This window comes from Acidocella sp. KAb 2-4, assembly GCF_020567705.1.
Classification (GTDB): Bacteria; Pseudomonadota; Alphaproteobacteria; order Acetobacterales; family Acetobacteraceae; genus Acidocella.
The window spans coordinates 56,407-112,511 of the sequence record NZ_JAJDJU010000009.1; the positions used below are offsets into that span (position 1 = coordinate 56,407).

The following is a 56,105-nucleotide window of genomic DNA, read 5'->3' on the forward strand; positions in this document are numbered from 1 at the left end:
CTTGATAAAGATCGCGCCATTGGGCCAGCGTGACGGCGCCGGGGGTAAAAATCATGACACACTCCAGATTCGTTGATAAAGCGGATTAAAACCCATGCGGTACACCAGCTCCGCCGGATGCTCGATGTCCCAGATCGCGAGATGGCATTTCGCCCCCTGGCGCAGCACGCCCACATCGGCCCGGCCCAAAGCGGCGGCGGCGTGGCGGGTGACGCCGAGCAGGCATTCGGTGATGGTGAGGCGGAATTGCGTGGCGGCCATGTTCATCGCCAGCAGCAGCGAGAAGAGCGGCGAGGTGCCGGGGTTGAGGTCGGTGGACACCGCCATGCGCACGCCATGGCGGCGCAGCGCCTCGATCGGCGGCAGGCGTGTCTCGCGCAGGGTAAAGAAGGCGCCCGGCAGCAGCACCGCCACGGTGCCCGATTGCGCCATCGCCCGCACGCCGTCTTCGTCGGTGTATTCCAGATGGTCCGCCGAGAGCGCGTTGAAGCGCCCGGCCAGGGCGGCGCCGTGCAAATTGGAGAGCTGGTCGGCATGCAGCTTCACCCGCAGCCCGTGCGCGGCGGCGGCAGCGAATACCTGCGCGATTTCCTCAGGCGAGAAGGCGATGGTCTCGCAGAACGCATCCACCGCGTCAGCCAGCCCGTGGCGCGCGACATGCGGGATCATTTCCTCGCAAACCAGGCGGAGATAATCCGCGCGCGGCATGTCCGGCGGCACTGAATGCGCGCCAAGGAAGGTGGGGGAGATATCCGCCACGTCGCCCAGCGCGCGGGCAACCGTGAGGCATTTATACTCCGCCTCGGGGGCGAGCCCGTAGCCCGATTTCACCTCCACCGTGGTCACGCCCTCGGCCAGCAACGGGGCCAAGCGATGGCGCGCGGCGGCCTCCAGCGCGGCGGGGCTGGCCGCGCGGGTGGCGCTCATGGTGCCAAGAATGCCGCCGCCCTGGCGGGCGATCTCCTCGTAGCTGGCGCCGTCCAGCCGCGCCTCGAACTCCGCCGCGCGGTTGCCGGCATAGATCAGATGCGTGTGGCAATCGATCAGCCCGGGCGTGATCCAGCGCCCGGCGCAATCCACCACCTCATCGGCCGGCAGCGCGCGCACCGGCCCGGCATAGACGATCCGCCCCGCCTGCTCGGCCACCATGCCATGCTCCACCACGCCCAGCCCGGGCAGGGCGGGGTCCATGGTGGCGAGACGGGCATTGGTGAAAACGCGCATCGTGAATCGGCCTTGGCGGGGGTGGAAAAGTTGTATATACAATATCTGCGTCTGAAGGAGCTTGTCCAGTGCCAAATTTCATCTTCCGTCACGCTTTGTTGCCCGATGGCTGGCATGAGAATGTGCGCCTGAGTGTCGAGGGCGGGGTGATTGCCCGCATCGAGGCCGGTGTGCCGGGCGGTGCCGGCATCGCATTGCCGGGGATGCCCAATCTGCACAGCCATGCCTTCCAGCGCGCCATGGCGGGGCATGCCGAGCGGCGCGGTCCCTCAGGGCGGGATAGTTTCTGGACGTGGCGGGAACTGATGTACCGGCTGGCGCTGAATCTTTCGCCCGAGGATATGGAGATCGCCGCGACCCAGGCCTTCATCGAGATGCTGGAAGGCGGATTCACCGCCGTGGCGGAGTTCCATTATCTGCACCACGCGCCCGATGGCGCGCCCTATGCCGATATCGGCGAGATGGCGGCGCGGCTGGCGGCGGCGGCAGCAGCGGCGGGGATCGAGTTGCTGCTGCTGCCGGTGTTCTATGCCCATGCCGGGTTTGGCGGCGCCGCGCCCTTGCCCGAGCAGCGGCGCTTCATCAACACGCTGGAGAGCTATGCCCGGCTGCACGAGCGCTGTGCCGCGCAGGCCCCCACCGGAGTCGCCCCGCATTCGCTGCGCGCCGCCACGCCGCCCGAACTGGAGGCGCTGACGGCGCTGGCGGGCGCGCGGCCGTTGCATATTCATATCGCCGAGCAGACCGCCGAGGTGGAAGCCTGCCTGGCCTGGACCGGCCAGCGCCCGGTGGCGTGGCTGCTCGACCACGCGCCGGTGGGGCGGAATTGGTGCCTCGTGCACGCCACCCATGTTACGCCCGAGGAGGCCGCCGGCATGGCCGCCAGCGGCGCGGTGGCCGGGCTGTGCCCGATCACCGAGGCGAATCTGGGCGACGGTATCTTCCCCGCCGCGCAATTTTCCGGCGCCTGGGGCATTGGCTCCGATTCCAATGTGCTGATCGATGCCGGGCGGGAGTTGCAGATGCTCGAATATTCCCAGCGTTTGGCCCGGCGCGGGCGCAACATGATGGCCGCCACCGCGGCGGGCCTTTACAACGCCGCCGCCGCGGGCGGGGCGCAGGCGCTGGGGCTGGCGGGCGGGCTGGCGGTTGGCGCCTCGGCCAGCTTCGTCACCCTGGCCGGCGATGACCCGGAGACGGCGCTGGCCCAGGCGGTGTTCTGCGCCCGCGCCCCGGCGGTGCGTGATGTTTGGGTACGTGGGCGCCAAGTGGTGGCGGATGGCTGGCACCCCCTTGCATCCGCCGCCCGCGCGCGGTTTGACGACATGGTGAACAGACTGGTCTGAAATGAACGCCAAGCCCCCGAAACTCTACGAGCAGGTGAAGCAATATCTGCTGGACGGCATCGCCGCCGGCCGCTGGCCGGAGGGCGGGCGCATCCCGTCGGAATTCGAACTGATGGAGACGCTCGGCGCCTCGCGCATGACCGTGCACCGCGCCCTGCGCGAGATGTCGGCTGACGGGATTTTGCTGCGCGTGCAGGGAGCGGGCACTTATGTGCAGCCCCGCGCCCCGCGCTCCACGCTGCTGGAGGTGTATGATATCGCCGAGGACATCGCCGCGCGCGGCCATGCCCACAGGGCCGAGGTGCTACGGCTGGAGGCGATCGCCGCCGATGCCGCCCTCGCCGCCGAATTCGGGCTGAAACCGCGAGCCCGGCTGTTCCACTCCGAGATCGTGCATTACGAGGATGGCGCTGCGGTACAGTTGGAGGAGAGGATCATCTCCCCGGCCTTCGCGCCCGATTATCTGGCGCAGGATTTCACACTGGTCACGCCCAACCGCTATCTGCAATCCATCGCCCCGCCTGACGAGGTGGAGCACATCATCCACGCGGTAACGCCGGATGCGCGGGTGCAGGAACTGCTCGGCATTGGCCCGCACGAACCCTGCCTGCGCCTGCAACGCCGCACCTGGGCCAAGACCAGCCCGGCCACCAGCTCGGTGCTCACGCATCCGGGCAGCCGCTACAGCCTGGGCAGCCGCTACCGCCTGGGCGAATGGACGCCCCGGCCCGGATAGGCGCTTTCTGCTTAATCCGGCCCCGTAAGCGGCCTGAATGCCCGCTTGGTCGAGCGCGGCGTGCTCAGCAGCAGATTGGTCTCGCTGTTGGTGACGCCGCGGATCAGGCGGATGCGCCGCAGCACCACGTCAAACTCCGCCAATGTGGCGGCGCCGAGTTCCACCACCAGGTCCCAGCGCCCGTTGGTGGTGTGCACGGCGATGATCTCGGGCAGGCCGAGCATTTGGCGGATGACCTTGTCGGTCTCATGCCCCTCGATCTCCACCAGCATGACGCCGCGCACCGGCAGTTCCACGAGGTCGGATTTCAACACCGCCGTGTAGCCCAGGATGGTGCCGTTCTGCTCCAGCCGCTCCATGCGCGCCTTCACCGTAGCGCGGGAGACGCCGAGATCCGCCGCCAGGGTGGTCAGGCTCTCGCGCCCATTATGGCGGAGTTTTGTCAGTAATTGCTGGTCAAGCTCGTCCATGATCTTCCAATATGCGAAATTATCTTGCACAAAATGCTAACGCAATCCTACAAAACTGACAATAATCCCCGTTTATTCTGGCGGATTGGCGCGGTACTCTGCTTTTCAACTGGCAATCATCGCCGGAATGGGGAACGTATGAACACGCGACATTGCAAATTGATCGGTGTGCCGGTGCAGGATGGCGCCGGAAGGCTGGGCTGTGAGATGGGCCCCAGCGCTTTGCGTACCGCCGGGCTGGCCCAGGCGCTCACCGGGCTTGGCCACCGTGTCACCGATCTTGGCACGCTGGCGCCGCCACCGCCGCTGGCCGTCTCTCATGCCAACGCGGCGATCAAGAATCTGGCCCAGGTGGCCGCCTGGGTGCAGGCGGCGGCGGAGATCGCCTACACCGCCAGCGAGGATGGCATGTGCATCTTCATGGGCGGCGACCATAGCATGAGCGCGGGCACGGTGGCGGGGCTTGCCCGCCGCGCCGCCGCGCAGGGACGCCCGCTCTTCGTGCTGTGGCTGGACGCGCACACCGATTTCCACAGCCTGCAGACCACGGCCAGCGGCAATCTGCATGGCGTGCCGGTGGCTTACCTCACCGGCCAGCCCGGCTTCGCCCCTGGTTTCCCCATCCCCCACGCGCCCGTGCCGCTGGAGCAGGTGGCGATGCTCGGCGTGCGCAGCGTGGATGAGGCGGAGCGGCGGATGATCGCCGGTACCGGGCTGACGGTGTTCGACATGCGCGCCATCGACGAGCATGGCGTGAAGGCGCTGCTCTCCAGCTTCCTCAACCGCGTGAGCGCGGCCAATGGCTTGTTGCATGTCAGCCTTGATGTCGATTTCCTCGACCCCGCCATCGCCCCCGCCGTGGGCACCACGGTGCCCGGCGGCGCCACCTTCCGCGAGGCGCATCTGGTGATGGAGATGCTGCATGATAGCGGCCTGGTGAGCAGCCTCGACCTCGCCGAACTCAACCCGTTTCTCGATGAGCGCGGCCGCACCGCGACGCTGCTCGTCGATCTGGTGGCCAGCCTGATGGGCCGCCGCGTCATGGACCGTCCAACCTGGAGCTTCCAATGAAACCGCCCGCCGATCTGAACATCGTCCCCTTCGTCAGCGTCGACAACATGATGAAGCTGATCCTGCATATCGGCATCGAGACCTTCCTGGTCGAGCTCGCCGGATATGTGGAGGAGGATTTCCGCCGCTGGGAGCATTTCGACAAGACCGCCCGCGTCGCCGCGCATTCCACCGAGGGCGTGATCGAGCTGATGCCCGCCAGCGATGAGACGCTATATGCCTTCAAATACGTCAACGGCCACCCGAAGAACACGCGCGAGGGCCGGCAGACGGTGACCGCGATGGGGCTGCTCGCCGATGTCGGCACCGGCTATCCCACGCTGCTCTCGGAGATGACGCTGCTCACCGCGCTGCGCACCGCCGCGACCTCGGCGATGGCGGCGAAATATTTGGCGCCGCAGGATGCGCAGACCATGGCGATCATCGGCAATGGCGCGCAGTCGGAGTTCCAGGCCATGGCGTTCCGCGCGCTGCTCGGCGTGAACAAGCTGCGGCTCTACGATATCGACCCCGCAGCGACGCGCAAATGCATGGGCAATTTGGCGAAATTCGGCTTCGAGATGGTCGCCTGCGGGTCCTCGGCCGAGGCCGTGCAAGGGGTGCAGATCATCACCACCTGCACCGCCGACAAGCAATACGCCACTATTCTCAACGACAACATGGTGGGCGCGGGCCAGCACCTCAACGCCATTGGCGGCGACTGCCCCGGCAAGACCGAACTGCACCGCGACATTCTGCTGCGCTCTGACATCTTCGTGGAATATACGCCGCAGACGCGCATCGAGGGCGAGATCCAGCAACTCGCCGGGGATCATCCGGTGCAGGAGCTGTGGCAGGTGATCAACGGCACCGCGCCGGGCCGCCGCTCGGCCTCGCAGATCACGCTGTTCGACTCCGTCGGTTTCGCCATCGAGGATTTCTCCGCCCTGCGCTATGTTCGCGACAAGGTGCGCGATACGCCGTATTTCGAGAAGCTCGACATGCTGGCCGATCCGGACGACCCGCGCGACCTGTTCGGCATGATTCTGCGCGCCGCCTGAGCGCGGCGCGATACTTCAGCAGCGAGGCGCCATGACGGAACTGACAGATTATCCCATCGCCGTTGTCGATGACGCGCTGGCCGCCGGCGCGCTGTCGTCGCGCGCCATCGCCACGCTGATCGCGGCGTTCGAGGAACGTAACCACGCCGTGCTCACCGGCATCACCCTGGCCGATGCCCAGGCCGGGCGGGTACTCTACACGGGGCTCTCGGCGGTGCTGATCGGCATTGACGGCTTCGCCAGCCGCGAGGCGCTGATCGGCACGCTTAGCGCGCTGCTCGCCCAGGCGCTGGCGCGCGCGCCGGATCTGCCGGTGTTCCTCTATGGCGAGCGGCGGATTCAGGAAAACCTGCCCACCGGGCTGATGCGCCAGATCGACGGCTATCTCTATCTGCATGAGGACACGCCGGGCTTCATCGCGGGTTATGTCTCCAGCACCATCCACCGGTATCTGGAGGCGATGCTGCCGCCCTTCTTCAAGGCGTTGAAGCGGTACACTTCGGGCGGCAAATATTCCTGGCACACGCCCGGCCATGGCGGCGGTGTGGCGTTCATGCGCTCGCCGGTCGGGCAGGCGTTCCATCGCTTTTTCGGCGAGACCACGCTGCGCGCCGATCTCTCCGTTTCGGTGCCCGATCTCGGCTCGCTGCTCGACCATACCGGCCCGGTGCGCGAGGCCGAGCGTGAGGCGGCGCAGAGCTTCGGCTCCGATGCGACATTCTTCGTCACCAACGGCACTTCCAGCGCCAACAAGATCGTCTGGTCCGGGCTGGTCGCCCCCGGCGATTATGTGCTGGTGGACCGCAACTGCCATAAATCGCTGGTGCATGCGCTCATCATGACCGGGGCGCGGCCAGTGTATCTGCGCCCCAGCCGCAACGCCTATGGCATTATTGGGCCGATCCCGCGTTCGGCGTTCTCGGTCGAGGCGCTGGCGGAACAATTGCCGCCGGGCGCGCGGCTGCGCATCGCCACCATCACCAACTCCACCTATGACGGGCTGTGCGTGAACACCGCCGAGGTGGCGCGCGCCCTGGCGCCGGTGACGGATGCCCTGCATTTTGACGAGGCCTGGCTGGCGCAGGCGCGGTTCCATGAGTTCTATCATCGCTTCTACGCGATGAGCGTGCCAGTGGAGGAGGGCACGCCGCTGATCTTCTCCACCCAATCGACGCATAAGGTGCTGGCCGCGTTCTCGCAGGCCTCGATGATCCACATCAAGGAAAATCCGGCCGCGCCGCTCGACCGCGACAATTTCAACGAAGCCTACATGATGCATTCCTCCACCTCGCCCTGGTACGGCATCGTCGCCGCCTGCGACGTGGCGGCGCGCATGATGCGTGGCACCGCCGGGCGCACGCTGGTGGATGAGACGCTGCAGGAGGCCTCGGAATTCCGCGCCAGCATCGCCGCCATTGGCGAGGAGGCGCGCGGCACAGGCGAGTGGTGGTTCCGGCTCTGGCAGCCGGAGGAGACCGCGCTCTCGCAGCCGGGCTGGACACTCAAGCCCGGCGAGGCGTGGCACGGCTTTGACGATGTGAGCGAGGATTTCACTCTGCTCGACCCGGTGAAGGTCACGATCCTCTGTCCTGGCCTGGCGCCGGACGCGCCGGGCATCCCGGCGCCGATCGTGGCGAAATTCCTGTGGTCGCGCGGGATCGTCGTGGAGAAGGTGGGGCTGTACCATTTCCTCATCCTGTTCACGCTCGGCGTTTCGCGCGGCAAATGGAGCAATCTGATCACCGAGCTGCTGGCCTTCCGCGCGCATTACCAGGCCAATACACGCCTGGCCGATGTGCTGCCCGAGCTGGTGCAGGCCCACCCGCACACCTATGAGCGGCTGGGGCTTGCGGATTTATGCGCGATGCAGCACGCGGCTTATCGGGAAAATGATGTGCTGGCCTTGCAGAACGAGATGTTCGCGGAATTGCCGCAGCCCGCGATGACGCCGCAGATGGCGCATGCCGCGCTGGTCGGCGGGCGGGTGGAGCAGGTGGGGCTGGACGATCTGCATGGCCGCGTGCTGGCGCGCATGGTGGTGCCGTATCCGCCGGGCATTCCGCTCATCTTCCCGGGCGAGCGGGTGAGCCTGCCTTCCATCACGCGCTATCTGCGCTTCGCCGAGGCGTGGGGGCGGCGGTTTCCGGGGTTCGAGATCGATATTCACGGCGTGCGGCAAGGGGCGGACGGGCGCTTCCTGCTGGATTGCGTGGCGGAACCATAAAACGCGGCAAAGACGCGGCGGGAGAGAACCAGATGAGTACGGACCAGATCACACCGTTTCACGATCTCGCGCGGGAGGTGCAGCCGCAAAGCGCGCTGCGCGCCGCCATCACCGCCGCCTGCCGCCGCCCGGAGCCGGATTGCGTGGCGCCGCTCATCGCCCAGGCCGAACTGCCCCCCGCCCAGGCGGCCGCGGTGCAGGAGACGGCGCGCCACCTCGCCACAAGGCTGCGCGCCAAGCAGGCGCGGGGCATGGTGGAGACGCTGCTGCAGGAATACGCGCTCTCCAGCCATGAGGGCGTGGCCCTGATGTGTCTGGCCGAGGCGCTGCTGCGCATCCCCGATACCGCGACGCGCGACGCGCTCATCCGCGACAAGATCGGTGCCGGCGATTGGCAGAGCCATCTCGGCGGCGGGCGCTCGCTCTTCGTCAACGCCGCCACCTGGGGGCTGCTGCTCACCGGCAAACTCACCGCCACCAGCAGCGAGGCGAGCCTGGCCTCGGTGCTCACCCGCCTGCTGGCGCGCGGCGGCGAGCCGGTGGTGCGCGCGGCGGTGAACACGGCCATGCGCCTGATGGGCGAGCAATTCGTACTGGGCCAGAGCATTGGCGAGGCGCTGGCCAATGCCCGCAAGACCGAGGCGAGAGGCTTCCGCCATTCCTACGACATGCTGGGCGAGGCGGCGCTGACGGCGGAGGACGCCGCGCACTACCTGCATGCTTATGAACAGGCGATCCACGCCATCGGCAAAGCCGCCAAGGGCCGGGGCATTTACGAAGGCCCTGGTATCTCCATCAAGCTTTCCGCCCTGCATCCGCGCTATGCGCGCGCCCAGCGCCCGCGTGTGATGGCCGAGCTGCTGCCGCGCCTGCTGGGGCTGACGAAGCTTGCGCGTGGCTATGATATTGGCATCAATATCGATGCCGAGGAGGCCGACCGGCTGGAGCTTTCGCTCGACCTGCTCGAACAGCTCTGCCTTGACCCGGATCTCGCGGGCTGGAACGGCATCGGCTTTGTCGTGCAGGCCTATCAGAAGCGCGCGCCCTTCGTGCTCGATTACCTCATCGACCTCGCGCGCCGCACGCGCCGCCGGTTGATGTTGCGGCTGGTGAAGGGCGCTTATTGGGATTCCGAAATCAAACGCGCCCAGCTCGATGGGTTGGAGGATTTCCCGGTCTTCACCCGCAAGGTGCATACCGATGTCTCCTACCTCGCCTGCGCGCGCAAGCTGCTGGCGGTGCCGGAGGCGATCTTTCCGCAATTTGCCACGCATAACGCGCACACCGTGGCGGCGATCCACGCCATGGCGGGCGGTAATTTCTATGCCGGGCAATATGAGTTCCAATGCCTGCACGGCATGGGCGAGCCGCTTTATGAGGAAGTGGTGGGGCAGGGCGGCCTTAACCGCCCGTGCCGCATCTATGCGCCGGTCGGCACGCATGAGACGTTGCTCGCCTATCTCGTGCGGCGGCTGCTGGAAAACGGCGCGAACACCTCGTTCGTCAACCGGATCAACGATCCGAAGCTGAAGCTCGACGACATTATCGCCGATCCGGTGGCGGTGGCGCGGCGGATTGCACCGCCCGGCGTACCGCATGAAAAGATCGTGCGCCCGCCTGCGCTGTTTGGCGCCGCGCGCGCGAATTCGGCGGGGCTCGATCTGGCCAGCGAGCCATGCCTTGCGACGCTGGCGGAGGCCGGGCGGGCGGGACTGAAGACGAGCTGGCGGGCCACGCCGCTGCTGGGCGACGGCGAGGCGCGCGGGAGCCTCCGCGCGCTGCGCAACCCGGCTGACCAGCGCGACATGGTGGGCGAGGTGGCCGATGCCGCGCCGGCACATGTTGATGCGGCCTTCACCTTGGCCGAGCAGGCCGCCCCGGGTTGGCAGGCGCTGCCCGCCTCCGGTCGCGCGGCCATCCTACGCCGCGCCGCCGAGGCGCTGGAGGCGCGGATGCCTGAGTTGATCGGGCTGATCGTGCGCGAGGCGGGCAAGACCCTGGCGGCGGCAATCGGCGAGGTGCGCGAGGCGGTGGATTTCCTGCGCTATTACGCCGTGCAGGCCGAGGCGCTGAACCCGCCGCGCGCGCTGGGCCCGGTGGTCGCGATCAGCCCGTGGAACTTTCCACTTGCGATTTTCACCGGCCAGGCGGCGGCGGCGCTGGCGGCGGGCAATGTCGTGCTGGCCAAGCCGGCCGAGGAAACGCCGCTGATCGCGGCCGAGGCGGTGCGGATGCTGCGCGCGGCGGGCGTGCCCCCGGGCGCGTTGCAGATGCTGCCCGGCGGCGGCGAGGTTGGCGCCGCATTGGTGGCCGATGCGCGTGTGCGCGGGGTGATGTTCACCGGCTCCACCGAGGTCGCGCGGCTGTTGCAGGCGCAGCTCGCCGGGCGGGTGGACGCGCACGGAATGCCGATCCCGCTCATCGCGGAGACGGGCGGGCAGAACGCGATGGTGGTGGATTCCTCGGCCCTGCCCGAGCAGGCGGTGGCGGATATCCTGTCCTCGGCATTCGATTCCGCCGGGCAACGCTGCTCGGCGTTGCGCATCCTGCTGGTGCAGGAGGAAATTGCCCCGCGCCTGCTGGCGATGCTGCGCGGCGCGCTGGCAGAACTCAGCCTCGGCCACCCGGACCGGCTGAGCACCGATATCGGCCCGGTGATCAGCGCCGAAGCCCGCGCCACCATCACCGCGCATATCGAGGCGATGCGCGCCCGTGGCTGTGCGGTCACCCAGGCGGCGCTGCCGGACGAGACGGCGGCGGGATTTTTCGTCGCCCCGGCGATCATCGAAATCCCCGGCATCGAGGTCTTGGGGCGCGAGGTGTTCGGCCCCGTGCTGCATGTGCTGCGCTATGAGCGCGCCGGGCTGGCGGCGGCGGTCGATGCCGTCAACGCGCTGGGCTATGGCCTGACCTTCGGCGTGCATAGCCGCATCGACGAGACGATCGAGCATGTCACCGCGCGCATCAGCGCCGGGAATGTGTATGTGAACCGCAACATCATTGGCGCGGTGGTGGGTGTGCAGCCCTTTGGCGGGCATGGGCTTTCAGGCACCGGGCCGAAGGCGGGCGGGCCGCTCTATCTGCGCCGGCTGGTGGTGCAGGACGGCCTGCCGCCGCTGGCCTTAGGCGAGGCCCCGGCGGCGCTGCGCGAGGCCATCGCCGCGCTGCGCGCCAAAGGCGAGGATGTGAGCGCGCTGGAGCATTATGCCGGGCGCCCCGTCCTCCAGAGCGGCGCCAAGCGTTGCGCCGGGCAGCCGGGCTGGTGCCCGCCGGTCCTGGGGGGCACCATCCTGCCGGGGCCGGTGGGCGAGCAAAACAGCTATGTGCTGGCCCCGCGCGGGCTGGTGCTGTGCCATGCCGCCACCCGCGCCGGGTTGCTGGGCCAGCTCGGCGCCGTGCTGGCCACCGGCAACAAGCCGTTACTCGCCGGGCCTGTGGCCGAGGCCTTGCGCCCGGCGCTGCCGCCCGGCCTCGCCGCCGAGACCGGGTTGCCCGATGCCGCCTTGTACGAGGGCGGCGCGGATGGTCTGGCGGCATTGCAGCGCGAGATGCTGGGCTACAAACACGCCGTGGTGCCAATCTACGCCGCCGCGCCGGAGGGCGATTACCCGCTCGAATTCCTGTTGCAGGAGCGCGCGGTGAGCGTGAACACCGCCGCCGCGGGTGGCAATGCCAGCCTGATGACGATCGGCTGATTATTCGCCCAGCCAGTCGCGCAGGGCGTCGGCGCCGCCTTCGCCGGGGGCGGGGCGAGGCGCTGGCGGGGGTGGCACCGAGCGCGAGAAGCGCGGCGCCGGGGCGGGCTGCGCCACGCCGTCCACGGTCATGAAGCTGCCCCGCGCTTGGTTGTGCTTGTGGCGCGGCGCTTCGTCGAGCGACAGCACGGGCGCCACGCAGCCATCGCTATCCTCGAACAGCGCGCACCATTCGTCGCGCGGCTTGCCGAGGAAGAGCGCGGCCAGCCTGGCGTGCAGGGCGGGGTTGGCGGTGTGGTCCGGCCATTCCGCCGCGTTCAGGCCCAGCCTGGCGCAAAAGATCTCGAAGAATTTGCGCTCCAGCGGCGCGATGGCGACATGCTTGCCATCGGCGCAGACATAGCTGCGATACACCGCCGCGCCGCCATCCAGCAGGTTGGCCGCGCGTTGATCCCTCCACAGCCCCTCGGCGCGCATGGCGTAGATCATCGCCATCAGCGCCGTCGTGCCGTCGGTGATCGCGGCGTCTATCACTTGGCCCAGCCCGGAGCGCTGGCGCTCATACAGCGCGGCCAGGATGCCGGTGATCAGGAACATCGAGCCGCCGCCGAAATCGCCCACCAGATTGAGCGGCGGCAAGGGTTGCGCGGAGGTGCCGATGGCGTGCAGCGCGCCGGTCAGCGCCAGATAGGTGAGGTCGTGCCCGGCGGTGGGGGCGAGCGGGCCAGTCTGGCCCCAGCCGGTCATGCGGGCATAGATCAACCCCGGATTGGCCGCGCAGAGCGGTTTCGGTCCCAGGCCGAGGCGCTCCATCACGCCGGGGCGGAAGCCCTCGACCAGCACATCGGCCCTCGCCGCCAATTTTTGCGCGGTTTCCAGCCCCTCGGCCGTTTTCAGATCGAGCAGCAGCGAGCGCCGCCCGCGCTCCATGAAATCGCGTTGCAGCCCGAGCAGGTTCTCCGCTCCGGCGCGGTCGATGCGCAGCACGTCGGCGCCGAGATCGGCCAGCACCATGCAGGCGAAGGGCGCCGGACCCAGCCCGTTGAACTCCAGCACCTTCAACCCGGCGAGCGGCCCTGTGCTCACGCGATCCCCCGCGCGATCACCAGCCGCTGGATGTCGCTGGTGCCCTCATAGATCTGGCAGACGCGCACATCGCGGTAGATGCGCTCCACCGGATAATCGGCGATATAGCCATTGCCGCCGAAGATTTGCAGCGCCGCGGAGACCACGCGCTCGGCCATCTCGGAGGCGAACAGCTTGGCCATGCAGGCTTCCGTCAGGCAGGGCTCGCCGGCCTCGCGCAGCGCCGCGGCGTGCCACACCATCTGCCGCGCGGCCTCGATCTCGGTGGCCATGCTGGCCAGCCGGAAGGCGATGGCCTGATGTTCGGCGATTGGTTTGCCGAAGGTCTGGCGCTCGCGGGCGTAATCACGCGCGGCCTCAAACGCGGCGCGGGCCATGCCCACCGCCTGGGCGGCGATGCCGATGCGCCCGCCTTCGAGATTGGCCAGCGCGATCTTGTAGCCCTCGCCCTCTTCGCCCAGGCGCAGGCTGGCGGGGATCACCATGTCGTCGAAGGCCAGGGCGCAGGTGTCCGAGCTGTGCTGGCCGAGCTTGGTCTCCACCCGCATCACCCGGTAGCCCGGCGTGTTGGTGGGCACGATGAAGGCGGAGATGCCCTTTTTGCCCGCCTCGGGATTGGTGACGGCGAACAGGATCACCGCATCGCCATTCTGGCCGGAGGTGATGAACTGCTTGGCGCCGTTGATGACGTAATTGTCGCCCTCGCGGCGCGCGCGGGTGCGCAGATCCGCGGCATCCGAGCCCGCTTGCGGCTCGGTGAGGGCGAAGCCGCCGATCCATTCGCCTGAGGCCAGCTTGGGCAGGAATTCGCGCTTCTGCGTCTCAGTGCCGAATTTCACGATCGGACCGCAGCCGACCGAGTTATGCACTGAGAGGATGGTGGAGCAGGCGCCATCCGCCACGGCGATTTCCTCCAGCACCACGGCGTAGCTCACCGCATCCAGCGCCGAGCCGCCATAGTCCTCCGGCACCGTCATGCCGAGCAGGCCGAGCGCCCCCATCTCGCGCAGCTCCTCGCGCGGGAAGCGGTGCTCGGCATCGCGCGCGGCGGCGCCGGGGGCGAGGCGCTCGCGGGCGAAGCCGCGGGCCATGTCGCGCATGGCCGCCTGGGTCTCGTTCAGAATCATGCGTCACATCCTCTCAGTGCATCAGCTCAACGGCCATGGCCGTGGCCTCGCCGCCGCCGATGCAGAGCGAGGCGACGCCCCGCTTGCCGCCGCGCTCGGCCAGCGCCGCCAGCAGCGTGACCAGGATGCGCGCCCCGGAAGCGCCGATCGGGTGGCCCAGCGCGCAGGCGCCGCCATTCACGTTCACCTTGTCATGCGGCAGGTCGAGCTCGCGCATCGCCGCCATCGCCACCACAGCGAAGGCCTCGTTGATCTCGAACAGATCGACATCGCCCAGCGCCCAGCCGGTTTTGGTGGCGAGCTTGCGCATGGCGCCAATCGGCGCGGTGGGGAATAAATTCGGGGCGTCGGCATGGGTGGCGTGGCCGACGATCCGCGCGAGCGGGGTGAAGTCGCGCTTTTCGGCCTCCGAGGCGCGCATCAGCACCAAAGCGGCGGCGCCGTCGGAGATCGAGGAGGAATTCGCCGCCGTGACCGTGCCGCCCTGGCGGAAGGCTGGCTTGAGCGTGGGGATCTTGTCGAGCCGCGCCTTGCCGGGCTGCTCGTCGATGCTGACCACCGCCTTGCCGGTCTCCACCGGCACGATCTCACCGGCGAAGCGCCCCTCGGCGATCGCCGCCTGGGCGCGGGTAAGCGAGGCGATGGCGTAAGCATCCTGCGCCTCGCGGGTGAATTGGTAGGCCTGAGCGCAATCCTCGGCGAAGGTGCCCATCAGGCGGCCCTTGTCATAGGCGTCCTCCAGCCCGTCGAGGAACATATGGTCCAGCACCTTGCCGTGGCCGAGCCGGTAGCCGGCGCGCGCCTTCTCCAGCAGATAGGGGGCGTTGGTCATGCTCTCCATGCCGCCGGCCACCACGATCCCGGCGCTGCCGGCGGTGATCAGGTCATGCGCCAGCATCGCCGCCTTCATGCCCGAGCCGCACATCTTGTTCACCGTGGTCGCCCCGGCGGCGAGCGGCAGTCCGGCCTTTAGCGCCGCCTGCCGGGCCGGGGCTTGGCCCTGGCCCGCGGGCAGCACGCAGCCGAACAGGATCTCCTCCACGGCCTCGGGCGCGAGGCGGGCGCGCTCCAGCGCGGCCTTGATCGCGGCGGCGCCGAGATCGGCGGCGGCGACGGTGGAAAAATCCCCCTGGAACCCGCCCATCGGGGTGCGGGCGGCGGAAACGATGACGATGGGATCAGCGGACATGGGACACTCCTGGGATCGTTATTTCGGCGCCATGCGCAGCGCGCCGTCGAGGCGGATGACCTCGCCATTGAGCATGATGTTTTCGATGATATGCGCGGCCAGGGCGGCGAACTCCTCAGGCCGGCCGAGGCGCGGCGGGAAGGGCACGGTGGCGCCCAGGCTGTCCTGCACCGCCTGCGGCATCGCCGCCATCATCGGCGTGGCGAAGATGCCGGGCGCGATGGTGACGCAGCGTATGCCCGAGCGCGCCAGCTCGCGCGCCACCGGCAGGGTCAGCCCCGCCACCCCGGCCTTGGAGGCAGCGTAGGCGGCCTGGCCGATCTGCCCGTCATAAGCGGCGATGGAGGCGGTGTTGATGATCACCCCGCGCTCGCCCTCCGCCCCGGCCTCTTGCCTGGCCATGGCGTCGGCGGCCAGGCGCAGCATGTTGAAGGTGCCGATCAGGTTGATGCTCACCGCGCGGGCGAAGCTTTCCAGCCGGTGCGGGCCGTCGCGCCCGATCACCTTCTCGCCGGGGGCGATGCCGGCGCAGTTCACCAGCCCGTCCAGCCGCCCGAACGCGGCGAGCGCTTTCGCCACCGCCGCCTGGCCATCGGCCTCGGAGGTAACATCGGTGCGCGCGAACACACCGCCAAGCTCGGCGGCCAGGGCCTCGCCGGTTTCGGCGTTGATGTCGGCCAGCGCCACCTTGGCGCCGCGCGCGGCCAGATGCCGCGCCGTGGCCGCGCCAAGGCCGGAGCCGCCGCCGGTGATGAGGAAGACGCGGGAGTCGATCTGCATGGTTCCGTCCTTCGTTTAATGCTGCGCCTGTTTTTCCATCGCCCGCAGCACGAAGCGCTGCAGCTTGCCGCTGGGCGTTTTCGGCAATTGCTCGACGAATTCGATCTCGCGCGGATAGGCATGGGCGGAGAGCCGTTTGCGCACATGCTGGCGCAGCTCCTCGGCCAGGGCCTCGCTGGCCTCAACATCGGGCTTCAGCACCACGAAGGCCTTCACGATCTCGGTCCGCTCCGGGTCCGGCTTGCCGACCACGCCCGCCTCCACCACCGCCGGATGCTCGATCAGCGCGCTCTCCACGTCGAACGGGCCGATGCGGTAGCCCGACGAGGTGATCACGTCGTCATTGCGGCCGACGAAGGAGATCAGCCCATCCGCGCCGAGTTCGGCGATGTCGCCGGTGCGGTAATATTTCGGCCCGAGCGAGGGGGTGTCCTTTTTGTAGTACCCGGTGAACCAGAATAGCGGCGAGGCCGCGAGATCGAGCGCCAGATCGCCCGGCGTGTCGGGGCCAAGCTCATTATCCTCGGCGTCGAGGATCACGGCGCGGAAACCGGGCATTGAGAGGCCAGCCGACCCCGCGCGCTGTTGATGCGCGAGGCCGTGATGGTTGTTCACGACCATGCCCATCTCGGTCTGGCCGTAATGGTCGCAGATCGGCGCGTTGAGCGCGGCGCGGAACCAGCGTACGACCTCGGGGTTGAGCGGCTCGCCGGCGCTGGAGACAGCGCGCAGCTGGCCCTTGAGCGGCGCGGCGGCCTCCATCCCCGCGGCCATGAGCAGGCGGAAGGCCGTGGGCGCGCCCGCGAAATTGGTGATGCCGTGGCGGGCGAGGATGCGGTAGGTGCTCTCGGCCGTGAACGGGCCTTCGTAGAAAGTGGTGGCATGGCCGAGCAGCAGCGGGCCGGTGACGGCGTAATACAGCCCATAAGCCCAGCCGGGATCGGCGATATTCCAGAATTTATCCTCGGGCCGCAGGCCGATGCCCAGCTCCATGTAGAGCCGGAAGGGCAGTAGCGCCCGGATGGACACGGGCACACCCTTGGGCAGGCCGGTGGTGCCGGAGGTGGACATCATTAGAAACAGGTCTTCGCCCTTGCGCATCACCGGCGCGAATTCGGGGCTGGCGGCGGCGAGCGCGGCGGCGAAGTCGATATCGCCCGCGTTCACGCTCTGCCCGCGCGACGGGCGGGCGAGCACGGCCACTTGCGGGCGGTTGGGCACGTCGTCGAGCTTCGGGCGGTTGGCGGGGTCGGTGACGACCAGCTTGGCGCTGGAGGTTTGCAACCGCTGCTCGATGGCCTTGGGGCCGAAGGCGGTGAACAGGGGCTGATACACCGCGCCCGCGCGCCAGGTGCCGAGAATGGTGATCAGCAATTCCGGGCAGCGCGGCAGCATGGCGGCCACCACATCGCCCGGGCGCACGCCCTGCGCGGTGATCATGTTGGCGAAGCGCGCGGTCTGCGCCTTCAGCTCGGCGAAGCTGAGCGACGCGCGCTCGCCGTCGATCCCCTCCCATTCCAGCGCGATGCCGCCCGCTGGCACATGCGCGTCGCAGCATTCCACGCAGACATTGATGCCGGCGTCGAGATCGCCGTGCAGCTTCGCGGCCAGCTCCTCGGGCCGGAAATTGGCGTAATAGCTCGCATAGTCGGGAACCGGGAAGGTGGCGGACATCTGACTTCCTCTGCGGTGTTGTTGCTTTTGGGGCGGCACGGCTCTCGGGCCGTCTGACCCGCAAATTGCGCCAGAAAAACATGGCCGTCGATGACTTCTCTGGCAAAAATCTTTTGGCGATTTTACCATGCCGCCATGTCGGAGACGAATGCCGAGCGGCGGATGATCCGCCCCAGTTTTGTCGAGGAGGCGCTGGATTGCCTGCGCCGCAAGGGGCTACCCGTGGCGCCGGTGCTGGCGGCGGCCGGGCTGGCGGAGCCGCTCGCCGGGCCGGTTTCGGCCGAGGTCTATGGGCGCATGTGGCTGGCCCTGGCCGCGGCGATGCAGGACGAATATTTCGGCCTGGGCGGACGGCCGATGCGCCCGGGCGGTTTCGTGCTGCTTTGCCGCGCCGTGCTGCACTCGGCCACGCTGGAACAGGCGCTGCGCCGGGCGCTGCGCTTCCTGGCCGTGTTGCTCGACGATCCGCGCGGCGAGCTGCGGATGGCGGATGGGCTGGCGGAGGTGGTGCTGCACGATGCCGGGGTGGCGCGCTCGGCCTTCGCCTACCGCACCTTCTGGATCATCCTGCACGGCCTCGCCTGCTGGCTGGCGGGGCGGCGGATTCCGCTGCGGCTGGTCGATTTCCGCTGCGCCGAGCCGCCGGGCGTGGCCGATTACCGGCTGTTCTTCGGCGCGCCGGTGCGCTTCTCGCGCCCGCATAGCCGCATCGCCTTCGATGCCAGTTATCTCGCCCTGCCGGTGCGGCGCGATGAGGCGGCGCTGAAAGTCTTTCTGCGCGCCGCCCCCGCCAACCTGCTGGTGCGCTACCGCTATGATGCCGGGGCGATCGCGGGCATCCGCGCCCGGCTGCGCGAATTGCCGCCCACCGCCTGGCCCGATTTCGCGGCTACCGCGCGGCTGATGCGGCTCTCGCCCTCCACGCTGCGCCATCGGCTGCGCCAGGAGGGGCAAAGCTGGTCCGGGCTGCGTGATGAAATCAGGCGGGACCTCGCCATCGCCGCGCTCACCGGCAGCCGGCGCGGCGTGGCCGAGATCGCGGCGGAGCTGGGCTTTGCCGAGCCCAGCGCGTTCCACCGCGCCTTCCGCAAATGGACCTCGAAAAGCCCCGGCGCGTTCCGGCGCGAGATGTCAGCCCTCGGGCCGGGCCAGTTCGCGCCTTAGTGTTTCCACGAAGCAGCACCCGCCTTGGGCCAGGGCGCGGCCCTTGGCGGAATAGACGATGCCAACCTCGCGGCTGAAGTCGAAATCCAGCATCCGCACCGCCGCGATGCCGCCGCCCGCGAAGCTCTCGGGCATCACCGTCACCCCCAGCCCGGCGCGCACCATGGCCAGGGCCTTGTCGTCATTGGTGGTCTTCAGGGCGAAACTGGGGCGTACCCCGCGCTGCGTGAAATATTGGCTGGTGGCGGCCAGCACCTCGCAATGGCGGCGGATGATCATCGCATCCTTGGCCAGTTCCTCGCCGCGCACGCTGTGCATCTGTGCCAGGCGGTGGCTGTTGGAGGTCACCAGCATGTAAGCCTCGCGGTAGAGCGGCTCCTGCGCCGGGGCGGGGGAGCCGGGGCGCAGCAATGTGAGCGCCAGCTCGATGCGTTCATCGTCCAACCAGGTTTTCAGCTCGCGTTCATTGCCGTCCAGCAATTCCAGCGTCTCCGCGCTCTCCTGCGCAATGTGCCGGCGCACCAGGGCCTCCAGCCGGGCGGAGGGAAAGGTGGACAGCACCCCGACGCGCAGCGTGCGCCGGGGCGCGGCCTGCGAGATCTCGCGCAGGGCGATCTCGTAATCGCGGGCGATGCGCTGGGCATGCACCAGGAAGCGGCTACCCGCCTCGGTGAGCGAGACGCGGCGGCGGTCGCGCTCGAATAATTTCTGCCCGAGCTGCGCCTCCAGCTTGGCGATGCCGGCGGAGAGGGTGGGCTGGGTGACATTCATCCGTCCGGCGGCGCGGGAGAAATTGCCCAACTCCGCTACAGCCAGGAAATAACGCAGGAGATACCAGTCCATGATAGATGTCATCTATCAAAGCGGCAAAAATCTTTCAATTTCATCTTTCATGGCGGAGCCGCTAAGGTCGTGCCCAGAGCACAAAAAGGAGGAACCGCGCATGAGCTTCAGCGCGCAGATGGATTTCGGCCTGAGCGAGACCGCCCTGGCGATCCGCGACACCACCGCCCGCTTCGCGCAGGAGCGCATCGCCCCGATCGCCGCGAAGATCGACGCGGAGAATCATTTCGCCCGGTCGCTGTGGGAGGAAATGGGCGCGCTCGGCCTGCACGGGATCACCGTGGAGGAGGAGGATGGCGGGCTTGGGCTTGGCTATCTGGAGCATGTGCTGGCGGTCGAGGAGATCTCCCGCGCCTCCGCCTCGGTGGGGCTGTCTTACGGCGCTCATTCCAATCTCTGCGTCAACCAGCTTCGCCGCTGGGGCACACCGGCGCAGAAATCGCGGTATTTGCCCAAGCTGATCTCGGGCGAGCATGTCGGCTCGCTGGCGATGTCCGAGGTCGGGGCGGGCTCGGATGTCGTTTCCATGAAGCTGCGCGCCGAGAAGAAGGGCGACCGCTACATCCTGAACGGCAACAAATTCTGGATCACCAACGCGCCGATCGCGGACACGCTGATCGTCTACGCCAAGACTGAGCCCGCCGCCGGGCCGAAGGGCATCTCGGTGTTCATCATCGAGCGCGGGTTCAAGGGCTTCTCCACTGGGCAGAAGCTGGACAAGATGGGTATGCGCGGCTCCGATACGGGCGAGTTGATCTTCGAGGATTGCGAAGTGCCCGAAGAGAACCTGATGGGCCCGCTGAATGGCGGCGTGAAGGTGCTGATGTCGGGCCTCGACTACGAGCGCGCCGTGCTGGCCGCCGGGCCGCTGGGCATCATGCAGGCGGCGATGGACGCGGTGCTGCCCTATGTGAAGGAGCGCACGCAGTTCGGCCAGGCGATCGGCAATTTCCAGCTCATGCAGGGCAAACTCGCCGATATGTACGTGGCGTTGAATTCCGCCCGCGCTTATGTCTATGCCGTCGCCCGCGCTTGCGATGCCGGGTACACCACGCGGTTTGACGCGGCAGGGGCGATCCTGCTCGCCAGCGAAAACGCCGTGCGGGTGTCGCTGGAGGCGATTCAGGCCTTTGGCGGCGCGGGGTATCTGAAGGAGACCGGCATCGAGCGGCTGGTGCGCGACGCCAAGCTCTACGATATCGGGGCTGGCACGAATGAGATCCGCCGCTACCTGATCGGCCGCGAGTTGATGAACGCATGACGCATCTCACCTCCAGCATCGACACGGCCTCCGAGGCGTTTGCCCGCAACGACGCGATCAACCGCGCTTTGGCGGCGGAGCTGCGCGAAAAGGCGGCCGCCACCGGCTTGGGCGGGCCGGAGCCGATCCGCCAGCGCCATGTGGCGCGCGGCAAGCTGCTGCCGCGCGAGCGGGTGGAGCGGCTGCTCGACCCTGGCGCGCCGTTTCTGGAAATCGGACAGCTCGCCGCGGGCGGGCTGTATGACGGCGAGGCCCCCGGTGCCGGGCTGATCTGCGGCATTGGCGTGGTCAGCGGGCGCGAGGTGATGATCGTCGCCAATGACGCCACGGTGAAGGGCGGCGTGTACTTCCCGATGACGGTGAAGAAGCATCTGCGCGCGCAGGAGATCGCGCTCGAAAACCGGCTGCCCTGCGTCTATCTGGTGGATAGCGGCGGCGCCAATCTGCCGCACCAGGCCGAGGTGTTTCCCGACAAGGAGCATTTCGGGCGAATTTTTTACAACCAGGCGAATATGAGCGCGAAGGGCATCGCGCAGATCGCCTGCGTGATGGGCCTCTCCACCGCGGGCGGCGCCTATGTGCCCGCGATGTCGGACGAGACCGTAATCGTGCGCGGGCGCGGGGCGGAGAGCCAGGGCGCGATCTTCCTGGCCGGGCCGCCGCTGGTGAAGGCGGCGACGGGCGAGGTGATCTCGGCCACCGAGCTGGGCGGGGCGGATACGCATGGCCGCAAATCCGGTGTGGCCGACCACATCGCGGTGGATGACGAGCATGCGCTCGCCATCGTGCGCGACATCGTGGCGCGGCTGAACACGCGCAAGACCGTGGATCTCGACCTGGCGCCGCCCAAACCGCCGCGCTACGCGGCTGAGGAATTATACGGCATCATCCCCGCCGATGTGCGCGCGCCCTATGATGTGCGCGAGGTGATCGCGCGCATTGTTGATGATAGCGCCTTGCACGAATTCAAGCCGCTTTACGGGTCGAGCATCGTCACCGGGTTCGCCCGCATCTGGGGCTACCCTGTCGCCATTCTCGCCAATAACGGCGTGTTATTTTCCGAGAGCGCGCAGAAGGCGGCGCATTTCATCGAGCTCGCCTGCCAGCGCCGCACGCCTTTGGTGTTTTTGCAGAACATCTCGGGCTTCATGGTCGGCGGCAAATATGAGGCGGGCGGCATCGCCAAGGACGGCGCCAAGATGGTGACCGCCGTGGCCACCGCCAGCGTGCCGAAATTCACGGTGCTGATCGGCGGCAGTTTCGGCGCCGGCAATTACGGCATGTGCGGGCGGGCTTATGGGCCGCGCTTTTTGTTCACCTGGCCGAATAGCCGCATTTCGGTGATGGGCGGCGAGCAGGCGGCGAGCGTGCTGGCCACGGTGAAGCGCGACGGCATAGAAGCCAAGGGCGGCAGCTGGAGCGCTGAGGAGGAGGCCGCGTTCAAGGCCCAGATCCGCGCCCGCTATGAGGAGGAGGGCAGCCCCTATTACGCTAGCGCGCGGCTTTGGGATGACGGGATCATCGACCCCGCCCAGACGCGCGATGTGCTCGGCCTCGCCATCTCCGCCTCCCTCAACGCCCCCATCCCCGAAGCCCCGCGCTTCGGCCTGTTCAGGATGTGACCCGCATGTTCACGTCTTTGCTGATCGCCAATCGCGGCGAGATCGCACGCCGGATCATCCGCACGGCGCGCCGCCTCGGCATCCGCACCATCGCGGTGTATTCCGAGGCGGATGCCAGCGCGCCCTTCGTGGCCGAGGCCGATGAGGCGCATTGCATCGGCCCCGCTCCGGCGCGGGAGAGTTATCTGCGCCCTGAAAAAATCCTGGACGCGGCGCGCCGCGCCGGGGCCGAGGCGATCCACCCCGGTTACGGCTTTCTCTCCGAGAATGCGGAATTCGCGCAGGCGGTGATCGATGCCGGGCTGATCTGGGTTGGTCCGCAGCCATCCTCGATCCGCGCCATGGGGCTGAAGGACGCCGCCAAGGCGCTGATGCAGCGCGCAGGCGTGCCGGTCACGCCGGGCTATCTGGGCGAGGACCAATCGCCCGAGCGCTTGGCCGCCGAGGCGGCGCGCATCGGTTTTCCGCTGCTCATCAAGGCGGTGGCGGGTGGCGGCGGCAAGGGCATGCGTAGGGTGGAGAGCCTGGAGGAATTCCCCGCCGCGCTCGCCTCCTGCCAGCGCGAGGCGGAGGCCTCGTTCGGCGATGACCGGGTGCTGCTGGAAATCTACGTCTCGCGCCCGCGCCATATCGAGGTGCAGGTGTTCGGTGACGCGCATGGCAATGTCGTGCATCTGTTCGAGCGTGATTGCTCGTTGCAGCGCCGCCATCAGAAGGTGATCGAGGAAGCTCCCGCGCCGGGGATGAGCGAGGCGGTGCGCGAAGCCGTCTGCGCCGCCGCGGTGCAGGCCGCGCGCGCCGTGGCGTATCAGGGGGCGGGGACGATCGAGTTCATCGCCGACGCCTCCGAGGGGCTGCGCGCCGACCGCATCTGGTTCATGGAGATGAACACGCGTTTGCAGGTCGAGCATCCGGTCACCGAGATGGTCACCGGGCAGGATCTGGTGGAGTGGCAGCTCCGCGTGGCGGCGGGCGAGAAGCTGCCGCTGCGCCAGGAGCAGATCAGCCTCACCGGCCATGCCATCGAGGCGCGGCTCTATGCCGAGAACCCGGATACCGGCTTCCTGCCCTCAACCGGCGTACTGACGCATTTCGTGCTGCCCGCGCCGGGCGTGCGGGTGGATAGCGCGGTGGAGCAGGGCGGGGAGGTGACATCGTTCTACGACCCGATGATCGCCAAGCTGATCGCGCACGGGCCGACCCGCGCCGCCGCCGCGCAGAAACTGGCCGGGGCCTGCGGCGCCGCGCAGATCTGGCCGGTGAAGACCAATGCCGCCTTCCTGGCGCGCACGCTGCGGCATGGGGCGTTTCTGGCGGCGCAGCTCGATACCGGGTTCATCGCCGCGCATCTGCCGGAGCTGCTGGGCTCGCCCGAGCCCTCGCCCGAGGTGTTGCAGGCCGCGGCGCAGGCGCGCATCGCCGCGCATGACACCCCGCCCGCGTTGCGCGGATTCCGCCTCAACGCCCCGGCGCGGCTGGAGGTGCGCTTGCAACACGGCGCCACGGTGCATACGGCCCCGGCCGCGCCCTCGGCGCTGCCGGTGCATAATCTGGGTGACGAGACGGTGGTGTTTGCGCAAGCCCGCGCCTTCGCCTTCACCGAGCCCACTGCCGATGATACCGGCCATGGCGGTGGTGAGAGCGGCGGCGCGGTGCTGTCGCCGATGCCGGGGCATGTGCTTTCGGTGGCGGTGGCGCTGGGTGAGACTGTGAAAAAGGGCGCGCCTTTGCTGGTAATGGAGGCGATGAAGATGGAGATGACGCTCGCCGCCCCGTGTGACGGCGTGGTCGCGGAACTCAACGCCGCCCCCGGCGCGCGCGTGGCCGAGGGCGTGCTGCTCCTGCGCCTGGAAACGGAGGGCTGACGTATGGCCGGACGCTATTTCGACGATTTCAACATCGGCGATGAGATCAGGCATGATCTGCACCGCACGGTGACAGAAACCGACAACCTGCTCATCACCACGCTCACTCATAACCCCCAGCCGCTGCATCTCGATGCCGAATATGCCGGGACCACCGAGTTCGGGCGGATCGTGGTGAACGGGCTGTTCACGTTTTCGCTCATGGTGGGCCTCTCGGTGGGCGACACCACGCTTGGCACGCTGGTGGCCAATCTCGGCTACGACGAAGTGGTGATGTCCAAGCCGGTGTTTGTAGGCGACACGCTGCGCGCCGAAACGGTGGTGAGCGCCAAGCGCGAGAGCAAATCCCGCCCCAATGCCGGGGTCGTGGTGTTCACCCACCGCATGTTCAACCAGCGCGGCGAGATGGTGTGCCAGTGCAAACGCACCGCGCTGATGCAGAGGCGTCCGGCATGACCCCGCGCTCCTTCCTGTTCGTTCCCGCCGATGCCCCCGCCAAGATCGCCAAGGCCCAGGCCAGTGGCGCTGATGCCGTGATTCTGGACATTGAGGATTCCGTGGCGCTCTCCGCCAAGCCACAGGCGCGGGAGGTGGCGGCGCAGACCCTGGCCGGACCGCGCGCCGGACCTGAGCTGTGGGTGCGCGTCAACCCGCTGGCTTCGGGCCTAGCGCTGGCCGATCTGGCCGCCGTGATCCCGCACGCCCCCGCCGGCATCGTGCTGCCGAAGCCGGATTCGGTGGCGGATGTGGTCACGCTGGCGCATTATCTCGATGCCTTCGAGGCCGCCGCCGGGCTCGCGCCCGGCCGTACGCGCATCCTGCCGATCGCCACCGAGACGCCCGCCTCGGTGTTCTCGCTCGGGTCCTATGTGAGCGCCGGGCCGCGCCTCGCCGGGCTGACCTGGGGGGCGGAGGACCTGCCCGCCGCGATCGGCGCCACGCAGAGCCGCAACCCGGATGGCTCGCTGAACGATCTCTGCCGCATGGTGCGCTCGCTTTGCCTCGCTGGCGCGGCGGCGGCGGGGGTGCCGGCCATCGAGACGGTGTACCCGGATTTCCGCGACGAGGCCGGGCTGCGCGCCTGGGCCGAGGCTGGCCGCCGCGAGGGCTTCACCGCCATGCTGGCGATCCACCCGGCGCAGGTGGCGGTGATCAACGCCGTGATGACCCCCTCGGCGGCTGACATCGCGGCCGCCCGCGCGGTGATTGCCGCCTTTGCCGCCACGCCGGGGGTAGGGGTGGTGGCGCTGGATGGCAAGATGCTTGATCGACCCCATCTGACACAGGCGCAAAAGACTTTGGCGAGGATGCGGGAGGACTGATCACCCTCTCGCAGCCCCGCGCCGTCCGTCCAAGAGCAAACAGAAAAGAACCCTAGGGAAACAGCGGATGCAGGAAAGTTATGTGCGCGGCGGCAACGAACCGCCGTTGCTGGAAAAGACTATCGGCCAGGCGCTGGATGACGCCGCCGCGAATTGGCCGGAGGCGGATGCGCTGGTCTGCCCGGCCCAGGCTGTGCGACTGAGCTGGCGGGGCTTGCGCGAGCGTGCGGCGCATGTGGCGGCGGGGTTGCTGGCGCAAGGGTTAGAGCCGGGCGACCGTGTGGGCATCTGGTCGCTCAACCGCGCCGAATGGGTGCTCACCCAGTTCGCCTGCGCCCAGGCCGGGCTGATCCTGACCACGGTGAATCCGGCCTACCGGTTGTCGGAGCTGGAATACGCGCTGAACAAGGTGAGCATGAAGGCGCTGATCGTCTCGCCGCCCTTCAAGACCAGCGACTATCCGGGGATGGTCGCCACCCTGGCGCCGGAGCTGGGCGAATGCGCGCCGGGAGCGTTGCGGGCGGCGCGGCTGCCGCATCTGCGCCTGGTCGTGCAGATGGGTGAGGAGATCATGCCCGGCGCGATGTCCTTCGCGGCGCTGGAGACGGCCGGGCGCGCGGCGGGGCTGAACGCGCTGCATGCCGTGGCCGCCACGCTCAAGCCGCATGACGCGGTGAACATCCAGTTCACCTCGGGCACCACTGGCGCGCCCAAAGGGGTGACGCTGAGCCACCACAACATCCTCAATAACGGCTATCTGGTGGGGCGGGGTATGGCGCTCACCCCGGCTGACCGCATCTGCATCCCGGTGCCGTTGTATCACTGCTTTGGCATGGTCATGGGCAATCTGGCGGCGGTGACACATGGCGCCGCCATGGTGTTCCCCGGCGAAGGATTCGACCCCCTGGTGACGCTGCAAACCTGCGCCGATGAGCGCTGCACCGCGCTCTATGGCGTGCCGACCATGTTTATCGCCGAGCTCGACCATCCGCGCTTCGCGGAATTCGACCTCTCGGCCATGCGCACCGGCATCATGGCGGGCAGCCCGTGCCCGATCGAGGTGATGCGCAAGGTGATCAGCCAGATGCATGCGCGAGACATGACCATCTGCTACGGCATGACCGAAACCTCGCCGGTGAGCTTCCAGACCGGGCTGGATGACACGCTGGAGCGGCGCGTCTCCACCGTTGGGCGGGTGCATCCGCATCTGGAGGTGAAGATCATCGACACCGAGGGCAATACCGTGCCCTACGGCACGCCGGGCGAGCTGTGCACGCGCGGCTACGCGGTGATGATCGGCTATTGGGACGATTCCGAGCAGACCGCGAAGGCCAAGGATTCTGAGGGCTGGCTGCATACCGGCGACCTCGCCACCATCGACGGGGAAGGGTTCTGCCAGATTGTCGGGCGGATCAAGGATATGGTGATCCGTGGCGGTGAAAATCTGTATCCGCGCGAGATCGAGGAATATCTTTACCGCCACCCGAAGATTCAGGACGTACAGGTGTTCGGCGTGCCGGACGAGCTGTATGGCGAGGAACTGTGCGCTTGGGTGATCCTGCGCGAGGGCATGGAGATGGAGGCCGAGGAGCTGCGCGCCTTCTGCCGCGGGCAGATCGCGCATCACAAGATCCCGCGCTATGTCCGTTTCGTCGCGGAAATGCCGAAGACGGTAACGGGCAAAATCCAGAAATTCAGGATGCGCGAGGCGATGCTGCGCGCGATGCGTGGCGAGGAGGGGGCGGAGGACGCCCCCTGATGCGCATTCAGGCGGCGCTGGCGGCGCGCGCGGCGAGCTCGGCGGCGCGCACCACGCTGGCGGGGGTGCCGCCAATGCCCCAGCTATCCGGCTGGGCGTTGGCGATATGCACGCGGATACGGGCTTTCTCGGTGCCGAGGTTGCGGTGCAGGATCTCGGTAATGGCGGCAATGATGCGGTGATGCTGCTCTTTCGGGCGGCCTTCCATTAGCACCATCTGCACGAAGGGCATTTCCACCTGCGGGCGCGGCGTGGTCTTCAGCGCCTCGGCGGCGGGTACCCCGGCGATGCCCCACAGCTCCAGGTCCACCTCGGTGATCCAGACTTCCAGCCGGTCCTTGGGCGCGGCGAGGATGTTGGACATCGCCTCGGACACCTCCGCGATGACGGCGCGCAGCACGGCGCGGGGATGGCCTTGCAGCAGGTTGATATGGGCGACGGGCATGTCGGGGTCTCCCTTCTGGGTTAGGGCAGGCCGCGGCGGCGGCCGGAATCGAGCATCAGCGTGGAGCCGGTCATGGCATCGGCCTCGGGGTCGAGCAACAGGCTCACCCCCCAGGCGACTTGTTCGGGCGTGGTGAAGGCGCCGATGGCGGATTCGGCCTTCAGCTCCGCGAACACTGCCTCGACATCGGTGCCGCGCTGCGCGGCGCGCGCGGCGGCGACATTGCGCAGGCGCTCGGTGTCCGCCGGGCCGGGGGCGATGACATGCGCCGTGACCCCGCGCGGGCCGTAAGCCAGGGCAAGCTGGCGGCAGAGATTCATCAGCGCCGCGTTGCCCACGCCCGCGGTGGCGGCGTAGGCGGTGGGTTCCAGCCCGTAATGCCCGCCAATGGCGATGATGCGCGATTGCGGCACGAAATGCGCCTCGGCCGCGCGCACCAGCCGCAGCAGGCCGCAGACCTTCACATTCACCGCGCCCAGCAGAGCCTCGGGGGAGGCCTCCAGCACCCCGCCCGCCACCGGCACGCCGACACTGTGCACAATGGCGCGGACCGGGGCGTCCAGCGCGGCGGCGATGGTGGCGATGGCGGTGTCGGCGCCCAAATCGGCGGCGCAGAAGCGCGCGCCCGCCGGTAGCCCGGCGGGCGCCGTGCGACCGATGATGAGTGCGTCGAGCCCGCGCTCAAGCAGCCGCCGCACGATGATCTGGCCGATGGCGCCGGCGCCGCCGGAGACGATGGCTAGTTCGCGCGCCATTACACGAAGCGCGCCGAGACGCTGCCGAGACCCTGCATGCGTAGGCACACATGGTCGCCCGCCGCGCAGGCCACGGCCTCGGTGATGCCGCCGGTCAGGATCACGTTGCCCGCCTCCAGCCCTTCATCGCGCCGGGCCAGCAGGTTGACGACCAGCGCCACCGCCAGGGCCGGATGCCCGAGCACCGCCGCTCCGGCACCAAACGAGAAGGGCTTGCCGTTATGCTCCAGCACCATGCCGAGCGTGCGCAGATCGAGATCCTCCACCTTCCGTGCCAGCCCGCCGAGCACAAAGCGCGCGGAGGAAGAGTTGTCGGCAACCACCGAGGGGAAATCGAATTTGAAATTCTCGTAGCGGGAGTCGATGATCTCCATCGCCGGCATGACGAAATCGGTGGCGGCGAGCACGGCGCCGATATGGCAGCCCGGCCCGCGCAGGGGCTTTTTCAGCACGAAGGCGATCTCAGGCTCAACGCGCGGGTGGATCAGCTTGGCGCGCTCGATCTCGCCGCCATCGGCATCGGCGAAATAATCGGCGAGGAAGCCGTAAGAGGGGGTCTCCACCCCCACCTGCTTCATCTTGGCGCGCGAGGTCAGCCCCGCCTTGAAGCCGATGATCTGCGTGCCGCGCGCGGTTTTGCGGCGGCGGATCTCGTGCTGGATGGCGTAGCCGTCTGCCTCGGTGATGTCTGGATGCGCGCGCGAAATTTGCGCCACGGGCTGGGCGTTGAGCTCGGCGTTTTCTAGATATTCAGCCAGTTGCGCGATGGTTTCAGGGGTCATGGCCGCACCTCAGGCAAAACGGACGGCGCAGGAGCCCAGCCCGCCAATGGTCATGGAAAGATGATCGCCCGCGGCGATGGGGATGAGTGTGGCGAGCGAGCCGGAGAGCACGACCTCGCCCGCCTTGAGCGAGATGCCAAGCGGGCCGAGCGTGTTGGCCAGCCAGGCGATCGCATTGGCCGGGTGCCCGAGCGCCGCCGCCCCCGCACCGGTGGCCACCACCTCGCCATTCTTCTCCACCACCATGCCGCAGAGCGCGAGGTCGAGCCGGCGCGGGTCGAGCGCCGCGCCGCCCAGCACGAACACGCCGCAGGAGGCGTTGTCCGCCACCGTGTCGATGATGCCGATCTTCCAGTTTTCGATGCGGGAGTCGACAATCTCGAAACACGGCATCACCGCCTCGGTGGCGGCGATGACCTCGGCCACGGTCACGCCGGGGCCGGTGAGGTCGCGCTTCATGACGAAGGCGATCTCGCCTTCGGCCTTGGGCTGAATCAGGCGTGACATCGGGATCACGTCGCCCTCGTTATAGATCATGTCGCTCAGCAGCAGCCCGAAATCGGGCTGGTTGACGCCGAGCAGCGTCTGTACCGCGCGCGAGGTGGCGCCCACTTTTTTGCCGACGATGCGCGCGCCCGCGGCGAGGCGGTGGCGCAGCATGCGCTCCTGGATGCGGTAGGCATCCTCGATGCTGAGATCATGTCCGCGTCCGGAGAGCGGGGCGACCGGGGCGTGGGTGACGAGCGCGTTGTGCAGCTCGTCGCCGAGCGTGGTGAGCAGCTCAGAGCTTGACGCAGACATTCTTCAGCTCCGTGTAGAATTCCAGGGAGTGCACGCCGCCCTCGCGGCCGATGCCCGATTGCTTGGCACCGCCGAAGGGCGTGCGAAGATCGCGCAGGAACCAGGAATTCACCCAAACCACGCCCGCCTCCACGGCGGCGGCAACGCGGTGGGCGCGGGCCAGGTCGCGCGTCCAGATCGCGGCGGAAAGGCCGTAATCCAGCGAATTGGCGCGTTCGATCACTTCGTCCTCGGTATCGAAGGGCGAGACATGGCAGCACGGGCCGAAGATTTCCTCGCGGCAGACGGCGGCATCGTCGGGCAGGCCGGCCCACACGGTCGGCTGCACCCAGGCGCCGCCCGCGTAGTCGCCGGGCATCTCGGGCACGCCGCCACCGGCCACCACCGTCGCGCCCTCCTCCACCGCCTTGGCGTAATAGGAGAGCACCTTGCGCCGGTGCTCCTGGCTGATGAGCGGTCCCATGCTCACGCCTGGCTCATGCGGCGGGCCGACGCGCATGTTTTCGGCGGCGGTCTTCAGCGCGGCGACGAATTTATCGAAGAACGCGCGTTCGACGAAGACGCGCTCCGTGCCCAGGCAGACCTGCCCGGTATTCATGAAGCAGGAGCGCAGCGTGCCCTCGATAGCGGCGTCGAGATCGGCATCGGCGAAGATGATGCCGGGGTTTTTGCCGCCCATCTCCAGCGACACGGGGCGTGCGCCATCGGCGGCGGCCTTCATGATCGCGGCGCCCGTGCGGGTTTCGCCGGTGAAGGTGATGGCGCCGATGCGCGGATGCGTGGCGAGATACTCGCCCGCCGAGCCGGGGCCGAAGCCATGCACCACGTTATACACGCCCGCGGGCACGCCCACCGCGTTCATCACCTCGCCCAGCAGCGCGGCGGTTTGCGGCGTCTCTTCCGAGGGCTTCACCACCACCGCGTTGCCGCAGGCCAGGGCGGGGCCGACCTTCCAGGTCATTAGCAGCAGCGGCGCGTTCCAGGGGCAGATGACGCCGACCACGCCAACTGGGCGGCGGATCGAATAATTCAGCGCGCCGCGGCCATCGGGCGTGGCCATCTCGAAGAATTCGGTCGGCACGTTTTTCACCACATCGGCGAAGACGCGGAAATTGGCGGCGCCGCGCGCGCACATGTGTTTTGCAACGCCAGCCGGCATGCCGGTATCGGCGATTTCGGCGGCGATGAAATCCTCGGCGCGGCGGTCCATCTCGGCCGCCACGGCGTTCAGCAGGTCTACACGGTCGGCCAGGGTGAGCTTGCCCCACGGTCCTTTCAGCGCCGCGCGCCCGGCGGCCACGGCCGCGTCCACATCCGCCTTTGCCGCCTCGGCAACGGTGGCGATCACCGCGTTGGTCAGCGGCGAGCGTTTTTCAAAGTTTTTCCCTCCGGCGCCCTCGGTGAAGGCGCCGGCGATAAAGTTTTGGATGTGGAGCACGGTCAGGCTTTCGTCGGTTAGCTGAACACGGTGAGGAAGGTCTCGTGCAGCTTGCGCTGCGCGTAGTCGAGGCCTTCGGGCAGGTGCTCGACCGGCCAGGTGAGCTTGTGCATGTCGGGGTAGGAGATGTAGCCGCCGGAGAAGGTCTCGAAGCGGTTGCCCGAGCGGTCAAACGCGTAAATGGTGGCGCCGCGGGTGATGCCGTGGCGGGTCGGGCCGATATCCACCGGCACGTTGTTCATCGACATAATGTCAGCCGCGCGCAGCACGCGCTCCCAGGTCTCGATCCAGTAGGAGACATGGTGCAGCTTGCCGTTCTCCGGTGCGCGGACGAAGGCGATGTCATGCGTCTTGTTGGAGCAGGAGAGCCATACGGCGATCTGCGTCTTGCCGTCCTCGGCCACGACTTCTTCCGTCAGGTAGAAGCCGAGCACGTTAATGAAGATGTCGCGCGCGCCATCGAGATCGCCGCCGCCGAGCAGGGCGTGGTCCATGCGGGTGGGGGCGATGCCCTTCTCGGCCTGCGGGCACCACGGCGCCGGGTTGCTATAGGGCAGGCCGTTGCCGACGTCCTTCTTATCGGCATAGAGCTCGATGACATGGCCGGTCGGCACCTCGAAGCGCACGCGCTCGCCCGTGGCCAGCAATTCGCCAGCCGGCACGCGCTCGGTTTTCACACCATAGGCGTTGAGATCGCCTTCCAACTTGTCCAGCGTCGCGGCGCTATCCACCTTGAAGCCGAAGAAATCGATGCCCGCCTTGTCGGATTGGCGCAGGATCAAGCTGTGATGGTCGCGCTCGTCCCAGGCCTTGAAATACACCCGGTCTTGCGCATCTCGCCCGGTTTCCACCAGGCCCAACACCTCGCGATAAAACTTGGCGTCTTCTTCAAGGTTGAGCACGCGAATCTGCGCGTGGCCCGGCCGCATCACTCCAGTAACACCCATGTCTCGTTTCTCCCTTCGGGTTTTGAAAACCTGCCGGCCTTATGTGCCGGATCTGGTAACGCATTTGTTGAGCTTGCCGATTACGGCGACCGTGACTTCCTCCAGCGGGCGCACGCAGCAGGCGAGCACGCGGCCTTGGGCAAGGTCGTCATCGCTGACATATTCACGGCTCATCGGGCGCATCTGCGCATAGGCCCCGGCGGTGATCTGCACCTTGCACACCGAGCAGCCGCCGCCCCGGCAACCCACCGGAATCCCGCGCTTGCCCAGCCGGTACATGCCGGTGAGCAGGCTCTCATCCGTGCGACAGCGATAGGTCTCGCCAGTCTCGGCGATCGTCACCACCACGTTTTGCGCCGCGGCCAGCTGAACGTCCGTCACCCTCGATCCTCGTTTGTTATCAACGATGGGTGCATGTTGCTGGATTTGCGAAACGGCAGAAAATACTTTTTTATGGCGTAAGTCATACTTGTCCGGTATGGCGCGGTTGCGCATCCGCGAAGTAAGCGATGGAAAATCGCGGCGCCGGAAGGCTGACTCAACAACAAGGCGGCACGAGGGAAGCATGATCGAGCTTCGGCATCTTAAATATTTCGCGGCGGTGGCCAGGGAGCAGAATATCGGCCGCGCGGCGCTGGCGCTGAACATCTCGCAGCCGCCGCTCACGCGCCAGATCCAGCAGCTTGAGGAGGAGATCGGCGCGCCGCTGTTCATCCGCTCGGTCAAGGGCGTGGAACTCACGGCGGCGGGGCAGGCGCTCTATGCCGATGCCACGGCGATCCTCTCGCTCACCGATCTGGCCATCGAGCGCGCCCGCCGGGCCGCGCACGGGCAGTTGGGGCGGCTCGATGTCGGCATTTTCGGCACTGGCGTGTTCGACGTGGTGCCCCGCGTTTTGCTGAAATTCCGCAACGCTTTTCCGGATGTGGAAATCGCGATGCACACGATGACCAAGGAGCAGCAGGTGGAGGCGCTGCGCCAGCGCCGCATCACCATCGGCTTCAACCGGCTGGTGTCGAAATACCCCGACGTGAAGTCGCGCGTGGTGATGTGGGAGCGCCTGGTGGTGGGCGTGCCGCGCTCCAACCCGCTGGCCGAGCGCGACGCGATCTCCATCGCCGATCTCGCCGGGCAGCCGCTGGTGCTGTTCCCCAGCACCGGGCATCCGAATTTCTCCGATTTCGTCGCGCATCAATGCCGCGAGCATGGCTTCATCCCGCAAGTGGTGCAGGAGGTGGGCGATGCGGTCACCGGCGTTGCGCTTGTCGCCTCCGGGTTTGGCGTGTGCATCATCCCGGAATCGGCGACGCATTTCAAAGCCTCGGGCGTGGTCTATGTGCGCCTCAAGGAATCACCGCCGACCATGCTCGATGTGAGCTGCCTGTATCTGCGGGACGATCCTTCGCCGATCCTGCGTGAATTCCTGCGTATTCTGGAAGCCTTCCGCGCCGAGAATGGCGTGACCGGGGATGCCTGAGCGGTATGGCGCGCGGCGCCAAACGGTATTGGACGGCATGATGAGCCCCGCCTAGCCTCCCGGCGTTTCATCAGAAACGGAAAGTGGGGGGACATGGCAAAAATCCGATGTGCATTGATCGGCTCGGGCAATATTGGCACCGACCTGATCTACAAGCTGCGCCGCAGCGACGTTTTGGAGCCGGTGTGGATGGTTGGCATCGACCCTGACTCGGAGGGGCTGAAGCGCGCCGCCGCGATGGGGCTGAAGACCACCGCCGCGGGTGTCGACGGCCTGCTGCCGCATGTGGCCACGGATCACATCCAGATCGCGTTCGACGCCACCAGCGCCTATGTCCATGCCGAGAACAGCCGCAAGCTCAACGCGCTGGGCGTGATGATGATCGACCTCACCCCCGCCGCCATCGGCCCGCTCTGCGTGCCGCCGGTGAATCTCAAGCAGCACACCGCCAAGCTGGAGATGAACGTGAACATGATCTCCTGCGCCGGGCAGGCGACGATCCCGATCGTGCATGCCGTCTCGCGTGTGCAGAGCGTGGAGTATGCCGAGATCGTCGCCACGCTCGCGTCGAAATCGATCGGCCCCGGCACGCGCGCGAATCTTGACGAATTCACCTATACCACCTCCGACGCGCTGGTGGCCGTGGGTGGGGCGCGCCGGGGCAAGGCGCTGGCGGTGATCAACCCGGCCGAGCCGCCGATGATCATGCGCAACACCATCTACTGCCTCACCGATGACGCGCCGGATGTCGAAAAAATCACGGAGTCCGTGCTGGCGATGATCGGTGAGGTGCAGACCTACGTGCCCGGCTACAAGCTGGTGAACGGCCCGGTCTTCGACGGCAAGCGCGTCGCCGTGTTCATGGAGGTCGCGGGGCTGGGCGATTATCTGCCCACTTACGCGGGCAATCTCGACATCATGACCGCCGCCGCCACCCGCACCGCCGAGATGTTCGCCGAGGAGATCCTCGCGGGCACGTTGAAACTTCCCGCCCCGCAGGAGGCGCTCGCATGAATTTCCCCGATCTCAAGGGCCGCAAGGTTCTCATCCACGACATGTGCCTGCGCGACGGCATGCACGCCAAGCGCGAGCAGATCTCGCTGGAGCAGATGGTCAAGGTGGCCACGGCGCTGGATGCGGCAGGCGTGCCGATGCTGCAGGTGACGCATGGCGCCGGGCTGGGCGGCAATTCCATCCAGCACGGCTTCGCGCCGCACAGCAACGAGGCCTATATCTCGGCCGTGGCGGCGGCGGTGAAGCGGGCCACCCTCTCGGTGCTGCTCATTCCTGGCCTGGGTACGATGCGCGAGCTGGACTCCGCCTTCCAATGCGGCGCGCGCAGCGTGCATGTGGCGACGCATTGCACCGAGGCCGACACCGCGCAGCAGCACATCGCCTATGGCCGCAAGCTGGGCATGGATACGTCCGGTTTCCTGATGATGGCGCATCTCAACTCGCCCGAGGGCATCGCCGCCCAGGGCCGGCTGATGGAGAGCTATGGCGCGCAGACCGTGTATGTCACCGATTCGGCGGGCTATATGCTGCCCGGCGACGTGACCGCGCGCATCGCCGCGCTGCGCGACGCGCTGAAGCCCGAGACTGAGATCGGCTTTCACGGCCATCACAACATGGGCATGGGCATCGCCAACTCGATCGCCGCCATCGCCGCCGGGGCCAGCCGCACCGACGCCTCGGTGGCCGGGCTGGGGGCTGGGGCAGGGAACACGCCGCTGGAAGTGTTCGTGGCGGTGTGCGAGCGCATGGGCATCGAGACCGGCTGCGATCTGTTCGCGCTGATGGACATGGCCGAGGACATCATCGTGCCGATGATGGACCATATGGTGCGAGTGACCCGCGAGGCGCTGACGCTGGGCTTCGCCGGGGTGTATTCCACCTTCCTGCTGCACGCCAAGCGCGCCGAGGCCCGCTACGGCGTGCCCGCGCGCGACATTCTGGTGGAGCTTGGCCGCCGCAAGATGATCGGCGGGCAGGAGGACATGATCGAGGACACCGCCCTGACCATGGCGCGCGAGCGTGGCATCGCGGTGAGCCGCGCGGCCTAGCTGGCCAGGGCTTCCTCGGCATTGGGGTCGCCCGGCGCGGTGGCCCAGGCCAGCTCCACCAGCGTCACGATCCGCCGCCCGGCGCCATCCTGCTGGCAGACGATCAGCCCCTGCTCCTCCATATAGGCGAACAGGCGGCGCGCGCGGCCCAGCGAGTGGGTGCCGTAAGCGCGGGCGATGGCCGGGTCGCTGGGGCAGGGCTGGCCCTCATGCGCGGCGCGGGCGAGCATCATGAAGATGCCCTGCATGTCTTCGGGCAGGATGGCGGCGCGGCGGGCCACATCCTGCCAGATCCCGTCCTCCGCCATCTCGGCGCTGATGCCGGCGCGCGCGCGGGTGAGCATACGGCGGAAGGCGGCGAGGTCCGGCGCGCCCTGGCCCAGCCCCTCGATGCGGCAGCGGACCAGGAAATCCTGATACAGCACGCCGACGGTGCGGAACCCCGCCTCGGGGTCGGCCAGGATGGCGGCCAGGATGCGCTCCAGCCGGGCGCGGCGCGCCGCCAGCTCCTCGGGGCTGGGCGGGGTTTCCTCGGTCTCGGGCGTTTTGTCGGTCGCCGGAGTCGCGGCCATGAGCTGGCTCAGCAGGTCTGGCGCCGGGGGCGGCGGCGGGCGGCGGGTTGGCCGCGCGGCCTCGGGCGGTGGCGCGGCCAGGATCACCGCGCGCACCTCCTCGGGGGCGGCGCCGGGCAGCGGGGTCAGCCGTGGGGTGGCGTTGCGCGGCTGCGTCTCGGTCGGGCCGATGTACAGCGCCAACGGGCGGCGCGACAGCGCCGGGCCGAGCGCCATGAACTGCCCGCGCTCCAGGTCGCGGAACGCCTCGGCTTGGCGGCGCTCCATGCCCAGCAGGTCGGCGGCGCGGGCCATGTCGATGTCCAGGAAGGTGCGGCCCATCAGGAAATTGGAGGCTTCGGCGGCGACGTTCTTGGCCAGCTTGGCCAGGCGCTGGGTGGCGATCACCCCGGCCAGGCCGCGCTTGCGCCCGCGGCACATCAGGTTGGTCATCGCGCCCAGCGAGAGCTTGCGCGCCTCGTCCGAGACCTCGCCCGCGGCGGCGGGGGCGAAAAGCTGCGCCTCGTCCACCACCACCAGCACCGGGTACCAATGGTCGCGCGGCACGTCGAACATCCCGCCCAGAAAGGCGGCGGCGCGGCGGAGCTGCATTTCGGCGTCCACCCCCTCCAGGTTCAGCACGGTGGAGACGCGGTGGCTGCGCGCGCGCTCCCCCGCCAGTTGCAGCGCCTGCTCGGTATGCGCCTCGGCGTCGATCACCAGATGCCCGAAGCGTTCGCCCAGGGTGACGAAATCGCCCTCGGGGTCGATGATCGCCTGCTGCACCCAGGGCGCGCTCTGCTCTAGCAGCCGGCGCAGCAGATGCGACTTGCCGGAGCCCGAATTGCCCTGCACCAGCAGGCGGGTGGCCAGCAGTTCTTCCAGGTCCAGCGCCGCGGCCTCGCCCGCCGCATTCCGTCCCATCTCGATCGCAACCGTCATGACTCGGGTCTTCGCCTCCTTGCGCGGAGGGGCTGCTTATCAATCCGGGCGGGGCGCGTCGAGCCGTCCGGGCTTTAACGTGGGCGCAGGGCGCGGTATTGCCAGGGTATCGGAGGGGCCTATGAAGCTGTTCATGTTCGCCATCGGCGGCGATTTCCGCAATTCCAATGTCGAGCTGCACGATGTGCGCTTCGCCGCCGGGGCGAGTGAGGAAGCCTGCTACCCCGAACTGCACCGGCAATGGTGGGGCGAGCCGGAGAGCCTGCATCTGGACGCTTGGGGCGAGCTGGCCCAGGCGGATGGGCATGACATCATCCTGAGCGCGACTCCGGCCCCGCCGGGGGCGGCGAAGCTATTCTTCGTCAATCTCGGCGGCTACGACGCGGGGGAATTTGGCGAGCTGCATAAAAACCTGCTGCTGGTGGAGCCGGATGCCAAGGCCGCCACAGCCCGCGCCCTGGAGGCCGCCAAGAGCTGGGAGCAGCCCCATAAGGATGGCGTGTTCGAGGTGGACAAGGCGCTCGACCTCGCCGCCGATCTGGCCCGCCACGGGCTGCATCTGCACCTGCGCCCGGCCAGCTCGGCGTGGCCATTCCTCTTCACCTGCGGCTACATCCCCATTGGCCGGATGAAAGAGACCTACCCCGCCGGGGGTTAGGCCTGCAGGCCGAATTCGCGCAAGGCGGGGATGAAGTTCACATTGTCATGGCTCTCGCGCGAGAGCTTGATGAGGGTGAAGCGCTGCAGCGCCGACAAACCCGCCCATTGCGCCGGAGAGGGCGCCGCCACCCCCAGGCTTTGCGCATAATCGGCGACCTGGGCGGGCACGCGGCTGGTATCGGCCCAGGCCGGGGCGGGCTCGACCGGCAGGAAGGACGCGCTCTCCCCGGAGCGCTGCGCGATCAGCGACTCCAGCGCCGCGCGGTATTGCGCGGCCTCGTCTGCCGTCTCGCAGGCACGGTGCAGCAGGGCGTGGCGGTCTTCCTCGGTGAAGTGGCTCCACTGGCGCAGCGAGAGCTTCACGCCGCACAGATCCAGCTTGTAGCGCACCGCCATCGGGATGCAGCGCAGGCTACCGGCGAAATCCTGCTCGAACGCAAAAACCGAATCAAAGGCCATGTGTTGATATCCTGCTGAGATTGGTGCCCCTTCATATAGGGATTGATGCGGGAGGGGCAGAGGTGAAAATTGCCGGATTGGTGCTGGCGGGCGGGCAGGGACGGCGCATGGGTGGGGCCGACAAGGCGCTGATGCAGCTGTGCGGGCGGCCTTTGCTGGCGCATGTGCTGGCGCGGCTGGCGCCGCAAGTGGCGGCGTGCGCGCTCAGCGCCAATGGCGACCCGGCGCGCTTCGCCGCGTTCGGCCTGCCCGTGCTGCCCGACTCCGTGCCGGGGCGCGGGCCGCTGGCCGGGGTGCTGGCTGGCTTGCTCTGGGCGCAAGGGCTGGGGGCGGAGGCGCTGCTCACCGTGCCGGTGGACACCCCGTTCATCCCCGCCGATCTCGCCGCGCGGCTCAGCCCAGCCCCCGCCGCCGCCGCATGGGGCGAGGCGCGGCACCATCTGGTGGCGCTCTGGCCGGTGGCGTTCGCGGGCAGCTTGGCAGCGCATCTGGCAGGGCCAGGCGATGACAGCGTGCGCCGCGCCCTGGCGCTGGCGGGGGCGCGCTATGTCGCTTTTCCCGGTGAGACGGACCCCTTCCTCAACCTCAACACACCCGAGGAATTGGCCGCCGCCGCCCGCCTCATGCCGCCTTGCTGATCCGCACCGGCACCGATTTATACCCCGGCGTGCCGCTCTGGTGGTCGATATAGTCGAGCGGCACCAGGCAATTCGCCTCGGGATAATAGGCGCCGATGGACCCGCGCGGGATGTTATAGGCAATCGCGGTGAAGCCCTTGAGCCTGCGTGGCTCGAGGCTGCCGAAGGCGGTCTCCACATCCACCAGGCTACCATGCTTCAGCCCGCGCGCGGCGAGGTCCTCGGCGTTCATGAACACCACGTCCCGCCGTCCGAACACGCCACGGTAGCGGTCGTCATAGTCGTAGATCGTGGTGTTGTACTGGTTATGGCTGCGCAGCGTGGTCAGGGTGAGCACGTCGGGGGCAGGCGCCGTCGCCTCGGGTTGGTACACCCGGAACATCGCCTTGCCCGCCGGGGTGTTCCACACGAACTCATTGGGCGGCATCGGCAATTGGAACCCGCCCGGCTTGCGGATGCGCTCATTGTAACTGGCGAAGGCCGGGAAGACCTTCTCGATGGCGTCGCGGATGCGGTCGTAATCAGCCACATACCAATCCCAGTCGAGCCTGGAAGCGGGCAGGGTGGCCTTGGCGATGCCCGCGATCACGGCCGGCTCGGAGCGCAGATGCGGTGAGGCCGGGGGCAGCTTGCCGCGCGAGGCATGCACCATCGACATCGAGTCCTCCACCGTCACCGCCTGCTCGCCGCTGGCTTGCACGTCGCTCTCGGTGCGGCCGAGCACGGGGAAGATGTAGGAATGCCGCCCGACCAGCAGATGCGAGCGGTTGAGCTTGGTGGTCAGGTGCACGCCCAGCTCCAGCTTGCGCATGGCGGCGGCGCAGGCCTCGGGGTCGGAGAGCGCCACGGCGAGATTGCCGCCGGTGCAGATCAGCGCGCGCGAGCGGCCGTCCAGGATCGCCTGCATCGCCGCCACCGCGTCGTGCCCGTGCCCGGCGGGCGGGGTGAAGCCGAAGGTCTGCTCAATGCCGCGCAGCAACTCCGCACTGGGCTTCTCGGTGATGCCGACGGTGCGGTTGCCCTGCACGTTGGAATGGCCGCGCAGCGGGCAGATGCCCGCGCCGGGCTTGCCGAAATTGCCGCGCATCAGCAGCAGGTTGGTGATTTGCTGGACATTGCCGGTGCCATGACGATGCTGGGTGACGCCCATGCCATAGGTGACGATGGTGGCGTTGGCGCGGGCATAGGCCTCCGCGACGCCGGCCAGCGTCGCGCGGCTGAGGCCCGAGGCCGCCTCGATCGCCTCCCACGAGGTGGCGCGCAGATCCGCCGCCAACGCCTCGAAGCCGATGGTCTGCGCGGCGATGAAGGCGTGGTCGAGCACGCCGCCGCGCTTATCCTCCAGCGCCAGCAGCGCCTTCATGATGCCCTTCAGCGCCATCGCATCGCCGCCGACCTTGAGCTGCAGATAGCTCGAAGCGATCGGCGTGGCGCCGAGCGTGGCCATTTCCACCGGGTTCTGCGGGTCGGCGAAGCGCTCCAGCGCGCGCTCGCGCAGCGGGTTGAGCACGATGATGGGCACGCCCCGGCGCGACACCTCGTGCAGCGTGCCCATCATGCGCGGATGGTTGGTGCCGGGATTGTGGCCGATGGAGATGATCAGGTCGCAATGCTCGAAGCCCTCCAGCGGCACCGTGCCCTTGCCGAAGCCGAGCGACTCCGCCAGCCCGACGCTCGTGGCCTCGTGGCACATGTTCGAGCAATCGGGGAAGTTGTTGGTGCCGTATTCGCGCGCGAAGATCTGCAACAGAAACGCCGCCTCGTTGGAGGCACGGCCGGAGGTGTAGAACTCCGCCATGTCCGGGTCGGGCAGCGCGCGCAATTGCGCGCCGATTTCGGCGAAGGCGGTCTCCCATTCCACCGGCTCGTAATGATCGGTGGCCGGGTTGTAGCGCATCGGGTGGGTCACGCGCCCGGCATCCTCCAGCGCGTGGTCGGTCCAGCTGAGCAGCTCGCTCACGCTGTGTTTGGCGAAGAATTCGGGCGGCACGCGCTTCTTGGTCGCCTCCCAGGTCACGGCCTTGGCGCCGTTTTCGCAGAACTGGAAGGTGGAGCTGTGCTTCTTGTCAGGCCAGGCGCAGCCGGGGCAGTCGAAGCCGTCGGGCTGGTTGGTGCGCAGCAGAATGCGCGACGCATCGACAGTATGCATCTGTTCGGCGATCGCCTTGGCGGTGGCGCGCAACGCCCCCCAGCCGCCTGCCGGTTTGTCATAGGGCCGCACACCGGCGACGTCTTTGTCCTTCTGCATCCCTGCAAGTCTCCACCAAAAACGGCCGCTTTCCAGGCGCGGCACCACATGCGGGCTCGGGGAATCCGGGCTTCGCGATCCTCATGTTGGCATGATGGCGGGCGCAGACAATGCCTGGGGGAAGAGGCCGCCGCGCGTTTTCGGGCTGCGCCGTGGCGGTATTTGCGGTTTAAGGGAATGGCCATGTTTATTTCCCTGCTCATCCTGCTTGCCGCCACGGTCATCGCCGTTCCCCTCACGCGGGCGGCCGGGCTGGGCAGTATTCTCGGCTATCTCGCCGCCGGGGTGGCGATCGGGCCGTCCGGCCTGGGGCTGGTCACCAATGTCACGGAAATTGGCGATGTCTCCGAACTGGGCGTGACCATGCTGCTCTTCCTGATCGGGCTGGAGCTGCGCCCGCACCGGCTATGGATCTTGCGCAAGGCGGTGTTCGGCCTGGGGCTCGGGCAGATGGTGCCGACCACGGCGGTGATCGCGGCGTTGGCGATGGCCGCGGGCGTGCCGGGGCGGGAGGCGGCGGTGCTGGGCATCGGGCTGGCGCTGTCCTCCACCGCCATCGCGCTGCCGCTGCTGGCCGAGCGCAACCTGCTGCCCACCATTCCCGGGCGCGACACTTTCGCTGTGCTGCTGTTTCAGGACATGGCGGCGATCCCCGTGCTGGCGCTGCTGCCGCTGCTGGCGGGCGGCGGGGCGGGCGGTGTCTCGTGGGTGGCGGTGGCGCGCGGGGCGTTGGCGGTGGCGGTGATCCTGGGGGCGGGCACCTATCTGGTGCGCCCGGTGTTCCGGCTAGTCGCCTATGCCCGCTCGCCCGAAGTGTTCACCGCCACGGCGCTGCTGCTGGTGGTGGGCACCGCCGCGCTGGCGGGCTGGGCCGGGCTCTCGGCGTCGCTGGGCGCGTTCATGGCCGGGGTGATGGTCTCCGACTCCGAGTATCGGCACGAGCTGAAGGCCAATATCGAGCCGTTCGAGGGGCTGCTGCTGGGGTTCTTCTTCATCTCCGTCGGCATGTCGGCCGATCTCGCCTTGCTGCTGCGCCAGCCGCTGGAGATCGCGGCGCTGGTGCTGGGGCTGACGGCGCTCAAGGCGCTCATCGCCTTTACCGTGAGCTATCTGCGCCGCGGCCTTGCCTGGGCGGCGCTGCGCTTCGCGCTCGCCTTGCCCGAGGGCAGCGAGTTCAGCTTCGTGCTGTTTGGGGCGGCCTCGGCAGCGAGGGCGCTGGCGGCGGGGCGCGCGGCCGAGGCGACGCTGGTGGTCGCGCTGTCGATGATGGTGGCGCCGGTGCTGTTCGCGGCCTCCGAGCGGTTTTTGGCGCCCAGGCTGGAGCGCGCCAAGATCCGCCCATTCGACCGGCTGGAGGGTGTCGAGGCCAATCCGGTGATCATTTGCGGGTTCGGACGGTTCGGGCAGATCGTGGGGCGCGTGCTGGCGATGCAGAAGATCGGCTTCACCGCGCTCGACAAAAACCAGGAGCAGGTGGACGTGGTCCGCCGCTTCGGCTCCCAGGTGTTTTATGGCGATCCGGCGCGCGAGGAGGTGATGCGCGCCGCCGGGGCTGAGCGCGCGAAGGTGCTGGTGATCGCGCTCGACAACATGCAGGAGGCGCTGCAGGTGGCCGAGATGGTGCGGCGGCGGTTTCCGCATCTGCGCGTGGTGGCGCGGGCGCGCAACCGGCGGCATGTGCATCTGCTGATGGCCGCGGGAGTCGAGTTGCTGGTGCGCGAGACATTTTTCTCGGCGTTGCGCCTTACCGAGCTGGTGATGGAGCAGATCGGCGTGCCCACGGCGCAGGCGCAGCGGGTGATCGAGCTATTCCGCGCGCATGACGAGCGGATTTTGACCGAGAGCTATGCCGTGGCCCATGACGAGCGCGCGATCATCCAGACCGTGCAGGACGCGGGCAAGGAACTCCGTGACCTGTTCGAGGCTGACCAGAGCGAGTGAGCCCCGGCGTTACGCGTTTGCCCAGCTTCAGCCGGCGTATTCGGCGTCGGTGACAGGCGCCAGCCAGGTCGCCACGGAACCATCCAGCCGTTCTTGCACCGCGATGTGGCTCATGCCGGTTTGTGGACCGGCGCCGTGCCAGTGGCGCTCGCCGGGGGCGATCCACACCACGTCGCCAGGGCGGATTTCCTGCACGGGCTGGCCCGCCAGCTGCACACGCCCGCACCCTGCGGTGACGATCAGCGTCTGCCCCAGCGGGTGGGTGTGCCAAGCCGTGCGGGCGCCGGGCTCGAACGTGACCAGCGCCATCGACACCCGGGCCGGATCTGGCGCGGTGTTTAGCGGGTCGACCCGCACATGGCCTGTGAAATATTCAGCCGGGGCGCGGCCCGAGGGTTGTGAACCGGCGCGTTTGATCTCCATGGCGTTTCTCCTTGGGATGGAAGCCGGCAGTTTAGACCCGCCGGACGCTGGCAGGGTACAGGGGGCGCGGTGATGGTCTACCGGAAAGGCGGTCAGACCCCGTGCTCAGCCGGCGCCGTGAACGGCGCGCGCGAGCATCGAGGCGGCGAGCATGAGCATGGTGATGCCGACCAGCAGGTCGAGCACGCGCCATGCGGCGGGCCGGGTGAAGACCGGCTTTAGCAGCCGCGCACCGAAGCCGAGCGCCGAAAACCAGACAAAACTGGCCGCGGCCGCGCCCGCCACGAAAACCGGACGCAGCGGCGGGGGTTGCGCCGCGCCGACCGTGCCGAGCAGCAACACGGTGTCGAGATAGACATGCGGGTTGAGAAAGGTGAAGCCCGCCGTGGCGGCCAAAGCGCGGGCCAAGGTCACGCCGCCGGTCTCCGCCACCGCCATCGCTCCGGGCGCGGCCATCCGGCGCAGTGCAACCACGCCATACCAGCCGAGAAACGCCGCGCCGCCGAGGGCGAGCAGCGCCGTGAGCTGCGGGAGCGCCGCCGCGAGCGCGCCGACGCCGCTAACCCCGGCGATGATCAGCACCGAATCGGCACTGCCGCAGAACAGCACGATCGGCCCGACATGCTCGCGCCGCAGCCCCTGGCGCAGCACGAACAGGTTTTGCGCGCCGATGGCGATGATCAGCACCGCCGAGGTGGCGAAGCCGGTGCTGAAGGCGGGGATGAGGTGGTCCATGCGCGGCATCTAGTCTGGCCGGAGTGATTTAGAAAAGATTGTTCTTCTAATCTTGATTAAGTATTGCTTCATTCATGTTGGATTACGCTGCCCTGGCCGCTATTGGCGCGGTCATCCGTGAGGGGAGTTTCGAGCGTGCCGCCCGCGCGCTGGGCATCACGCCCTCGGCCATTTCACAGCGCGTGCGCGGGCTTGAGGAGCGGCTCGGCGCGGTTCTGGTGATTCGCGGGCAGCCCTGCCTGCCCACCGAGCTTGGCCGCAGGCTGTGCGCGCATCTCGACCGCGTGGCGTTGCTGGAAGCCGATCTGGCGCCCCGGCTTGCCGGCCAGGGCGAGGCCGCGAGCCCGCCGCCCACGCTCAAGGTGGCGGTGAACGCCGACAGCCTGGCGACGTGGTTTCCCCAGGCCGCTGCCGCGTTTGGGCGCGCCACCGGGATGTTGCTGGAGCTGATGCTGGATGATGAAACCCACACCGCCGAGCGGCTGCGCGCGGGCGAGGTGCTGGCGGCGGTGACGGCTGACCCCGAGCCGGTGCAGGGCTGCAAGACGACCATGCTGGGCGGGCTACGCTACGCCGCCTGCGCCAGCCCCGATTTCATGGCCCGCCATTTCGCCGGGGGCGTGACCGCCGAGGCGCTGCGCCAAGCCCCCTGCATGCGGTTTGACCGGCGGGACATGCTGCAAGCGCGCTGGGCGGCGGATGCCTATGGCATCACCCTCGCCGCGCCGACGCATTGGGTGCCCTCGACCCAGGGCTTTCTGGACCTTGCCCTGGCCGGGCTGGCCTGGGGGGTGCAGCCGGTGGCGCTGGTGCGGGCGCATCTTGCCGCGGGCCGGCTCGTCGAATTGCCGCCGGGGCTGCGGGTGGATGTGAAGCTGTATTGGACCGCGGCACGCTTGCACGCTGACGCGCTGCGCCATCTCACCAGCGCGGTATGCGCGGCGGCAGCGCAATTGGCGGATGGGCAGTCGGGTTGAAGCCGCTCTGGCGGGAGGTTGACGGCGATCAACCTGCCCCGGTTCGTCACATGCCATAGTCCCGCCGCAACCGCAGGGAGACGCCGCATGAGCGCAGCTGAGAATGGGCCCGAGGCAATGGGGATGTGCGTGCTGGTGGTCAGCGACAAACCGCGTGAGGCCGGGGCGGTTGGCCGCGCCGTGACCGCGCTGGTGGAGGATCTGCAGGCGCGCGGCGTCGCCTGCACGCTGTCGCTCGATGCCGAGGATGGGCGTGCGGTGATCGTCTCCGAGCCGCATCTGCAGGCGGTGATTCTCGATTGGGACCTGCACAGGGATGACGGCCATCGGCATGCCGCCGCGCTGCTGCGGGAATTGCGCGCGCGCAATGCCGCCGTGCCGGTGTTTCTGCTGGCCGAGCGCAGCGATGCGGCGGCGATTCCGGCCGAGGTGATGGCCGAGGCGGATGAATTCATCTGGCCGTTGCAGGATACGATGGAGTTCATCAGCGAGCGTGTACTGGCCGCGATGCGCCGTTACCGCGCTACGCTGCTGCCGCCGATGTTCAGCGCGCTCGTAAAATTCGCGCGCACGGCGGAATATTCCTGGCACACGCCGGGCCATACTGGCGGCACGGCGTTTTTGCGCTCACCCGCCGGCCGGCTGTTCCATGAATATTTTGGCGAAAACATGCTGCGCTCCGATCTCTCGATCTCGGTGGGCGAAATGGGCTCCCTGCTCGACCATAGCGGGCCGATTGGCGAAGGTGAGCGCTACGCCGCGCGCGTGTTCGGGGCTGACCGCACCTATTACGTGACCAACGGCACCTCGACCTCCAACCGCGTGGTGATGATGGCGAGCGTGGCGCGCGGGCAGACTGTTTTAACCGGCCGCAACTGCCATAAATCGGTGGAGCACGGGCTGACGCTGAGCGGCGCGGCGCCGGTTTATCTGATGCCAAGGCGCAACCATCTCGGGCTGATCGGGCCGATCCCGCCCGCCGCGCTGGCCGAAGCCGCCGCCCGGCCCGGCGAGACGCCGGCATTGGCCGTAATCACCAACTCGACCTATGACGGCCTGTGTTACAACGCGCCACGGGTCGAGGAATTATTGGCGCCGGCGGTGGAGCGCATCCTGTTCGATGAAGCCTGGTTCGCCTATGCGCGCTTTAATCCGCTTTACGCCAACCGCCACGCCATGCGCGGGGAGCCCTCGGAAAATCCCCGCACGGGGCCAACGGTGTTCGCCACGCAATCGACGCATAAGCTGCTCGCGGCGCTTAGCCAGGCGAGCATGATTCATATCCGCGAGGGGCGCGCCAAGGTGGCGCATGAGCGTTTCAACGAGGCATTCATGATGCATGCCTCAACCTCGCCACAATACGCCATCATCGCCTCCAACGATGTGAGCGCGGCGATGATGGATGGGGCAGGGGGGCGGCTGCTGACCGGCGAGGCAATCGCCGAGGCGGTCGCCTTCCGCCAGATGCTGGCGCGGTTGCATAACGATTTCGCCGCTAGGGGCGAGTGGTTTTTCGCGCCCTGGCAGCCGCCCACGGTGCGCGATGGCGCGGTGGAGGTGCCGTTTGCCAGCGCGCCGCCCACGCTGTTGGCGGAGAATCCCGCCTGCTGGCTGCTGGAGCCGGGCGCGGCGTGGCATGGCTTCGCCGGGCTGGAGCCGGGTTATGCGATGCTCGATCCGATCAAGGTGACGGTGGTGACGCCGGGCATGGATGAGTCTGGCGGGCTGGCGATGTGGGGGATTCCGGCGCCGCTGCTCACCGCCTATCTCGATGAGCATGGCATCGTGGCCGAGAAGACCGCGAATTTCTCGGTCCTGTTCCTGTTTTCGATTGGTGTGACCAAGGGCAAATGGGGCTCGCTGGTCAATGCGCTGCTCGATTTCAAGCGCGATTTCGATGCCAACGCCCCGCTGGCGCGCGTGATGCCGGCGCTGGTTGCGGCCAACCCGGGCGCCTATGGGGCGATGGGGCTGCGCGATTTGGCCGGGGCGATGTTCGCCGCCATGCGCGAGGGCAGCATGCCGCATTTGCTGGAGGCGGCTTACACCACGCTGCCGGAGGCGGCATGCAGCCCCGCCGCCGCCTATGACCGCCTGGTGAGGGGCGCGGGCGCGCGTGTGCCGCTGGCGCAGATGGCGGGCGGCGTCGCCGCCACGGCGCTGGTGCCGTATCCGCCTGGAATTCCGTTGGTGATGCCGGGCGAGGCGCTGGGGGCGCCGGATGGGCCGGTGCTGCGCTACCTGACGGCGCTGCGCGATTTCGACCGGCAATTTCCGGGCTTTGGGCATGACACGCATGGCATCGAGGCCGAGGGCAGCGAGTATTACGGGATGCGCTTCTGATCCCCGCTCAGTGAGCGGGGCTAGTTCGTCCAGTCTGGCGCATATGCCGCAAAACGCGTAACAGCCCCGCCCAATACAAGTTACAGAGGCTTCACATGCAACGACATCTTCTGCGCGGCACGGCTCTCGCCGGGCTTTTGGCGGCCATCGCCGCCGCTCCGGCCGCGCATGCCACCCAGGGCTATTTCCAACCGGGCTATGACGCGGTCCAAAAATCCCTGGCCAGCGCCGGGGCGGCCAACCCCGAAACCGCGATGACCATCGCCAACAACCCGGCGGGCCTCACGGCGCTGGGTGGGAGCGCCGAAATCGGGCTGTCGCTGTTCATGCCGTTCCGCGACTATACGGCGACGGGCGGCCCCGGCTTCGTGGCGCCGGGGACCGTGAATAGCGGCTGGAAGGCCTTCCTGCTGCCCAACGCCGCCTTCAGCCAGAGGATCGACGACGATTCGGCCTGGGGCATCGCGCTTTATGGCAATGGCGGCATGAATACGCTGTATCCGGGCGATACTGCCAACCCCGCCTGCGCTCCGGGTGTTTTTTGCGGCGGCAAGGCGGGGGTGAATCTCGGGCAGGTCTTCATCTCGCCCGCCTATGCGCGGCGTTTCGGCAGCGTCTCGCTCGGCATCGCGCCGATCCTGGCGATCCAGTATTTCAGCGCCGAGGGCCTTGCGGCGTTCTCGCCGATCTCCTCGGCTCCCAACGACCTCACCAACCGGAGCATGTCCTATTCCTATGGCGGCGGGTTCCGCCTGGGCGCGCTGTGGAACGCCACGTCAAGCCTGCGGCTCGCCGTCGATGGCGCGACGCCGGTCTGGATGACCAAGTTCCAAGGCTATAAGGGCTTGTTCGCCGATGGCGGCAGCTTCAACGTTCCCGCCAGCCTCTCCGCCGGTGCGGCGTGGGACGCGCTACCAAGCCTGACGCTGATGGCCGATTACCGGCACATCTTCTACTCCGACATCGCCGCCGTCGGCACGCCGAGCGTGTTCACCGGCATCCCGTTCGGCGCCGCCGCGGCGCCCGGCTTTGGCTGGCATGATGTGGATGTGGTGGCGCTCGGTGCCGAGTGGCGCGTGAACCCCGCGCTCACCCTGCGCGCGGGCTATGCCCATAACACCAACCCGATCTCCGCCAAGGATGTGACCCTGAACATCCTGGCGCCGGGCGTGGTGACGGATGAGATCAGCGGCGGCGGCACCTATAAGTTTGGCGATCACAGCGCGGTGGATGCGGCGCTGCTGTATGTGCCGCAGCATGGCGTGACCGGGCCGGAGGTGACGCCGGGCGGCGCCATTCCGCAGCACAACATCACGCTGTCGATGCATCAGTGGGATATGACGCTGGAATACCGCTATATGTTTTGATGCACATGGCTGATCACAGGCCCGTGGCGCTGTAATCGTTGCGCGGGTTCCACAGCATCCAGCCATCCGTGCCGAAATCAGCCGCCGCCCTGGTCTGCTCCGCGATTTCCGCGGCGCCGAAGGGGCGGTGGTCGAAGGCGTAATCGGTGAAGGCCTGCAGCCAGGGGCGGAAGCGTTGCGGCGGAATGTTCAGCCGCAACTGCGCCTGCCGCAGCGAGCGATAGACAATGTCATAGGCATGGGCGACAGGGTTGGGATCGCCAGGGATGCCGTATTGGAAGCCGGACGGATACAACATCGGCGAGATGTAGTCGGTGTTGGCGGCGATGGCCTCAAGCGATTGGCCGATGCCGGTATCGTTGCGGTTCCAGCAGACATAGCCGAAAATGTCGGCGGCGATATAAACGTTGTAGGGCAGTAATTGCCGCCGCGCCTCGGCCAGAAACGCGGCGATGGCGCTAACGCGTGATGCGGAGGAGACGGGCTGCGCGAATTGCAGGGCCTGGGAGGCATCGGGGAAGCGCAGATAGTCGAACTGAATTTCGTCGAAGCCCGCCTGCGCGGCCTCGATGGCGATGGCGACGTTGTAAGCGCGCACCTCCGGCTGGAACGGGTCGGTCCAGGCCATGTTTTCACGGTCTCGGAACAATTCGCCGGCGGCGTTGTGCACGGCGAGGTCGGGCCGGAGGCTGGCGAGGGCGTTGTCTTTGAAGGTGACGATGCGGGCGATCGCGTAGACGCCTTGGGCATGCAGCATCCGCACGAAGGCGGCAAGGTCGGGGATGGTGGTGATGCGCCGCGCCCCGTCCTGCTGCGCGAGCGTTGCGCTGCTGGGGTAGGGGATCAGCCCGCTATCGCCCTTGATATCAACGACCAGCGCATTGACCGCGCCGCGCCGCGCCAGGGCCAGCGCGTTGCCTAGCAGCGTATGCGAACCGGCGCCGTAGACGCTGAGATAAAGCGCGTGCGGGGTAAATGGCGCGAGTGGCAGCTTGCCATCAGCGGGCAGGGCGGCGAGGCTGAAACTTCCAGCCCGGTAGCCGGGGGCGCGCGCGAACAGCGTGCCGCTCATCCCTTGCGGGCCGACCTCCCCTTGCATATCGGCGGGCAGGATCTTCCCGGCCGCGGCCACGGTGGCGCCGGGGATGGGCTGGCTGGTCGCGGCGTCCACCACCTGCAAGGGCGCGGCTTTGGCGAGGCGGGGGAGACTAAGCCCGGCCAGCCCGCCCAGCAGGCCAGAGATGTGTCGGCGCTTCATGGCGACACCAGCCGCGTGAATTGCGCGAGCGTGACCCAGCCGGAAACAGGGATGCGCGGGATCGCCAAGGGGTCGTCGCCCGGTTGCGCCTGCCCGCCCGCAAAGGCGAACGCGGCTGTATACCCCGCGCGCCGCGCCGCGTCCTCCAGCATGGGGTCGTGGATACCATAAGGCCAGGCCAGCATGGTCACCGAAATGCCAAGCCGCTGCTCAAGCACGGTCTTCGACTTCACAAGTTGCATATCGACAAAGGCGCGGTAATCGGCCGGGCTGCGCGCGGCTTTCTCCTTGCGGAAATCCGGGTGCCAATAGGTGTGCGCCTGCACATCAACCAGCCCGGAATTTACCATCTCGGCCAGTTGCGGCCAGGTGAGCGCATAAGACGCGCGGGAGATGGCCGAGGGGTAGACGAACAGCGTGACATGGATATGGCGCTGGCGCAGGATTGGATAAAGCTGGGTGAAAACGGATTCATGGCCGTCATCCACCGTGATCGCCACGGCGGGGGATGGAATATCGCGCCACTGCGCCAGCTGCGCGAGAGGGATGATCTGGTAATGATGCGCCGCCAGCCAGTCGAGCTGCTGCGTGAAGCTGGCCGTGGTCACCGTCGTTAGCCCCGATTGGCTGGGGTCGAACCGGTGATAAACCAGGATGGGCACCGGGGGCGCCGCGATGGCGGCACCGGCGAGGAGGCAGAACAAGCCCGCCGCGACGGCGCGAAGCCCAAAAATAGACGGCATGACCAAGGCAACCTGACAGCGGACGGTTCGAGCAATAACCCCGCCAGCCTAGAGGACGCGCCGTTGCGATGGCAAGCGCCCGCGGCTTGACGCCGATCAATGCCAAACCGCCGCCAAAGGGGTTTTAATTAGCCAGACAAGGGCTGAGGAAGCATGTCCGAGCCAAATCGAACATTGAGCGTGCAGTTGCCGCCATTCTCACGCGAGGGGGTGTTGGGGCTACCGGCGGGCGCGCCGCGCGGCATGGTGCTGTTCGCGCATGGCAGCGGCAGCAGCCATCGCAGCCCGCGCAACATGTTTGTCGCGGAGGCGCTGCGCGAGGCTGGTTTCGCCTATCTGCTGTTCGATCTGCTGACCGAGGCGGAGGCCGAAGACCGCGCCAATGTGTTCGACATTCCGTTGCTCGCGGCGCGGCTCAACGGCGCGGCGGACTGGCTGCCCGGCAACATGCCGGGCTGGCCACTGCCTCTGGGCTATTTCGGCGCCAGTACCGGGGCGGCGGCGGCGCTGGTGGGGGCGGCGGCGCGGCCCGATGTGCGCGCCGTCGTCAGCCGCGGCGGACGGCCCGATCTGGCGGGCGATGCGCTGGGCGTGGTGCGCGCGGCGAGCCTGTTGATCGTCGGCGGTGACGACACCGAGGTGGTGGCGCTCAACCGTGCGGCGGCCCGGCAAATGCGCTGCGAGCACCGCTTGGCCGTGGTGCCGGGAGCGACGCATTTATTCGAGGAGCCGGGCACCCTGGAACAGGTGGTGGAGCTGGCGCGGGCATGGTTCCTGGAGCATCTCACACCGGCGGGGGCATCAGATGATCTTCGCCAACCGGGTTGATGCCGGACGGAAACTCGCAAAGCGCCTGCTGGAGTTGCAGCTGAAGCAGCCTGTCGTGCTGGCGTTGCCGCGCGGCGGCGTGCCGGTGGCGTTTGAGGTGGCGCGGGCGCTAGCGGCGCCGCTGGGCCTCGTGCTGGTGCGCAAGATTGGCGTGCCGTTGCAGGAGGAATATGCGCTGGGCGCCATCGCGGATGGGGACACGCCGGAATTGGTGATCGACGAGGAGATCCGCCAGCGCCTGGGCATTAGCGAGAATTATGTCATGCAGGCCAAGGCCGAGGCGTTGCGCGAAATCGACCGGCGGCGGCATGTGTATCTTGGTAACCGCGCGCCGGTGGAGATTGCCGGGCGCACCGCCATTATCGTCGATGACGGTATCGCCACCGGCGCCACCATGCGCGCGGCGCTGCGCGCGGTACGCCGGCAAAAACCCGCGCGGCTGGTGATGGCGGTTCCGGTCGCTCCACCCGACACGCTGCGGCGCCTGGCGGCGGAGGTGGATGACAGCGTGTGCCTGTATGAGCCGGTGTATTTCGCCGCTGTCGGGCAGTTTTACCAGGACTTCACGCAGACCAATGACGACGAGGTGATTAGGCTGTTGGCGGAGGCCGATAAAATCTAGACGCGCCCCGCGCCGGCACTTTGCGGTGGAAGGGGGGTTCGCCGCCGGGGGTCATTTTCGAGAATTTTTTAAATACCGTAAATGCCGTTGACGCGCTCGCGGGTGCCTCATAAACTCCAGCTATATAAAAACGTGTAATTTAGCAGGAGAAACCGGGAAGAAACGCAGCAAGACATAAAATGCGTCACTGCGATCATTTTTGCGTTAGGTGCGTTTTCCCGAGGAGGAAAGCTGGGTTTATGGCCCGGCTCGTCGGTAATTCAACAAAAACAGTAAGGAGACGTCCAAGCCATGTCCAAGGATATCATCAAGACTCCGGCCACCCGCCGCCGCCTGTTGCAGGGCGGCGCCGCCGCCACCGCGGCCACCATGCTGGCGGCCCCGCATGTGCGCGCGGCTTCGGCCAACACCATCAAGATCGGCTTCGTGAGCCCGGCCTCCGGCCCGCTCGCGGCGTTTGGTGAGTCGGACCAGTTCACCATCGGGCAGGTGAAGAAGGCACTGGCCGGCGGGCTGAAAATCGGCGGCACGACCTATGCCGTGGACATCATCTATAAAGACAGCCAGTCTTCCTCCAACCATGCCTCCGATGCCGCCTCCGAACTGATCCTGAACGAGCAGGTGGACTTGTTGCTGGGCGCTTCGACGCCCGCCACCACCATTCCGGTGGCCGATCAGGCCGAACTGAACGGCGTTCCCTGCATCACCACCGACACGCCCTGGCAGCCCTGGTTCTTTGGCCGCAAGGGCAATCCGACCAAGGGCTTTCAGTGGACCTATCATTTCTTTTGGGGTCTCGAAGACATCATCGGCAGCTACACCAACATGTGGCAGCAGATCAGCACCAACAAAATGGTCGGCGCGCTGTGGCCGAATGATCCCGATGGCAATGCCTGGGCCGATGCGCAGCATGGCTTCCCGCCGGTGCTGGCCAAGGAAGGTTTCGGGCTGACCGATCTGGGTCGTTTCCCGCTCCCGGCCAGCGATTTTGCGTCCTTCATCTCAGCCTTCAAGAAGAACGATGTGGAGATCGTCACCGGCGTGCTGCCACCGCCAGATTTCGGCAATTTCTGGAACCAGGCCGGCCAGCAGGGCTTCAAGCCGAAAATCGTCACCGCCGCCAAGGCCACCGAGTTCCCCGCCGCGATCCAGGCTTTTGGCGAGCGTGCCAATGGGCTGTCGGTCGAGGTGTGGTGGTCGCCGGTCTATCCGTTCAGCTCCAGCCTCACCGGCCAGAGCAGCGCGGCGCTGGCCCAGGCCTTTACTCAGGCCACCGGCAAGCAATGGTCGATGCCGCTCGGCTTCCGCCACTCCCTGTTTGAGGTCGCGGTTGATGTTCTCAAGCGCGCGGCGAGCACGGACCCGAACGATATCCGCGCGGCGATCGCGAGCACCAATTTGCCGACGGTCGCTGGCACGATCAACTTCAACAAGGGGCCGGTGCCAAACATCTCGAAGACGCCGCTGACCTCCGGTCAGTGGCGCAAGGCGGGTAACGGGTTTGACCTGGTGCTGGTGGACAATTCGCAGGCGCCGATGGTTCCGGTGCACGACAAGCTGCTTCCCATCGCCTGAACCGCAAGGTTGGACATGACGGAAATTCTCGCCCTGCAGGGTGTCTCTAAATCATACGGGTCCCTGCTGGTGACCGATAACCTCACCCTTGCCCTTAACCAGGGCGAGGCGCTGGGGATCATCGGCCCCAACGGTGCGGGCAAGACCACCATGTTCAACCTCATCTCCGGGAATGTGCAGCCCGACCAGGGGTTTGTGCATTTCCTCGGGCGTGAGATTTCGCGCCTCGCGCCGGCCGCGCGCTGCAAGGCCGGCATCGGGCGCACCTATCAGATCCCGCATCCCTTTGGCGGCATGACGGTGTTTGAAAACCTGCTGGTCGGCGCCATGTTCGGCGCCGGGCTGCCTGAGAGTGCGGGGGCGAAGCTGGCGATGGGGGTGCTGGAGACCACCGGCCTCGCCGCCAAGGCCAACAAGCTGGCGGGCGGGCTGACACTGCTCGACCGCAAACGCCTGGAGCTGGCCAAGGCGCTGGCCACCAGCCCCAAGCTGCTGCTGCTCGACGAGATCGGCGGGGGGCTCACCGAGCATGAGGTGCATGACCTCATCGGCATCATCAAATCCATCCGCGCGAGCGGTGTGGCCATCATCTGGATCGAGCATGTCGTGCATGCCTTGCTCGCGGTGGTGGACCGTCTCGCCGTCATCAATTTTGGCCGCCTGCTGGCCGAGGGCGAACCCGCCGCGGTGATGGCCAACCCTGAAGTCCAGGCGGTGTATCTGGGCGTGGAGGCCGCATGAGCCTGCTGCAAACCGACCAGCTGCTCGCCTATTACGGCGATTTCCAGGCCCTCTATGGCATTTCGCTGCGCCTGGAGGAGGGCGAGACCGTCGCCCTGATCGGCGCCAATGGCGCGGGCAAATCCACCTTTCTCAAGGCCATCACCGGGCTGGTGAAGCATGGCGGCGGCGCCGTGCGCTTCGCCGGCGAGGATGTCTCCCGCACCCCGGCGCACAAGATCCTGGCCAAGGGCGTGGCCCTGGTGCCGGAGGGGCGGCGGCTATTCCCCAGCCTGTCGGTGGAGGAGAACCTGCTGATGGGCGGCTACGCCAAGCGCCCCGGCCCGTGGACGCTGCCGCGCATTTACGCGCTGTTCCCGGCGCTGCAGGCGCATGCCAAGCGCCCGGCCACGGCACTCTCAGGCGGGCAGCAGCAGATGGTGGCGATCGGGCGGGCGCTGATGTCCAACCCGCGCCTGTTGCTATGCGATGAGCTCTCGCTCGGCCTCGCGCCCATCATTATCCGCGACATTTACGCCGCCTTCCCCACGATCAAGGGCGAGGGCACCTCGGTCCTGGTGGTTGAGCAGGACACCAGCCAGGCGCTCAAGGTCGCCGACCGCGTCTATTGCTTCCAGGAAGGCCGCATCTCGCTCGAAGGCCGGCCCGCGGACCTCACCCGCGAGCAGATCACGCAAGCCTATTTCGGAGTTTGAGCTGATGTCGGACTGGATCAACACCATCGTGCAGGGCGTGCTGACAGGCGGCCTCTACGCGCTGCTCGCGGCGGGGCTCTCGCTCTCCTTCGGCGTGATGCGCATCATCAATATCGCGCATGGGGATTTCGCGGTGCTGGCGGCGTTTATCGC

The 56,105-nt window shown here is 67.6% G+C and carries 51 protein-coding genes (2 of these 51 only partly in view); 28 read left to right on the forward strand and 23 right to left on the reverse strand.

Annotated elements, in window-relative coordinates:
* On the reverse strand, positions 1-55 hold the beginning of the coding sequence (gene hutH, locus LI953_RS08010) for a histidine ammonia-lyase (protein WP_227075521.1). 1,454 nt of this gene lie to the left of the window's left edge; the window shows 55 of its 1,509 coding nt (coding positions 1-55); its start codon is at positions 53-55; the stop codon falls past the left edge of the window.
* Positions 52-1,224: an imidazolonepropionase gene (gene hutI, locus LI953_RS08015; RefSeq protein ID WP_227075522.1), complete on the reverse strand. Its 1,173-nt coding sequence runs from the start codon at positions 1,222-1,224 to the stop codon at positions 52-54. Before hutI ends, hutH begins: the two co-directional genes overlap by 4 nt.
* A 68-nt stretch (positions 1,225-1,292) precedes the next feature.
* On the opposite strand from hutI, the gene hutF reads away from it, so the two are divergent.
* Entirely contained in the window at positions 1,293-2,570 is a 1,278-nt protein-coding gene (hutF, locus tag LI953_RS08020; RefSeq protein ID WP_227075523.1) for a formimidoylglutamate deiminase, read from the forward strand.
* A 1-nt stretch (position 2,571) separates the two neighbouring features.
* Complete coding sequence (hutC, locus tag LI953_RS08025; RefSeq protein ID WP_227075524.1) at positions 2,572-3,306, forward strand: histidine utilization repressor; 735 nt, start codon at positions 2,572-2,574, stop codon at positions 3,304-3,306.
* A gap of 11 nt (positions 3,307-3,317) precedes the next feature.
* On the opposite strand, the gene LI953_RS08030 is transcribed toward hutC, so the two are convergent.
* Entirely contained in the window at positions 3,318-3,776 is a 459-nt protein-coding gene (locus tag LI953_RS08030; protein ID WP_227075525.1) for an Lrp/AsnC family transcriptional regulator, read from the reverse strand.
* A 138-nt stretch (positions 3,777-3,914) separates the two neighbouring features.
* On the opposite strand from LI953_RS08030, the gene rocF reads away from it, so the two are divergent.
* The 4 genes from rocF to putA are packed head-to-tail and all read left to right on the forward strand — an operon-like array spanning position 3,915 to position 11,806.
* Positions 3,915-4,847: an arginase gene (gene rocF, locus LI953_RS08035; RefSeq protein ID WP_227075526.1), complete on the forward strand. Its 933-nt coding sequence runs from the start codon at positions 3,915-3,917 to the stop codon at positions 4,845-4,847.
* Entirely contained in the window at positions 4,844-5,887 is a 1,044-nt protein-coding gene (locus LI953_RS08040) for an ornithine cyclodeaminase (RefSeq protein WP_227075527.1), read from the forward strand. Before rocF ends, LI953_RS08040 begins: the two co-directional genes overlap by 4 nt.
* A gap of 31 nt (positions 5,888-5,918) precedes the next feature.
* Entirely contained in the window at positions 5,919-8,111 is a 2,193-nt protein-coding gene (locus LI953_RS08045; protein WP_227075528.1) for an Orn/Lys/Arg decarboxylase N-terminal domain-containing protein, read from the forward strand.
* Positions 8,093-11,806, forward strand: a complete 3,714-nt coding sequence (putA, locus tag LI953_RS08050; RefSeq protein WP_227075529.1) for a trifunctional transcriptional regulator/proline dehydrogenase/L-glutamate gamma-semialdehyde dehydrogenase — start codon at positions 8,093-8,095, stop codon at positions 11,804-11,806. The genes LI953_RS08045 and putA overlap by 19 nt, the downstream gene beginning before the upstream one ends.
* Here the strand turns inward: putA and LI953_RS08055 are convergent, their stop codons facing one another.
* The 5 genes from LI953_RS08055 to LI953_RS08075 are packed head-to-tail and all read right to left on the reverse strand — an operon-like array spanning position 11,807 to position 17,662.
* Positions 11,807-12,892 (reverse strand): CaiB/BaiF CoA-transferase family protein, encoded by a 1,086-nt coding sequence (locus LI953_RS08055; RefSeq protein ID WP_227075530.1) that lies wholly within the window; start codon positions 12,890-12,892, stop codon positions 11,807-11,809. It lies immediately after the preceding gene.
* On the reverse strand, positions 12,889-14,019 hold the full coding sequence (locus LI953_RS08060; protein ID WP_227075531.1) for an acyl-CoA dehydrogenase family protein: 1,131 nt from the start codon (positions 14,017-14,019) through the stop codon (positions 12,889-12,891). Before LI953_RS08060 ends, LI953_RS08055 begins: the two co-directional genes overlap by 4 nt.
* Before the next feature lie 13 nt (positions 14,020-14,032).
* Positions 14,033-15,208 (reverse strand): acetyl-CoA C-acyltransferase, encoded by a 1,176-nt coding sequence (locus LI953_RS08065; protein ID WP_227075532.1) that lies wholly within the window; start codon positions 15,206-15,208, stop codon positions 14,033-14,035.
* A gap of 18 nt (positions 15,209-15,226) precedes the next feature.
* Positions 15,227-15,988 carry a 3-hydroxyacyl-CoA dehydrogenase gene (locus tag LI953_RS08070; protein WP_227075533.1) on the reverse strand — a complete coding sequence of 254 codons (762 nt, stop codon included), beginning with the start codon at positions 15,986-15,988 and terminating at the stop codon, positions 15,227-15,229.
* 15 nt (positions 15,989-16,003) lie between these two features.
* Complete coding sequence (locus LI953_RS08075) at positions 16,004-17,662, reverse strand: AMP-binding protein (protein ID WP_227075534.1); 1,659 nt, start codon at positions 17,660-17,662, stop codon at positions 16,004-16,006.
* A gap of 135 nt (positions 17,663-17,797) precedes the next feature.
* Here LI953_RS08075 and LI953_RS08080 point away from each other — a divergent pair, with 135 nt between their 5' ends.
* Positions 17,798-18,826 carry an AraC family transcriptional regulator gene (locus LI953_RS08080; protein WP_227075535.1) on the forward strand — a complete coding sequence of 343 codons (1,029 nt, stop codon included), beginning with the start codon at positions 17,798-17,800 and terminating at the stop codon, positions 18,824-18,826.
* On the opposite strand, the gene LI953_RS08085 is transcribed toward LI953_RS08080, so the two are convergent.
* A complete protein-coding gene (locus LI953_RS08085; RefSeq protein WP_227075536.1) occupies positions 18,794-19,669 on the reverse strand; it encodes a LysR family transcriptional regulator in 876 nt (291 codons plus the stop codon). The genes LI953_RS08080 and LI953_RS08085 overlap by 33 nt on opposite strands.
* A gap of 100 nt (positions 19,670-19,769) precedes the next feature.
* Here LI953_RS08085 and LI953_RS08090 point away from each other — a divergent pair, with 100 nt between their 5' ends.
* The 6 genes from LI953_RS08090 to LI953_RS08115 all read left to right on the forward strand — a co-directional run bounded on the left by LI953_RS08090 (position 19,770) and on the right by LI953_RS08115 (position 27,498).
* Positions 19,770-20,930, forward strand: coding sequence for an isovaleryl-CoA dehydrogenase (locus LI953_RS08090; protein ID WP_227075537.1), 1,161 nt, complete (start codon positions 19,770-19,772; stop codon positions 20,928-20,930).
* Positions 20,927-22,552, forward strand: coding sequence for a carboxyl transferase domain-containing protein (locus tag LI953_RS08095; protein ID WP_227075538.1), 1,626 nt, complete (start codon positions 20,927-20,929; stop codon positions 22,550-22,552). The genes LI953_RS08090 and LI953_RS08095 overlap by 4 nt, the downstream gene beginning before the upstream one ends.
* Positions 22,553-22,557: 5 nt before the next feature.
* Positions 22,558-24,417 (forward strand): biotin carboxylase N-terminal domain-containing protein, encoded by a 1,860-nt coding sequence (locus tag LI953_RS08100; protein ID WP_227075539.1) that lies wholly within the window; start codon positions 22,558-22,560, stop codon positions 24,415-24,417.
* A 3-nt stretch (positions 24,418-24,420) separates the two neighbouring features.
* Positions 24,421-24,873, forward strand: coding sequence for a MaoC family dehydratase (locus tag LI953_RS08105; RefSeq protein WP_227075540.1), 453 nt, complete (start codon positions 24,421-24,423; stop codon positions 24,871-24,873).
* Positions 24,870-25,739 carry a CoA ester lyase gene (locus tag LI953_RS08110; RefSeq protein WP_227075541.1) on the forward strand — a complete coding sequence of 290 codons (870 nt, stop codon included), beginning with the start codon at positions 24,870-24,872 and terminating at the stop codon, positions 25,737-25,739. Before LI953_RS08105 ends, LI953_RS08110 begins: the two co-directional genes overlap by 4 nt.
* 67 nt (positions 25,740-25,806) lie before the next feature.
* Positions 25,807-27,498 (forward strand): AMP-binding protein, encoded by a 1,692-nt coding sequence (locus LI953_RS08115; RefSeq protein ID WP_227075542.1) that lies wholly within the window; start codon positions 25,807-25,809, stop codon positions 27,496-27,498.
* Positions 27,499-27,505: 7 nt separating this feature from the next.
* Here the strand turns inward: LI953_RS08115 and LI953_RS08120 are convergent, their stop codons facing one another.
* The 7 genes from LI953_RS08120 to LI953_RS08150 are packed head-to-tail and all read right to left on the reverse strand — an operon-like array spanning position 27,506 to position 33,047.
* Positions 27,506-27,943, reverse strand: coding sequence for a tautomerase family protein (locus LI953_RS08120; protein ID WP_227075543.1), 438 nt, complete (start codon positions 27,941-27,943; stop codon positions 27,506-27,508).
* 20 nt (positions 27,944-27,963) lie between these two features.
* Positions 27,964-28,698, reverse strand: coding sequence for an SDR family oxidoreductase (locus tag LI953_RS08125; RefSeq protein WP_227075544.1), 735 nt, complete (start codon positions 28,696-28,698; stop codon positions 27,964-27,966).
* A complete protein-coding gene (gene dmpH, locus LI953_RS08130) occupies positions 28,698-29,480 on the reverse strand; it encodes a 2-oxo-3-hexenedioate decarboxylase (RefSeq protein WP_227075545.1) in 783 nt (260 codons plus the stop codon). The genes LI953_RS08125 and dmpH overlap by 1 nt, the downstream gene beginning before the upstream one ends.
* 9 nt (positions 29,481-29,489) lie before the next feature.
* Positions 29,490-30,281, reverse strand: coding sequence for a 2-oxopent-4-enoate hydratase (dmpE, locus tag LI953_RS08135; protein ID WP_227075546.1), 792 nt, complete (start codon positions 30,279-30,281; stop codon positions 29,490-29,492).
* Positions 30,262-31,719 (reverse strand): 2-hydroxymuconic semialdehyde dehydrogenase, encoded by a 1,458-nt coding sequence (locus LI953_RS08140; RefSeq protein WP_227075547.1) that lies wholly within the window; start codon positions 31,717-31,719, stop codon positions 30,262-30,264. Before LI953_RS08140 ends, dmpE begins: the two co-directional genes overlap by 20 nt.
* A gap of 17 nt (positions 31,720-31,736) precedes the next feature.
* Positions 31,737-32,666, reverse strand: a complete 930-nt coding sequence (locus LI953_RS08145) for a catechol 2,3-dioxygenase (protein WP_227075548.1) — start codon at positions 32,664-32,666, stop codon at positions 31,737-31,739.
* A gap of 39 nt (positions 32,667-32,705) precedes the next feature.
* Positions 32,706-33,047 carry a 2Fe-2S iron-sulfur cluster binding domain-containing protein gene (locus tag LI953_RS08150; RefSeq protein WP_227075549.1) on the reverse strand — a complete coding sequence of 114 codons (342 nt, stop codon included), beginning with the start codon at positions 33,045-33,047 and terminating at the stop codon, positions 32,706-32,708.
* A 184-nt stretch (positions 33,048-33,231) separates the two neighbouring features.
* Between LI953_RS08150 and LI953_RS08155 the strand changes: the two genes are divergently transcribed.
* From LI953_RS08155 to dmpG, 3 genes are all read left to right on the forward strand, one after another.
* A complete protein-coding gene (locus tag LI953_RS08155) occupies positions 33,232-34,143 on the forward strand; it encodes a LysR family transcriptional regulator (RefSeq protein ID WP_227075550.1) in 912 nt (303 codons plus the stop codon).
* Positions 34,144-34,236: 93 nt separating this feature from the next.
* Positions 34,237-35,157 carry an acetaldehyde dehydrogenase (acetylating) gene (locus LI953_RS08160; RefSeq protein WP_227075551.1) on the forward strand — a complete coding sequence of 307 codons (921 nt, stop codon included), beginning with the start codon at positions 34,237-34,239 and terminating at the stop codon, positions 35,155-35,157.
* Positions 35,154-36,206 (forward strand): 4-hydroxy-2-oxovalerate aldolase, encoded by a 1,053-nt coding sequence (gene dmpG / locus LI953_RS08165; RefSeq protein WP_227075552.1) that lies wholly within the window; start codon positions 35,154-35,156, stop codon positions 36,204-36,206. Before LI953_RS08160 ends, dmpG begins: the two co-directional genes overlap by 4 nt.
* Here the strand turns inward: dmpG and LI953_RS08170 are convergent.
* Positions 36,203-37,699, reverse strand: a complete 1,497-nt coding sequence (locus tag LI953_RS08170; protein ID WP_227075553.1) for an ATP-binding protein — start codon at positions 37,697-37,699, stop codon at positions 36,203-36,205. The genes dmpG and LI953_RS08170 overlap by 4 nt on opposite strands.
* Before the next feature lie 121 nt (positions 37,700-37,820).
* Between LI953_RS08170 and LI953_RS08175 the strand changes: the two genes are divergently transcribed.
* Complete coding sequence (locus LI953_RS08175; RefSeq protein WP_227075554.1) at positions 37,821-38,357, forward strand: DUF1543 domain-containing protein; 537 nt, start codon at positions 37,821-37,823, stop codon at positions 38,355-38,357.
* On the opposite strand, the gene LI953_RS08180 is transcribed toward LI953_RS08175, so the two are convergent.
* On the reverse strand, positions 38,354-38,818 hold the full coding sequence (locus LI953_RS08180; RefSeq protein ID WP_227075555.1) for a nitrate reductase associated protein: 465 nt from the start codon (positions 38,816-38,818) through the stop codon (positions 38,354-38,356). The two genes, LI953_RS08175 and LI953_RS08180, sit on opposite strands and share 4 nt — an antisense overlap.
* Before the next feature lie 62 nt (positions 38,819-38,880).
* Between LI953_RS08180 and mobA the strand changes: the two genes are divergently transcribed.
* Entirely contained in the window at positions 38,881-39,456 is a 576-nt protein-coding gene (mobA, locus tag LI953_RS08185) for a molybdenum cofactor guanylyltransferase MobA (RefSeq protein ID WP_227075556.1), read from the forward strand.
* On the opposite strand, the gene LI953_RS08190 is transcribed toward mobA, so the two are convergent.
* Entirely contained in the window at positions 39,440-41,704 is a 2,265-nt protein-coding gene (locus LI953_RS08190; RefSeq protein ID WP_227075557.1) for an FdhF/YdeP family oxidoreductase, read from the reverse strand. The genes mobA and LI953_RS08190 overlap by 17 nt on opposite strands.
* 183 nt (positions 41,705-41,887) lie before the next feature.
* Here LI953_RS08190 and LI953_RS08195 point away from each other — a divergent pair, with 183 nt between their 5' ends.
* Positions 41,888-43,645: a monovalent cation:proton antiporter-2 (CPA2) family protein gene (locus tag LI953_RS08195; RefSeq protein WP_227075558.1), complete on the forward strand. Its 1,758-nt coding sequence runs from the start codon at positions 41,888-41,890 to the stop codon at positions 43,643-43,645.
* A 27-nt stretch (positions 43,646-43,672) separates the two neighbouring features.
* On the opposite strand, the gene LI953_RS08200 is transcribed toward LI953_RS08195, so the two are convergent.
* Positions 43,673-44,068 carry a cupin domain-containing protein gene (locus LI953_RS08200; RefSeq protein WP_227075559.1) on the reverse strand — a complete coding sequence of 132 codons (396 nt, stop codon included), beginning with the start codon at positions 44,066-44,068 and terminating at the stop codon, positions 43,673-43,675.
* A 105-nt stretch (positions 44,069-44,173) separates the two neighbouring features.
* Entirely contained in the window at positions 44,174-44,803 is a 630-nt protein-coding gene (locus LI953_RS08205) for a LysE/ArgO family amino acid transporter (RefSeq protein WP_227075560.1), read from the reverse strand.
* Between the two features lie 74 nt (positions 44,804-44,877).
* Here LI953_RS08205 and LI953_RS08210 point away from each other — a divergent pair, with 74 nt between their 5' ends.
* The 3 genes from LI953_RS08210 (at position 44,878) to LI953_RS08220 (ending at position 49,490) form a co-directional block, all read left to right on the forward strand.
* Positions 44,878-45,780: a LysR family transcriptional regulator ArgP gene (locus LI953_RS08210; protein ID WP_227075561.1), complete on the forward strand. Its 903-nt coding sequence runs from the start codon at positions 44,878-44,880 to the stop codon at positions 45,778-45,780.
* An 87-nt stretch (positions 45,781-45,867) separates the two neighbouring features.
* A complete protein-coding gene (locus tag LI953_RS08215) occupies positions 45,868-48,123 on the forward strand; it encodes an Orn/Lys/Arg decarboxylase N-terminal domain-containing protein (protein ID WP_227075562.1) in 2,256 nt (751 codons plus the stop codon).
* Positions 48,124-48,218: 95 nt separating this feature from the next.
* Complete coding sequence (locus LI953_RS08220) at positions 48,219-49,490, forward strand: OmpP1/FadL family transporter (RefSeq protein ID WP_227075563.1); 1,272 nt, start codon at positions 48,219-48,221, stop codon at positions 49,488-49,490.
* 13 nt (positions 49,491-49,503) lie between these two features.
* On the opposite strand, the gene LI953_RS08225 is transcribed toward LI953_RS08220, so the two are convergent.
* The gene (locus LI953_RS08225; protein ID WP_227075564.1) at positions 49,504-50,748 is read right to left on the reverse strand and encodes a putative glycoside hydrolase; all 1,245 of its coding nucleotides are present in this window, start codon (positions 50,746-50,748) and stop codon (positions 49,504-49,506) included.
* Positions 50,745-51,491, reverse strand: coding sequence for a polysaccharide deacetylase family protein (locus tag LI953_RS08230; protein WP_227075565.1), 747 nt, complete (start codon positions 51,489-51,491; stop codon positions 50,745-50,747). Before LI953_RS08230 ends, LI953_RS08225 begins: the two co-directional genes overlap by 4 nt.
* A gap of 153 nt (positions 51,492-51,644) precedes the next feature.
* On the opposite strand from LI953_RS08230, the gene LI953_RS08235 reads away from it, so the two are divergent.
* The 6 genes from LI953_RS08235 to LI953_RS08260 form a co-directional block, all read left to right on the forward strand.
* The gene (locus LI953_RS08235) at positions 51,645-52,319 is read left to right on the forward strand and encodes a dienelactone hydrolase family protein (RefSeq protein ID WP_227075566.1); all 675 of its coding nucleotides are present in this window, start codon (positions 51,645-51,647) and stop codon (positions 52,317-52,319) included.
* Positions 52,297-52,941, forward strand: a complete 645-nt coding sequence (locus LI953_RS08240; protein ID WP_227075567.1) for a phosphoribosyltransferase — start codon at positions 52,297-52,299, stop codon at positions 52,939-52,941. The genes LI953_RS08235 and LI953_RS08240 overlap by 23 nt, the downstream gene beginning before the upstream one ends.
* Before the next feature lie 291 nt (positions 52,942-53,232).
* Positions 53,233-54,516, forward strand: coding sequence for an ABC transporter substrate-binding protein (locus LI953_RS08245; protein WP_227075568.1), 1,284 nt, complete (start codon positions 53,233-53,235; stop codon positions 54,514-54,516).
* Positions 54,517-54,531: 15 nt separating this feature from the next.
* Positions 54,532-55,257, forward strand: coding sequence for an ABC transporter ATP-binding protein (locus LI953_RS08250; RefSeq protein WP_227075569.1), 726 nt, complete (start codon positions 54,532-54,534; stop codon positions 55,255-55,257).
* The gene (locus LI953_RS08255) at positions 55,254-55,952 is read left to right on the forward strand and encodes an ABC transporter ATP-binding protein (RefSeq protein ID WP_227075570.1); all 699 of its coding nucleotides are present in this window, start codon (positions 55,254-55,256) and stop codon (positions 55,950-55,952) included. The genes LI953_RS08250 and LI953_RS08255 overlap by 4 nt, the downstream gene beginning before the upstream one ends.
* A gap of 4 nt (positions 55,953-55,956) precedes the next feature.
* Positions 55,957-56,105 carry the 5' end (the start) of a branched-chain amino acid ABC transporter permease gene (locus LI953_RS08260; RefSeq protein ID WP_227075571.1) on the forward strand. It continues 724 nt past the right edge of the window, so the window shows 149 of its 873 coding nt (coding positions 1-149); its start codon is at positions 55,957-55,959; its stop codon lies off the right edge, out of view.

Bases quoted from the DNA above. Each gene is read 5' to 3' on its own strand.
- hutI (WP_227075522.1), bottom strand. From the start codon at position 1,224: ATGCGCGTTTTCACCAATGCCCGTCTCGCCACCATGGACCCCGCCCTG.
- hutC (WP_227075524.1), top strand. From the start codon at position 2,572: ATGAACGCCAAGCCCCCGAAACTCTACGAGCAGGTGAAGCAATATCTG.
- LI953_RS08030 (WP_227075525.1), bottom strand. From the start codon at position 3,776: ATGGACGAGCTTGACCAGCAATTACTGACAAAACTCCGCCATAATGGG.
- rocF (WP_227075526.1), top strand. From the start codon at position 3,915: ATGAACACGCGACATTGCAAATTGATCGGTGTGCCGGTGCAGGATGGC.
- LI953_RS08040 (WP_227075527.1), top strand. From the start codon at position 4,844: ATGAAACCGCCCGCCGATCTGAACATCGTCCCCTTCGTCAGCGTCGAC.
- LI953_RS08045 (WP_227075528.1), top strand. From the start codon at position 5,919: ATGACGGAACTGACAGATTATCCCATCGCCGTTGTCGATGACGCGCTG.
- LI953_RS08060 (WP_227075531.1), bottom strand. From the start codon at position 14,019: ATGATTCTGAACGAGACCCAGGCGGCCATGCGCGACATGGCCCGCGGC.
- LI953_RS08065 (WP_227075532.1), bottom strand. From the start codon at position 15,208: ATGTCCGCTGATCCCATCGTCATCGTTTCCGCCGCCCGCACCCCGATG.
- LI953_RS08070 (WP_227075533.1), bottom strand. From the start codon at position 15,988: ATGCAGATCGACTCCCGCGTCTTCCTCATCACCGGCGGCGGCTCCGGC.
- LI953_RS08075 (WP_227075534.1), bottom strand. From the start codon at position 17,662: ATGTCCGCCACCTTCCCGGTTCCCGACTATGCGAGCTATTACGCCAAT.
- LI953_RS08080 (WP_227075535.1), top strand. From the start codon at position 17,798: ATGTCGGAGACGAATGCCGAGCGGCGGATGATCCGCCCCAGTTTTGTC.
- LI953_RS08085 (WP_227075536.1), bottom strand. From the start codon at position 19,669: ATGGACTGGTATCTCCTGCGTTATTTCCTGGCTGTAGCGGAGTTGGGC.
- LI953_RS08090 (WP_227075537.1), top strand. From the start codon at position 19,770: ATGAGCTTCAGCGCGCAGATGGATTTCGGCCTGAGCGAGACCGCCCTG.
- LI953_RS08095 (WP_227075538.1), top strand. From the start codon at position 20,927: ATGACGCATCTCACCTCCAGCATCGACACGGCCTCCGAGGCGTTTGCC.
- LI953_RS08100 (WP_227075539.1), top strand. From the start codon at position 22,558: ATGTTCACGTCTTTGCTGATCGCCAATCGCGGCGAGATCGCACGCCGG.
- LI953_RS08105 (WP_227075540.1), top strand. From the start codon at position 24,421: ATGGCCGGACGCTATTTCGACGATTTCAACATCGGCGATGAGATCAGG.
- LI953_RS08110 (WP_227075541.1), top strand. From the start codon at position 24,870: ATGACCCCGCGCTCCTTCCTGTTCGTTCCCGCCGATGCCCCCGCCAAG.
- LI953_RS08115 (WP_227075542.1), top strand. From the start codon at position 25,807: ATGCAGGAAAGTTATGTGCGCGGCGGCAACGAACCGCCGTTGCTGGAA.
- LI953_RS08120 (WP_227075543.1), bottom strand. From the start codon at position 27,943: ATGCCCGTCGCCCATATCAACCTGCTGCAAGGCCATCCCCGCGCCGTG.
- LI953_RS08125 (WP_227075544.1), bottom strand. From the start codon at position 28,698: ATGGCGCGCGAACTAGCCATCGTCTCCGGCGGCGCCGGCGCCATCGGC.
- dmpH (WP_227075545.1), bottom strand. From the start codon at position 29,480: ATGACCCCTGAAACCATCGCGCAACTGGCTGAATATCTAGAAAACGCC.
- dmpE (WP_227075546.1), bottom strand. From the start codon at position 30,281: ATGTCTGCGTCAAGCTCTGAGCTGCTCACCACGCTCGGCGACGAGCTG.
- LI953_RS08145 (WP_227075548.1), bottom strand. From the start codon at position 32,666: ATGGGTGTTACTGGAGTGATGCGGCCGGGCCACGCGCAGATTCGCGTG.
- LI953_RS08155 (WP_227075550.1), top strand. From the start codon at position 33,232: ATGATCGAGCTTCGGCATCTTAAATATTTCGCGGCGGTGGCCAGGGAG.
- LI953_RS08160 (WP_227075551.1), top strand. From the start codon at position 34,237: ATGGCAAAAATCCGATGTGCATTGATCGGCTCGGGCAATATTGGCACC.
- dmpG (WP_227075552.1), top strand. From the start codon at position 35,154: ATGAATTTCCCCGATCTCAAGGGCCGCAAGGTTCTCATCCACGACATG.
- LI953_RS08170 (WP_227075553.1), bottom strand. From the start codon at position 37,699: ATGACGGTTGCGATCGAGATGGGACGGAATGCGGCGGGCGAGGCCGCG.
- LI953_RS08175 (WP_227075554.1), top strand. From the start codon at position 37,821: ATGAAGCTGTTCATGTTCGCCATCGGCGGCGATTTCCGCAATTCCAAT.
- LI953_RS08180 (WP_227075555.1), bottom strand. From the start codon at position 38,818: ATGGCCTTTGATTCGGTTTTTGCGTTCGAGCAGGATTTCGCCGGTAGC.
- LI953_RS08190 (WP_227075557.1), bottom strand. From the start codon at position 41,704: ATGCAGAAGGACAAAGACGTCGCCGGTGTGCGGCCCTATGACAAACCG.
- LI953_RS08195 (WP_227075558.1), top strand. From the start codon at position 41,888: ATGTTTATTTCCCTGCTCATCCTGCTTGCCGCCACGGTCATCGCCGTT.
- LI953_RS08200 (WP_227075559.1), bottom strand. From the start codon at position 44,068: ATGGAGATCAAACGCGCCGGTTCACAACCCTCGGGCCGCGCCCCGGCT.
- LI953_RS08205 (WP_227075560.1), bottom strand. From the start codon at position 44,803: ATGGACCACCTCATCCCCGCCTTCAGCACCGGCTTCGCCACCTCGGCG.
- LI953_RS08210 (WP_227075561.1), top strand. From the start codon at position 44,878: ATGTTGGATTACGCTGCCCTGGCCGCTATTGGCGCGGTCATCCGTGAG.
- LI953_RS08215 (WP_227075562.1), top strand. From the start codon at position 45,868: ATGAGCGCAGCTGAGAATGGGCCCGAGGCAATGGGGATGTGCGTGCTG.
- LI953_RS08220 (WP_227075563.1), top strand. From the start codon at position 48,219: ATGCAACGACATCTTCTGCGCGGCACGGCTCTCGCCGGGCTTTTGGCG.
- LI953_RS08225 (WP_227075564.1), bottom strand. From the start codon at position 50,748: ATGAAGCGCCGACACATCTCTGGCCTGCTGGGCGGGCTGGCCGGGCTT.
- LI953_RS08230 (WP_227075565.1), bottom strand. From the start codon at position 51,491: ATGCCGTCTATTTTTGGGCTTCGCGCCGTCGCGGCGGGCTTGTTCTGC.
- LI953_RS08235 (WP_227075566.1), top strand. From the start codon at position 51,645: ATGTCCGAGCCAAATCGAACATTGAGCGTGCAGTTGCCGCCATTCTCA.
- LI953_RS08240 (WP_227075567.1), top strand. From the start codon at position 52,297: ATGATCTTCGCCAACCGGGTTGATGCCGGACGGAAACTCGCAAAGCGC.
- LI953_RS08245 (WP_227075568.1), top strand. From the start codon at position 53,233: ATGTCCAAGGATATCATCAAGACTCCGGCCACCCGCCGCCGCCTGTTG.
- LI953_RS08250 (WP_227075569.1), top strand. From the start codon at position 54,532: ATGACGGAAATTCTCGCCCTGCAGGGTGTCTCTAAATCATACGGGTCC.
- LI953_RS08255 (WP_227075570.1), top strand. From the start codon at position 55,254: ATGAGCCTGCTGCAAACCGACCAGCTGCTCGCCTATTACGGCGATTTC.